The 55411-nt window shown below is 73.3% G+C and carries 53 protein-coding genes (1 of these 53 running past the window's edge); 29 read left to right on the top strand and 24 right to left on the bottom strand.

Going from position 1 to position 55411, the window contains the following annotated elements; genetic code table 11:
• A protein-coding gene (locus ACIBBD_RS36300) for a helix-turn-helix domain-containing protein (RefSeq protein ID WP_399423955.1) crosses the window boundary here: on the bottom strand, positions 1 to 408 show its 5' portion. It extends 183 nt beyond the left edge of the window; the window shows 408 of its 591 coding nt (coding positions 1-408); its start codon is at positions 406 to 408; its stop codon lies off the left edge, out of view.
• Between ACIBBD_RS36300 and ACIBBD_RS36295 the strand changes: the two genes are divergently transcribed.
• Positions 407 to 928 carry a GNAT family N-acetyltransferase gene (locus ACIBBD_RS36295; RefSeq protein ID WP_399423953.1) on the top strand — a complete coding sequence of 174 codons (522 nt, stop codon included), beginning with the start codon at positions 407 to 409 and terminating at the stop codon, positions 926 to 928. The genes ACIBBD_RS36300 and ACIBBD_RS36295 overlap by 2 nt on opposite strands.
• Before the next feature lie 64 nt (positions 929 to 992).
• Here the strand turns inward: ACIBBD_RS36295 and ACIBBD_RS36290 are convergent, their stop codons facing one another.
• The gene (locus ACIBBD_RS36290) at positions 993 to 1526 is read right to left on the bottom strand and encodes a DoxX family protein (RefSeq protein ID WP_399423952.1); all 534 of its coding nucleotides are present in this window, start codon (positions 1524 to 1526) and stop codon (positions 993 to 995) included.
• Between the two features lie 120 nt (positions 1527 to 1646).
• Complete coding sequence (locus ACIBBD_RS36285) at positions 1647 to 2141, bottom strand: MarR family winged helix-turn-helix transcriptional regulator (protein ID WP_399423950.1); 495 nt, start codon at positions 2139 to 2141, stop codon at positions 1647 to 1649.
• Between the two features lie 49 nt (positions 2142 to 2190).
• On the opposite strand from ACIBBD_RS36285, the gene ACIBBD_RS36280 reads away from it, so the two are divergent.
• From ACIBBD_RS36280 to ACIBBD_RS36260, 5 genes are all read left to right on the top strand, one after another.
• Entirely contained in the window at positions 2191 to 3483 is a 1293-nt protein-coding gene (locus ACIBBD_RS36280; protein ID WP_399423948.1) for a multidrug effflux MFS transporter, read from the top strand.
• Between the two features lie 903 nt (positions 3484 to 4386).
• On the top strand, positions 4387 to 5076 hold the full coding sequence (gene uppS / locus ACIBBD_RS36275) for a polyprenyl diphosphate synthase (protein ID WP_399423991.1): 690 nt from the start codon (positions 4387 to 4389) through the stop codon (positions 5074 to 5076).
• Complete coding sequence (locus ACIBBD_RS36270) at positions 5073 to 6590, top strand: oxygenase MpaB family protein (RefSeq protein WP_399423946.1); 1518 nt, start codon at positions 5073 to 5075, stop codon at positions 6588 to 6590. The genes uppS and ACIBBD_RS36270 overlap by 4 nt, the downstream gene beginning before the upstream one ends.
• Positions 6591 to 6789: 199 nt before the next feature.
• Positions 6790 to 8427, top strand: coding sequence for a sigma-70 family RNA polymerase sigma factor (locus tag ACIBBD_RS36265; protein WP_399423944.1), 1638 nt, complete (start codon positions 6790 to 6792; stop codon positions 8425 to 8427).
• A 129-nt stretch (positions 8428 to 8556) separates the two neighbouring features.
• The gene (locus tag ACIBBD_RS36260; protein ID WP_399423942.1) at positions 8557 to 9135 is read left to right on the top strand and encodes a DM13 domain-containing protein; all 579 of its coding nucleotides are present in this window, start codon (positions 8557 to 8559) and stop codon (positions 9133 to 9135) included.
• Positions 9136 to 9229: 94 nt separating this feature from the next.
• Here ACIBBD_RS36260 and ACIBBD_RS36255 read toward each other — a convergent pair whose 3' ends face one another.
• From ACIBBD_RS36255 to ACIBBD_RS36245, 3 genes are all read right to left on the bottom strand, one after another.
• Positions 9230 to 9769, bottom strand: a complete 540-nt coding sequence (locus ACIBBD_RS36255) for a hypothetical protein (protein WP_399423940.1) — start codon at positions 9767 to 9769, stop codon at positions 9230 to 9232.
• A gap of 28 nt (positions 9770 to 9797) precedes the next feature.
• Entirely contained in the window at positions 9798 to 12665 is a 2868-nt protein-coding gene (locus tag ACIBBD_RS36250; RefSeq protein ID WP_399423939.1) for a DNRLRE domain-containing protein, read from the bottom strand.
• A 394-nt stretch (positions 12666 to 13059) separates the two neighbouring features.
• Positions 13060 to 13866 carry an SDR family NAD(P)-dependent oxidoreductase gene (locus ACIBBD_RS36245; protein WP_399423937.1) on the bottom strand — a complete coding sequence of 269 codons (807 nt, stop codon included), beginning with the start codon at positions 13864 to 13866 and terminating at the stop codon, positions 13060 to 13062.
• A gap of 88 nt (positions 13867 to 13954) precedes the next feature.
• Here ACIBBD_RS36245 and ACIBBD_RS36240 point away from each other — a divergent pair, with 88 nt between their 5' ends.
• From ACIBBD_RS36240 to ACIBBD_RS36230, 3 genes are all read left to right on the top strand, one after another.
• A complete protein-coding gene (locus ACIBBD_RS36240; protein ID WP_399423935.1) occupies positions 13955 to 14806 on the top strand; it encodes a helix-turn-helix transcriptional regulator in 852 nt (283 codons plus the stop codon).
• Between the two features lie 285 nt (positions 14807 to 15091).
• Positions 15092 to 16570, top strand: coding sequence for a PHB depolymerase family esterase (locus tag ACIBBD_RS36235; RefSeq protein WP_399423933.1), 1479 nt, complete (start codon positions 15092 to 15094; stop codon positions 16568 to 16570).
• 123 nt (positions 16571 to 16693) lie between these two features.
• A complete protein-coding gene (locus ACIBBD_RS36230) occupies positions 16694 to 18124 on the top strand; it encodes a tannase/feruloyl esterase family alpha/beta hydrolase (RefSeq protein ID WP_399423931.1) in 1431 nt (476 codons plus the stop codon).
• Between the two features lie 22 nt (positions 18125 to 18146).
• On the opposite strand, the gene ACIBBD_RS36225 is transcribed toward ACIBBD_RS36230, so the two are convergent.
• Together ACIBBD_RS36225 and ACIBBD_RS36220 are read right to left on the bottom strand one after the other, a co-directional pair.
• Positions 18147 to 18626 (bottom strand): MSMEG_6728 family protein, encoded by a 480-nt coding sequence (locus tag ACIBBD_RS36225; RefSeq protein ID WP_399423929.1) that lies wholly within the window; start codon positions 18624 to 18626, stop codon positions 18147 to 18149.
• A gap of 125 nt (positions 18627 to 18751) precedes the next feature.
• Entirely contained in the window at positions 18752 to 21028 is a 2277-nt protein-coding gene (locus ACIBBD_RS36220; RefSeq protein ID WP_399423928.1) for a catalase, read from the bottom strand.
• 575 nt (positions 21029 to 21603) lie between these two features.
• Here ACIBBD_RS36220 and ACIBBD_RS36215 point away from each other — a divergent pair.
• Positions 21604 to 23076 carry an FAD-binding protein gene (locus tag ACIBBD_RS36215; protein ID WP_399423927.1) on the top strand — a complete coding sequence of 491 codons (1473 nt, stop codon included), beginning with the start codon at positions 21604 to 21606 and terminating at the stop codon, positions 23074 to 23076.
• A gap of 380 nt (positions 23077 to 23456) precedes the next feature.
• Here ACIBBD_RS36215 and ACIBBD_RS36210 read toward each other — a convergent pair whose 3' ends face one another.
• The 3 genes from ACIBBD_RS36210 to ACIBBD_RS36200 form a co-directional block, all read right to left on the bottom strand.
• Entirely contained in the window at positions 23457 to 23741 is a 285-nt protein-coding gene (locus ACIBBD_RS36210; protein WP_399423926.1) for a hypothetical protein, read from the bottom strand.
• On the bottom strand, positions 23707 to 24450 hold the full coding sequence (locus ACIBBD_RS36205; protein ID WP_399423924.1) for a class I SAM-dependent methyltransferase: 744 nt from the start codon (positions 24448 to 24450) through the stop codon (positions 23707 to 23709). Before ACIBBD_RS36205 ends, ACIBBD_RS36210 begins: the two co-directional genes overlap by 35 nt.
• A gap of 87 nt (positions 24451 to 24537) precedes the next feature.
• Positions 24538 to 24999: an SsgA family sporulation/cell division regulator gene (locus ACIBBD_RS36200; RefSeq protein ID WP_399423922.1), complete on the bottom strand. Its 462-nt coding sequence runs from the start codon at positions 24997 to 24999 to the stop codon at positions 24538 to 24540.
• Between the two features lie 329 nt (positions 25000 to 25328).
• On the opposite strand from ACIBBD_RS36200, the gene ACIBBD_RS36195 reads away from it, so the two are divergent.
• Entirely contained in the window at positions 25329 to 25613 is a 285-nt protein-coding gene (locus ACIBBD_RS36195) for a WhiB family transcriptional regulator (RefSeq protein WP_399423920.1), read from the top strand.
• Here the strand turns inward: ACIBBD_RS36195 and ACIBBD_RS36190 are convergent.
• Complete coding sequence (locus ACIBBD_RS36190) at positions 25568 to 25909, bottom strand: DUF3140 domain-containing protein (RefSeq protein WP_399423918.1); 342 nt, start codon at positions 25907 to 25909, stop codon at positions 25568 to 25570. The two genes, ACIBBD_RS36195 and ACIBBD_RS36190, sit on opposite strands and share 46 nt — an antisense overlap.
• Before the next feature lie 8 nt (positions 25910 to 25917).
• Positions 25918 to 26154, bottom strand: a complete 237-nt coding sequence (locus tag ACIBBD_RS36185; protein ID WP_399423917.1) for a DUF2945 domain-containing protein — start codon at positions 26152 to 26154, stop codon at positions 25918 to 25920.
• 541 nt (positions 26155 to 26695) lie between these two features.
• On the opposite strand from ACIBBD_RS36185, the gene ACIBBD_RS36180 reads away from it, so the two are divergent.
• On the top strand, positions 26696 to 28315 hold the full coding sequence (locus ACIBBD_RS36180) for a hypothetical protein (RefSeq protein WP_399423916.1): 1620 nt from the start codon (positions 26696 to 26698) through the stop codon (positions 28313 to 28315).
• On the opposite strand, the gene ACIBBD_RS36175 is transcribed toward ACIBBD_RS36180, so the two are convergent.
• Positions 28312 to 28734 (bottom strand): winged helix-turn-helix transcriptional regulator, encoded by a 423-nt coding sequence (locus ACIBBD_RS36175; RefSeq protein WP_399423915.1) that lies wholly within the window; start codon positions 28732 to 28734, stop codon positions 28312 to 28314. The two genes, ACIBBD_RS36180 and ACIBBD_RS36175, sit on opposite strands and share 4 nt — an antisense overlap.
• 88 nt (positions 28735 to 28822) lie before the next feature.
• On the opposite strand from ACIBBD_RS36175, the gene ACIBBD_RS36170 reads away from it, so the two are divergent.
• Positions 28823 to 29647, top strand: a complete 825-nt coding sequence (locus ACIBBD_RS36170; RefSeq protein WP_399423913.1) for an NAD(P)H-binding protein — start codon at positions 28823 to 28825, stop codon at positions 29645 to 29647.
• A gap of 157 nt (positions 29648 to 29804) precedes the next feature.
• Positions 29805 to 31421 (top strand): phospholipase D family protein, encoded by a 1617-nt coding sequence (locus tag ACIBBD_RS36165; protein ID WP_399423912.1) that lies wholly within the window; start codon positions 29805 to 29807, stop codon positions 31419 to 31421.
• Between the two features lie 334 nt (positions 31422 to 31755).
• On the opposite strand, the gene ACIBBD_RS36160 is transcribed toward ACIBBD_RS36165, so the two are convergent.
• The 3 genes from ACIBBD_RS36160 to ACIBBD_RS36150 all read right to left on the bottom strand — a co-directional run bounded on the left by ACIBBD_RS36160 (position 31756) and on the right by ACIBBD_RS36150 (position 34014).
• Positions 31756 to 32514 (bottom strand): MBL fold metallo-hydrolase, encoded by a 759-nt coding sequence (locus ACIBBD_RS36160; protein ID WP_399423910.1) that lies wholly within the window; start codon positions 32512 to 32514, stop codon positions 31756 to 31758.
• Between the two features lie 144 nt (positions 32515 to 32658).
• Positions 32659 to 33246 carry a hypothetical protein gene (locus ACIBBD_RS36155; protein ID WP_399423908.1) on the bottom strand — a complete coding sequence of 196 codons (588 nt, stop codon included), beginning with the start codon at positions 33244 to 33246 and terminating at the stop codon, positions 32659 to 32661.
• Positions 33247 to 33387: 141 nt separating this feature from the next.
• Positions 33388 to 34014: an alpha-ketoglutarate-dependent dioxygenase AlkB gene (locus ACIBBD_RS36150; protein WP_399423907.1), complete on the bottom strand. Its 627-nt coding sequence runs from the start codon at positions 34012 to 34014 to the stop codon at positions 33388 to 33390.
• A gap of 152 nt (positions 34015 to 34166) precedes the next feature.
• Between ACIBBD_RS36150 and ACIBBD_RS36145 the strand changes: the two genes are divergently transcribed.
• Positions 34167 to 34796 carry a TetR/AcrR family transcriptional regulator gene (locus tag ACIBBD_RS36145; RefSeq protein WP_399423906.1) on the top strand — a complete coding sequence of 210 codons (630 nt, stop codon included), beginning with the start codon at positions 34167 to 34169 and terminating at the stop codon, positions 34794 to 34796.
• Between the two features lie 29 nt (positions 34797 to 34825).
• Positions 34826 to 36499, top strand: coding sequence for an FAD-binding dehydrogenase (locus ACIBBD_RS36140; protein ID WP_399423904.1), 1674 nt, complete (start codon positions 34826 to 34828; stop codon positions 36497 to 36499).
• A gap of 138 nt (positions 36500 to 36637) precedes the next feature.
• Here the strand turns inward: ACIBBD_RS36140 and ACIBBD_RS36135 are convergent, their stop codons facing one another.
• A complete protein-coding gene (locus tag ACIBBD_RS36135; RefSeq protein ID WP_399423902.1) occupies positions 36638 to 36985 on the bottom strand; it encodes a DUF488 domain-containing protein in 348 nt (115 codons plus the stop codon).
• A gap of 166 nt (positions 36986 to 37151) precedes the next feature.
• Here ACIBBD_RS36135 and ACIBBD_RS36130 point away from each other — a divergent pair, with 166 nt between their 5' ends.
• The 5 genes from ACIBBD_RS36130 to ACIBBD_RS36110 all read left to right on the top strand — a co-directional run bounded on the left by ACIBBD_RS36130 (position 37152) and on the right by ACIBBD_RS36110 (position 42499).
• The gene (locus tag ACIBBD_RS36130) at positions 37152 to 38549 is read left to right on the top strand and encodes a M1 family metallopeptidase (RefSeq protein WP_399423901.1); all 1398 of its coding nucleotides are present in this window, start codon (positions 37152 to 37154) and stop codon (positions 38547 to 38549) included.
• A gap of 42 nt (positions 38550 to 38591) precedes the next feature.
• Complete coding sequence (locus ACIBBD_RS36125; protein WP_399423899.1) at positions 38592 to 39353, top strand: L,D-transpeptidase family protein; 762 nt, start codon at positions 38592 to 38594, stop codon at positions 39351 to 39353.
• 95 nt (positions 39354 to 39448) lie between these two features.
• Positions 39449 to 40147, top strand: a complete 699-nt coding sequence (locus ACIBBD_RS36120; protein ID WP_399423898.1) for a response regulator transcription factor — start codon at positions 39449 to 39451, stop codon at positions 40145 to 40147.
• On the top strand, positions 40144 to 41976 hold the full coding sequence (locus tag ACIBBD_RS36115; RefSeq protein ID WP_399423897.1) for a sensor histidine kinase: 1833 nt from the start codon (positions 40144 to 40146) through the stop codon (positions 41974 to 41976). The genes ACIBBD_RS36120 and ACIBBD_RS36115 overlap by 4 nt, the downstream gene beginning before the upstream one ends.
• Before the next feature lie 73 nt (positions 41977 to 42049).
• Positions 42050 to 42499: a DUF6098 family protein gene (locus ACIBBD_RS36110; protein WP_399423895.1), complete on the top strand. Its 450-nt coding sequence runs from the start codon at positions 42050 to 42052 to the stop codon at positions 42497 to 42499.
• Positions 42500 to 42806: 307 nt separating this feature from the next.
• On the opposite strand, the gene ACIBBD_RS36105 is transcribed toward ACIBBD_RS36110, so the two are convergent.
• Together ACIBBD_RS36105 and ACIBBD_RS36100 are read right to left on the bottom strand one after the other, a co-directional pair.
• Complete coding sequence (locus ACIBBD_RS36105; protein ID WP_399423893.1) at positions 42807 to 43055, bottom strand: WhiB family transcriptional regulator; 249 nt, start codon at positions 43053 to 43055, stop codon at positions 42807 to 42809.
• 114 nt (positions 43056 to 43169) lie between these two features.
• A complete protein-coding gene (locus ACIBBD_RS36100) occupies positions 43170 to 44396 on the bottom strand; it encodes a saccharopine dehydrogenase family protein (RefSeq protein ID WP_399423891.1) in 1227 nt (408 codons plus the stop codon).
• Between the two features lie 188 nt (positions 44397 to 44584).
• On the opposite strand from ACIBBD_RS36100, the gene ACIBBD_RS36095 reads away from it, so the two are divergent.
• The gene (locus ACIBBD_RS36095) at positions 44585 to 45295 is read left to right on the top strand and encodes a TetR/AcrR family transcriptional regulator (protein WP_399423890.1); all 711 of its coding nucleotides are present in this window, start codon (positions 44585 to 44587) and stop codon (positions 45293 to 45295) included.
• A 48-nt stretch (positions 45296 to 45343) separates the two neighbouring features.
• Here ACIBBD_RS36095 and ACIBBD_RS36090 read toward each other — a convergent pair whose 3' ends face one another.
• On the bottom strand, positions 45344 to 46243 hold the full coding sequence (locus tag ACIBBD_RS36090; protein ID WP_399423888.1) for a LysR family transcriptional regulator ArgP: 900 nt from the start codon (positions 46241 to 46243) through the stop codon (positions 45344 to 45346).
• A gap of 69 nt (positions 46244 to 46312) precedes the next feature.
• Here ACIBBD_RS36090 and ACIBBD_RS36085 point away from each other — a divergent pair, with 69 nt between their 5' ends.
• Both ACIBBD_RS36085 and ACIBBD_RS36080 read left to right on the top strand, forming a co-directional pair.
• Complete coding sequence (locus tag ACIBBD_RS36085) at positions 46313 to 46927, top strand: LysE/ArgO family amino acid transporter (RefSeq protein WP_399423886.1); 615 nt, start codon at positions 46313 to 46315, stop codon at positions 46925 to 46927.
• Positions 46928 to 47042: 115 nt separating this feature from the next.
• Positions 47043 to 48344, top strand: a complete 1302-nt coding sequence (locus ACIBBD_RS36080) for an MFS transporter (protein WP_399423884.1) — start codon at positions 47043 to 47045, stop codon at positions 48342 to 48344.
• 8 nt (positions 48345 to 48352) lie between these two features.
• Here ACIBBD_RS36080 and ACIBBD_RS36075 read toward each other — a convergent pair whose 3' ends face one another.
• The 3 genes from ACIBBD_RS36075 to ACIBBD_RS36065 all read right to left on the bottom strand — a co-directional run bounded on the left by ACIBBD_RS36075 (position 48353) and on the right by ACIBBD_RS36065 (position 50991).
• Positions 48353 to 48808, bottom strand: a complete 456-nt coding sequence (locus ACIBBD_RS36075; protein WP_399423882.1) for a cyclic nucleotide-binding domain-containing protein — start codon at positions 48806 to 48808, stop codon at positions 48353 to 48355.
• A 303-nt stretch (positions 48809 to 49111) separates the two neighbouring features.
• Entirely contained in the window at positions 49112 to 50590 is a 1479-nt protein-coding gene (locus ACIBBD_RS36070) for an aminotransferase class I/II-fold pyridoxal phosphate-dependent enzyme (RefSeq protein WP_399423880.1), read from the bottom strand.
• Positions 50591 to 50769: 179 nt separating this feature from the next.
• The gene (locus ACIBBD_RS36065) at positions 50770 to 50991 is read right to left on the bottom strand and encodes a hypothetical protein (RefSeq protein WP_399423878.1); all 222 of its coding nucleotides are present in this window, start codon (positions 50989 to 50991) and stop codon (positions 50770 to 50772) included.
• A gap of 295 nt (positions 50992 to 51286) precedes the next feature.
• Here ACIBBD_RS36065 and ACIBBD_RS36060 point away from each other — a divergent pair, with 295 nt between their 5' ends.
• The 5 genes from ACIBBD_RS36060 (at position 51287) to ACIBBD_RS36040 (ending at position 54877) form a co-directional block, all read left to right on the top strand.
• Positions 51287 to 51730 carry an ATP-binding protein gene (locus ACIBBD_RS36060; RefSeq protein ID WP_399423876.1) on the top strand — a complete coding sequence of 148 codons (444 nt, stop codon included), beginning with the start codon at positions 51287 to 51289 and terminating at the stop codon, positions 51728 to 51730.
• A gap of 502 nt (positions 51731 to 52232) precedes the next feature.
• Positions 52233 to 53063: a SigB/SigF/SigG family RNA polymerase sigma factor gene (locus tag ACIBBD_RS36055; RefSeq protein WP_399423874.1), complete on the top strand. Its 831-nt coding sequence runs from the start codon at positions 52233 to 52235 to the stop codon at positions 53061 to 53063.
• 56 nt (positions 53064 to 53119) lie between these two features.
• Complete coding sequence (locus ACIBBD_RS36050; protein WP_399423873.1) at positions 53120 to 53362, top strand: DUF5133 domain-containing protein; 243 nt, start codon at positions 53120 to 53122, stop codon at positions 53360 to 53362.
• Between the two features lie 214 nt (positions 53363 to 53576).
• On the top strand, positions 53577 to 54416 hold the full coding sequence (locus ACIBBD_RS36045; RefSeq protein ID WP_399423872.1) for a DUF1206 domain-containing protein: 840 nt from the start codon (positions 53577 to 53579) through the stop codon (positions 54414 to 54416).
• Between the two features lie 29 nt (positions 54417 to 54445).
• Positions 54446 to 54877, top strand: coding sequence for a hypothetical protein (locus ACIBBD_RS36040; RefSeq protein ID WP_399423871.1), 432 nt, complete (start codon positions 54446 to 54448; stop codon positions 54875 to 54877).
• Positions 54878 to 55411 lie beyond the last annotated feature (534 nt).

The following is a 55411-nucleotide window of genomic DNA, read 5'->3' as shown; positions in this document are numbered from 1 at the left end:
GGCGAAGGACGCCGCCGGGTAGGCCACGCTCGCGCCGGCGGGCAGCCGGATCTCCGCCGTCTCCACGGGGAAGTGCGGTCCGGTGATCTGGCGGCGCCGGTAGCCGGTGTCGGGATCGCGCCACTCGGCCGTGTCCTGCTGGCGGCGCACGCCCCCCGCGGGAGCCGCTGTGTGCGCCTCTCCCTCGGCGAGCGCCAGCAGGGAGGAGACGCTGAGCCGGAAGGCGGCCGACAGCTTGCCGAGCACGACCGCCGTGGGGCTGCTCTCGCCCCGCTCGATCCGGTTGATCATCGCGCGGGAGACGCCGGAGGCCTCGGCCAGCTGCGTCAGCGTCCAGCCCCGCCGCTCCCGTTCCGTCCGCACACGCGCGGCGATCCGCTCCACCAGGGGATCTACTATGTTGGACATGACGGCAATATATGAGAAAGGGGCGGTGGTGCGGGTCCGGCCGGCGTGCGAGGCCGACGGCGAGGCCATCCGTGCCATCCGCAACCACGCGGTGGCGACGTCGACGGCGCTGTGGACGCAGACCCAGCAGTCCCCGGCCGACGCCAGGGCCTGGCTCGCCGCGCACCTGGGGCGTGGCTCCGCGCTCGTGGCCGAGGCCGGCGGCCGGGTCGTCGGGTTCGCGGTCTACGCGCCCTGGCGGGAGCTCGACGGTTACCGCCACACCGTCGAGAACTCCGTCTACGTACGTGAGGGCAGCCAGGGCCTCGGCATCGGAGGCGCGCTGCTGTCCGCGCTGATCGACTCGGCGCGCCGCGCGGGCCACCACAGCATGATCGCCGGGATCGAGTCCGGCAACGCGTCCTCGATCCGGCTGCACGAGCGGTTCGGGTTCGCCGTCGTGGGGACGGTGCGCGAGGCGGGCCGGAAGTTCGGGCGGTGGTTCGACCTCACGCTCATGCAACTGCCCCTGGAGGCCTGAGACCGGGCGGCGCGGCGAAGGCGGTCGGCCGAGGGGTGCCGACCGGCCGGGGCTGGTCCGCGGATCAGCGGCCCAGCTTCGCGCGGACCGCGCCCGCGGTGGCCGCGGGGCGCGCGGTGGCCCGGACCGACCGCCGGACCAGCCGTGCCTCGCGCCGCACGCCCCGCGCGGCGTGCCGGCCCCGCCACCGCAGCGACGGATTGCCCTCCGTGTCCGCGGCCGCGATCATCAGACCGCCCAGCATGGACGCGTTCTTCAGGAACTGGATGCGCTGCCGGTCGCGCTCGTCCGGGTCCTCCGCCTCCCAGAACCGGTGGGCCGCCAGGGTCGTGGGCACGAGCGTGGCGGCGATGGCGAGCGCGGCCACCCGGGGGACCCGGCCGGTGGCGAGCAGCAGCCCGGCCGCGACCTGCACGGCCCCACTGAGCCGTACGACGTCCTCGGTGCGGTCGGGCAGTGACCCCACGCGGTCGGTCAGCGGCCGCACGACGGACTCGGCGGCCGGCGCGACCTGCTCGGGTGCTCGCACGGACTGAAGACCGCCCGAGACGAACATCGAGGCCAGCATGGGACGACCGACCATACGCAGCAGACTCATGGTCTCTCCAGACAGGTTGACCGGACACGAAAGGTGGCCACCGTGTTCCCCGCCGGAGGGCACGTCATTCGACGGGCCCCGGCTCCGCCCGGCTCCGCCCGTCGGCTCGGCGCCTGTGGCTCAGTCGCGGCTCGACCGCCCCTCCATCGCCTCGACCAGGCGCCCCAGCGCCCTGAGGACCCATTCCCGGTCGTCCCCGAGTCCGTCCAGCAACGCGACCTCGGCGGCGAGCTGGCGGGGGAAGAGGTCGTCGACCGCCCGCGCGCCGGACTCGGTGATGGTGACCAGGGCGGCGCGGCGGTCGGCGGGACTGGGGGTGCGCGCGATGAAGCCGCGCTTCTCCAGTCTGGCGAGGGTCTTGCTGACACCCGCGCGGGACAGGCCCAGCGCCGCGGCGAGGCGGCGGGCGATGAGCGGATCGGTGGCATGGCGGAGCAACACGAGCAGGTCGACCTCGGGCGCGGTGAGGGGAGCGCCCTCGTAGAGGGGCTCGACGGCCCGGTCGAGGAGGCCCGTGGCGCGCTTGAGGAGGGCCACCAGATCGATCGGGGACGTGTCCAGATCCGGGTTGCTGCGGGCCCATTGCGCGCGGACGTCGGCGGGGGAGAGGGGCATACGCTCGGCCAAACTGTTAACTGGTGAACTATCGGTTATCGTTACGGTCATGGTATCGCCGTCCCCCACCCGACGGGCGGGTGCGCACCGCACCGCCGACGCCGCACCGACCGCCCCTGTCCCTCCCTCCGGACGGGCCGCCGGGGCCCTCGTCGCCGTCCTCGCCGCCCTGACCGCGGTCGCCCCGCTCGCGACCGACATGTACGTCCCCGGCTTCCCCGCCATGGGGGACGCGCTCGGGGTGAGCACGTCGGCGGTGCAGCTGACCATGACCGCGTTCCTGGCCGGACTGGTCGTCGGCCAGCTCCTGATCGGGCCGCTGAGCGACGGGCTGGGCCGGCGCCGGCTGCTCATCTGCGGATCGGCCGGCTTCGTCCTCTTCTCCATCCTCTGCACCGTCGCGCCGAACGTCACCGTGCTCACCGGCGCCCGCTTCCTTCAGGGCGTGGCCGGAGCGGCGGGCATGGTCCTGGCCCGCGCCGTCCTCACCGACCGCTTCCAGGGCGCCGACCTGCCGCGCTACTTCGCGGTCCTGTCCCAGATCATGGGCGTGGCCCCGATCGCCGCGCCGGTCCTCGGCGGGGCGATCCTCGGCGTCTCCACCTGGCGTGCCGTCTTCGCCGTACTGGCCGTGCTGGGCGTCCTGCTGCTGTTGGCCGTGGTCCGCGCGGTGCCCGAATCCCTGCCGCCCGAGCACCGCCGCGGCGGCGGCTTCGCGAGCACGTTCCGCGCCATGGGCTCACTGCTCGGCCGCCGTGCCTTCATGGGATACGTCCTCGTCGTCGCGTTCGTGTCGGCGGCGCTGTTCGCCTACATCAGCGGCTCCAGCTTCGTCTTCGAGAGCCTCCACGGCGTCTCCGCGACGACGTACTCCCTCATCTTCGCCACCAACGCGGTCGGCATGCTGCTCGGCGGAGCGGTCTTCTCCCGCCTGGCCCGGAGGCGCAGGCTGAACACCCTCCTCACGGCCGGTGTCGGTGTCTGCCTGCTGGGCGCGCTGGCCCAGGTGCTCCTGGTCGTGACGGTGGGGGAGACCCTGGCCGGCACATGGATCACGCTGTTCGTGACCGCCGGCGGGATCGGCGTGGTCTTCCCGGGAGGCATGAGCATCGGCCAGGCGGTGGGCCGGGCGGCCCCGGGTGCCGCTTCGGCGCTGCTGGGTGGTCTGCAGTTCCTGCTCGGGGCGCTGGCCTCACCGCTGGTCGGTCTCTTCGGAGAGGACAGCTCCCTGCCGATGGCGCTGATCATGCTGATCGCCGTGGCGGCGGCGGCCCTGGCCCTGGCCGTACTGGCGCGGCCCTGGCAGGGGCACGGCGAACCGGACGGTTCCGGCAGTCCGTGACCAGCGGCGGAGCCGACGGGGACGGGCGCCGAGCTGGCGCCGGACACGCCAATTGGGCTCCGGCGGGGCATCCGGGCGCGGCGCCGCTCGCCACGGTCCCGGATCCGCCGCGGCCACGGTCCCGGATCCGCCGCGGCGCGGGCCGCGCCGGGTGAGACGGCCGGCCGAGGCCCTGACCCCGGCGGGCGGTCCCCGCCGTGCGGGCCTGCCGCCGCCCCGATCGCAGGGTGCGCACGGCCACGAGGCGCCCCGCCCTGCGGTGCCCCGCACGACGGCTGCGCCGTGCGTTCAGCGGCCCCGGATGGCGCTGGTGGCGAAGAACCCGGTGGCCGCGGCCGTGATGAGGGCGCAGACGGAGAACAGGACGGTGCGTCGCATGAGGGAACCTTTCCCGGTGATGACGGATGGGTCCTGCACAACGCCGCCCGGGCCCGAGTCGGTTCGCCGTCGGGCCGACGCCACCCGGACGGACGCGACCGTGCGGGGGCCGGGGTGTACGTCACCGTGGGGGCGAGGGCGACCGTGCCCGCCCGCAGGGGCACCGGCCGGCCCGTGCCCGGCAGCGGACGATCTCCTCGACGCCGGGCGGGCGGGAAGGGATGTTCGTCGAGCGACCGTACGCCGGTGATCGCGTACGAGTGAACATGCGCTGATCGCGTCCGGACGGTGAGGCACGCCCGGCACTCTGCTGCGTGTCGGCCCGGGCGCGAGGGGGAGGCCGGCGCGTGCCCGGTCCCGGCTCCGCCGTGCCGAACGGCACGCCCGAGTCGGAGGGATGGCGCTGTGCAGCCAGAAGGAACACCGGTGACGGACGCGGGGGGCACCGGCGGTCCGGTCACCTCGGCGGTCCCCGGGCCCGCACGACCCGGGCGGGTGACGGCGCCCCGGCACGTCGCGTGCGTGATGGACGGCAACGGCCGCTGGGCGACCCGGCGATCACTGCCCCGCACGTCGGGTCACCGCGCCGCCGAGGCCACGGTGATCGATGTCATCGAGGCGGCGCGGACGGCAGGAGTGGAGTGGCTGACGCTGTACGCCTTCTCCACCGAGAACTGGCGACGCCCGAGCCACGAGGTCGACTTCCTCATGCGGCTGGTGCGCCACGCGGTGCGCAAACACGCCCCGCTGCTGCACGCACGAGGCATCCGCTGCCGCTTCCTGGGCGTCACCGACCCCCGCATCCCGCCGTCCCTCACACGGGACTTCGACGACCTGACCACGCTCACCGGGGAGAACCGCGGGATGACGCTGACCGTCGCGTTCGATCACGGCGGACGCGGCGACATCGTCGAGGCGGCACGCTCACTCATCCGGCGCGGGGTACCGGCCGACGACGTGACCGAGGAGTCCTTCGCCGCCCATCTCCCCTTCGCCGACACACCGGACGTGGACCTGGTCATCCGGACCTCGGGTGAACAGCGGATCTCCAACTTCATGCTGTGGCACGTCGCCTACGCCGAATGGGTCTTCCCGGAGGTGCTCTGGCCCGACTTCCGCGCACCGGACTTCCTGGAGTGCCTGCACATCTACCAGCAGCGCCGGCGCCGCTACGGCGGCGTGACGCCGAACACGAACGGAGAACCCCGACCATGACCGACCGCACCACCGGCAGCCACCCCCACGGCGCCGGACCCGAGAGGGCCGGCCGCGACGAGAGTTCCGTGCGGGGGAGCACCGAGCCCCCGTCCTTACCGCTGTTCGGACCGGGCTCGCAGTTCCACGCGTTCTTCGACGACCCACGCTGGGCGCTGGCGGTGGTCCGGGCGACGGTGCTGGAGGCCGCCCACCCGCAGATCGGCGCGGCGCTGATCGCCAACTCGACGTTCGTGGCGCATCCATGGCGCCGCCTGCGCAACACCCTCCTGAGTCTGCGGCGCATGTTCGGCGCCGACGAGCAGGTCCGGCAGCGGGAAGCGGCCCGGCTCAATCGTCTGCACGCGCGACTGAGCGGCGTCGACGAGCGGAACCGGCCCTACGACGCGATGGACCCCGAGATCCGCGCCTGGGTGGTCGCCACGCTCTTCGAAAGCACCGTCACCATGTGCCGGTTGAGCGGTCAGCCGCTCGACCAGGCCACGATGGAACGGCTCTACACCGAGTTCCAGGCGTTCCTCGCGGTCCTCGGCGACCGGGCCGGCCACCTGCCGCCCACCCTGCGGGAGTTCTGGCCGTACTACGACCGCGTCGTCGAGGAGGAACTGGAGAACACGGAGGCCCTGCGCATCATCCTCTACCGCCTCTTCGACCACCTCCCGGCGCCGCCCCTGCTGGGCGACCTGCCCACGGTCTGGGCGGCCGGCCGCGCCCTCGCGGGCCCCGTCCTCGGCGCGATCACCGTGGCCTCCCTGCCGGAACCCTTCCGCCGCCGGGCGGGACTGCCCGAGATCCCCGGAGCCCGGACCCTGACCCAGGGCGCCTATCTGGCGATGGGCCTGGCACGGTTCCTGCCGGACGGCTGGATCCAGGGGCAGGCGATGGCCGACCTGCTCTCGCTGCCACCCGACAGCGACGATCCGCGGGCCAGGACCCTGGCAGCGCTGCGCGACCGGACGAAACGGGCCGGCGCCCTGCTCAGACTGCTCAGCCCCCTCGCCGCGGAGCCCGACCCCGCCGAGGAGGGGCGACCGGTGCAGCGCAGTGCCGGTGAGTTCTTCGACGAGGTGCTCGACCAGACCGGGGACGGCTACCTGGACTGGCCCGATCTGGCGGCCATGGCACGCGAGGTGTCCGGCCGGCTCGACCTGGACGAACCGGAGGAGACCAGGCTCTACGACGCGTACGCGCACTGGTGGCGAGAGCTGCAGGCCGCCCTCGACACCGACGGTGACGGCCGCATCAGCAGACACGAGTACGCCGCGGCCGTACCGTCGCTCGCCGGGCCCGCCCTGATCAGGGTCGCCGAAGTCCTCTTCGACGTGACGGACGCGGACGGCGACCGCACCATCGACGCCGAGGAGTACCGCGCCCTGTTCCGCACCGGGTTCCGGCGTGAGTTGGCCGACGTCGACGGCGCCTGCTCCCGCGGGGCGTTCGTCAGGGACTTCCTCTGCTTCATGTCCGGCCGACGGCGTTCCACCGCCTACGACCCGCTGCTGGCCGAGGCCTGAGGCAGCCGGCCGAGCCCGCTCACCACCTCCCACCGCCGCCCGGCCACCGCCGGGTGTGACCGCGCCCATTGCGGTGGTCGGCCCGGTGCGGCCACCCTCTCTTCGCACGGTTTTCCGAAGAACTGTTATCCGGGGCTTCCTCAGGGATCTCCCTTGTGACGGACAGCAACGTTCGGCGTCGAAGACAGGGAAGCTGCACATGAGTACAGGGCACACGGTGGATCCGGCGGCGTTGGTGACCGCCGCCCGAGCGGGCGACACGGAGGCCCAGGACGCCCTGGTGGGCATCCACCTCCCGCTGGTCTACAACATCGTGGGCCGGGCCCTGAACGGGTCGGTGGACGTGGACGACGTGGTGCAGGACACCATGCTCCGGGCCCTCGACTCGCTGGGCGCCCTCCGGGCTCCGGAGAGTTTCCGTTCCTGGCTGGTGGCCATCACCATGAACCAGATCCGGGCGCACTGGCAGGACCGGCAGTCGGCCCACACCCCCGTGGAGCAGGCCGCGGACGTCGCCGATCCGGGCGCCGACTTCGTGGATCTGACCATGGTGCAGCTCCAGTTGTCGGGCCAGCGCCAGGAGACGGCTCGGGCGACGCGCTGGCTGGAGCCCGACGACCGGGGCCTGCTGTCCCTGTGGTGGCTGGAGTGCGCGGGGGAGTTGAGCCGGGCCGAGGTCGCCGAGGCCATGGGACTGTCCCCGCAGCACACGGCGGTGCGCGTGCAGCGGATGAAGGCGCAGTTGGAGGCGGCCCGCGTGGTCGTCCGGGCACTCGACGCGCAGCCGCCGTGCGAGGAACTGCGCAGAACGCTCGCGGACTGGGACGGCCGCCCCTCCGCGCTGTGGCGCAAGCGCATCGCCCGGCACGCGCGCGGCTGCGCCCGCTGCTGCGGCCTGTGGAACGGGCTGCTGCCCGCGGAGGGGCTGCTGGCCGGCCTGGCGCTGGTGGCGGCGTCGCCCGCGCTGCTGGCGAAGATACGTTCCGGCTCCGACCCGCTCGCGGTGGCCGCGTCCGCGTCCCCGCTCGGTGCGGCCACCGGCGCGGGCGGGCCGGGCGGCCACCGTGCCACGGGCCGGCAGGCCGTCTCCCGCGGCGTGGCTCGCCGTCGGCGGCGCAACCGGCGCCGGGCGGTCGGCGGCGCGGTCGTGGCGGCGTGCGTGGCCGGCGGAGGGCTCTACTACTTCGCCGTTCAGCCGGGAACGGGAACCGAGGGCACGACCGCGGCGCGGACCGCCGACGAGGCCCCGGCACCGGGGCACGCGACACCCGACACGGTTCGGGAGAGCTCCCTGTCCGCCTCCCCGTCCGCCTCCCCGTCACCGTCCGCGTCGACGTCGCCGCGTGCGAGTGCCTCACCGACCCCTCGCCCCACCAGAACCACCTCGGCCCCGAAGGAGCCGGTCCGGCCGCAGCAGCCGGCGCCCGGCACCCCGCAGGCTCCGCAGGCCCCGTCGGGCACCGCGGCCCAGGTCATCGCGCTGGTCAACAAGGAGCGGGCGGCGGCCGGTTGCCAACCGCTCGGCGAGGACGCCCAGCTGCGCGCCGCCGCCCAGGGCCACTCCGACGACATGGCCGCCCGCGACTTCTTCGACCACACCGACCCGGACGGGGACGGCCCCGGCGAGCGCGTCACGGCCGCCGGCTACCGCTGGTCCACGTACGGGGAGAACATAGCCAAGGGCCAGCGGACCCCGGAAGCGGTGATGACCTCCTGGATGAACAGCCCGGGCCACCGCGCCAACATCCTCAACTGCGCCTTCGAGGAGATCGGCGTCGGCATCCACGAGGGTGACGGCGGCCCGTACTGGACCCAGAACTTCGGCACCGAGCTGTGAGGCGCGGGCCGCGAGCGCGGGACGCGGCCCGGTGACGTCAGCATTCCGTCATCTCTTCCGGGACACGGGCCGGCCGCGCGTTGTGTTGAATGGGATGACGACGCGTTACTCACAGAAGGCAGGGGCGAGATGGGGCGGGCCAGGAACATGTGGGGCAGACCGGCGGTCATCGGGGTGCTGGTGACGGTCGTTGCCGTCGCCGGCTTCGGCCTGTACTGGTTCAAGCCGTGGACGCTGTGGCAGGACGAGACCGTGGACGAGGCCCTGCCCGGCGCCACCGCTCCGGCCGCGCCTGCCTCGCCGAAGCCGTCCGTGTCCTCCTCGGCGGCGCCGTCCGTGTCCGAGTCGCCCGGCCCGCGGACACTGGCCGACGGGGACCTGGTCAGCCATGAGCACGCGACCTCGGGCACGGTGAAGCTCGTTCGGCTGGCCGACGGCTCGCACGTCGTGCGGCTGGAGAACCTCGACACCAGCAACGGGCCGGACCTGCGCGTGTGGCTCACGGACGCGCCGGTGAAGGAGGGCCGGGGCGGCTGGCACGTCTTCGACGACGGGGAGTACGTCAGCCTCGGCAAGCTCAAGGGCAACAAGGGCAGCCAGAACTATGCCGTGCCGGACGGCGTCGACCCGTCCCGCTACACCAGCGTCAGCATCTGGTGCGACCGCTTCGACGTCTCCTTCGGCGCCGCCGAACTCGCCCGCGCGTGAGGGGGAGGGGACGGCCGCGTGCGGTCCCCACGACCGGTGCCCCGGCGCGCGAGGAGCGCTCCGGGGCACCGGGCTTTTCGGTGGTGGGCTTCGCTCAGCGCAGCTCGACCGTGAACGAGCACCAGGCCGTCCACGCGGATTCCGTCGCACCGTCCTTGACCCTCACGCGCCAGCGGTAGGCGCCGTCGGTCAGCGTGCCCTCGGGCAGCTGGTACGCGGCGTCGTGGCTGGTGTCGCTGGTCAGCTGCTTGTGCGTGACGGGCGCCCCGGCGGCCGTGTCGACCTCGAAGAGCACCTTGCGACGTGGGCCGGGCTCGGCGGACTCGACCGTTCCGGGCGGGGCCACGGCCTCCAGGGTGGCGGCCAGGGTCGGGGTACCGGAGGTCACGACCGGGTCACCCGCCGGGCTGCCGCACAACTGGAAGCCCGCGTACGGCCCGTTGGAGATCCGGGGGGCCTCCGGGGTGGGCAGGAGCAGGTCGTTCGGCCCGTCGTCCGCGGCGGCGGTGACGGTGGGCTGCGACGAGGCGCCGGCGATGGCGAACGGGGCCGCGACGGCGCCGATCGCGCAGGCCGCCACCAGGGCGAACACAGCGCGCCCCGGCCTCTTGGGAGACGTTTTCCGCACACGCATGACTGTCTCTTCTCTCCTCATCGGGCGGCTACTTGACGTAGAGCGTGTGGCCGGGTTCGGGGGCCTGGATCTGGGTGCACTGGTAGGACGTCCAGCGGTGTTCGGCGACCAGCCGCTTGCCGACCTCCTGGCAGCCCGCGAGGTTGAGCAGGTCCTCGTACTTCGTCCAGGCGGACGCCGTGTTGGGCTTCAGCCGGTTGGCCGAGGTGTAGGCGGCCGCGTTGGCGCCGGCGCTGACTCCGTCGGTGCCGTCCCACCGGTAGTGCACACCCAGCCAGACACGCCCGACGGCGTTCTCCGCCGCGGCGGCCGAGATGGTGGAGTACGTCCTCGTCACTCCGAGGGCGTTGGGGTCCTCCGTGGTCGCCGTCCAGGTGATCTGGTCGGTTCCGAACCAGTCCTGGGTGGCCCTGGCCCAGGCGCCCGCGAAGGTCGCGTGGCCCGAGACGTACGCGGGGAAGGCGGGGCTGAAGTGGTTGCCGTTGCGGTCCTGGGACAGCGGCTGCCAGTTGGGGTCGGCGGTGGTGCCGGCGTTGCCGTCGCCGTCGAGGCGGACGGCGCTCTCCGGACGCCACAGGTCGATGGCGGTCTGGTACTTCATGTCCCAGGCGACGATGCCGGCGTCCGCCATCGCGAACGCGGTGAGGGCGAACAGCTTGGCGTTGCCCGAGACCGTCATCCCCTGCTGGCGGGAGAGGATCTGGGTGTGATCGAAGAGCTGACCCGGCGGCTTGTAGGTGCCGTCGAGGTCGTTCGCCCAGAACAGGGCCGCCTGCGTCTGGTCGGCGGTGCGGCTGGTGGACTCCGCGCCGCCGAGGTTCTTCACGTCGTTGACCTGGGTGGCGTACGCCTGACTCGGCAGCAGCGTGCTCATCTGCGTGTGCCCGCCGGGCCCGGCCGTGCGGAACTGGGTGCTGGACGCCATGCCGAACGGCTTGACCTTGCCCCACTCGGGGGTGGCGCCGTCACCGGTGCCGGTCGGCCTCCAGAAACCGGGCTGGGTGCTTCCGGTGTACGGGGCGGCGGGCGCCGAGCCGTCGTTCTGCCGGGCGCTGATCATCGCCGCGGCGGCCTTCTGACCGACCTCGGTGCCGGCCGCGCGCTGCGCGGAGGTGACGGCGGCCGGGATGGTCGAGCGGGCGGCGGCTATCTCGTCGTCGAAGTTGTAGCCCGGGAAGACCGACCGGAGGACGTCGAAGGCGGCGTGGTCGATGGCGCTGTTCACGTCCGGCACGGCGCCGTTGGTGGCCGTGGCCTTCACCAGGTAGGCGGCGCCCAGACACTTGGTCGCGCCCTCCGCGCAGCGCGCGGAGTTGGCGGCGTCGTAGATCGCGCCGTGCATCATCGCGCCCGCGCGGGCGAGGGGGCCGGGCGCCCCGCCGACCTGCCGGTAGGTCGTCTGGAGCACGTCGTTCCAGTAGACGACGTGGTCCTTCACCGGGTCCGGGGGAGTCTCGTACGTGACGAGGATCGACGGCGCCTGCGGCGTGTCGGCGGAGGCGAAGATCTTGAACGCCTTGTAGTCCGTCTCGTCGGTCGCCCGCAGGCCGACGGTGTCCACCGCGCGGTCGGTCTGCGACCACTGCTTGACGAGGGACGTGATGTCCTCCCTGATCCACCGGGGGCCGCAGTCGGTGAACCCGTGCGTCTGGGTGGACGTGGTCACCTTGGAGCGCCAGGCGGGCTGGCTGTTCCAGCGGGTGGCCGTCGACGCGTTGCCGGTGTCCCAGATCTCCCAGGACCGGGCCTCACAGGAGTCGGACCAGGTCGCGTACAGGTTCAGCTCGGCGTTGAGGATGTCCTGGCCGGTGACCGAGGCGCTGCGCGGGAAGTTGATGAACGAGCGGGCCTCGGTCTTCTGCCACTCCCGGCCGACGTTGAGGCCGGCGTTCGCGGAGAAGTCGGCGGTGTCGCCGTTGCGGACGAAGGTGTCGAAGTTGGTCCCGAAGTACACGGCGGGGTCGATGGTGACCGGGTACTTCGTGGTCTTGTCGGCCAGGAAGCCCCGGTCGGCGCGGACCGTGAGGTCGAAGCCCCCGTCCTGCGGGACCACGTCGAGGTCCACGCGGGCCTTGCGCGCGCCGACCGCGCCGTCGCCTCCCGCGGAGGCGTCCCACATGAAGGGCGTCGGCGCGTGGCCGACTTCCTCGCCGGTGCGGGCGTCGGTCAGCACCAGCGACTCGTCGGCCTTCTGTGCGGCCTCGAGCCCCTCGGCCCGCACGGGGAGGGTGAAGGAGGCGGCCTGCTGTGCCGCCTGACGGTCCGCCACCACGAGGTACTGCTCGAAACCGGTGCGGGTCGCCTCGACGACCAGATCCGTCCCCGGCGCGACGTCCTCGTACGTGGCCTTCGGGCCGTTCAGCTTCGGCTCGGGCAGAGCGCCCTGCCAGCCGAGGGCGATCTCCCGCTCGCCGTGCCCGAGGGTGACGAGGTCACCGCCCGAGGCGCCGGTGCGCCCGGCGAGACGCAGACCGCGCGGGTGCGCCTTGGCCCGTACCGAGCCGTCCGGGTTCTTCACGAGGTCGACGTCGACGCTGACCCAGCGGCCGTTCTCCCGGTAGCGCACCGGCCCGGCGAAGGACTCCTGGGACATGGTGCCGTCGGGGTTCGCCCACAGGGTCGTGTTCTCGGTGCGGGCGCCGATCACTTCGATGCGCCGACCCTGCGCCTGGGCGGTGAGCCGCGCGTTCACCTCCTCGCGTGCGGTGGCGGACGCGGTGGGGGCGGCGGCCCCGGCCCGGGTGGTGGCGGCCACCGGCTCCGCGGCGGTGGCGACGGGGGCGAGGCTCAGCGCGACGCCGGCTTCGGCGAGGAGAACCAGTGCCAGAGGAAGGGCGAGGCCGGGGGTCCGGCCCCGTCGAGCCGGTCCGCGGGACCGGCTGGTGGATCTGTGCACGCCGTACTCCTTCTGAAAAAGGGAACAGACGTGCGACATGCTTCCAATGATCCAGTTGTAATGTCCACGCTCCGTCTCACTGCTGACGCGTGATCATGCCAACGCCGGAACGTGGAACTCCGTACCGTGCCTTCGCCGTCCGCTCGGTGCGTATCCCGGGAAAAGAGGCGGTACCGGATCAACGCGTACGAGTCAGGCATTCCTCGACCCGCTCCCGGAAGGGGCGGCTGCTTACCGCGCCGACGACCCGCGTCGGCCACCGCGGCGGCGGCATCGGCAGTTCCGCGTCCAGTTCGGCCATCGCCGCCGCCCGCCCCCGGCGTGCTGGTCCACGGGGGGACGGCACCCGGCCCGTCGGGAGCCGTCCCTCCCCTCCGGCGGTCCCCCCGCGCACTCAGGCGCGCATACCCCCGTCGACGCGCAGGACCGTCCCCGTGACGTAGGAGGCGCGGTCGCTGAGCAGCCAGGCCGCGGCCTGGGCGATCTCCTCCGGGTCGGCGGCCCGGCCCAGCGGGGTGCGGGCGTTGAGCTCCTCGACGATCCCGGGAGAACTCGCCTCCCACCTGTCGATCATCTCGGTCAGCGTGGTGCCGGGGGCGATGGCGTTGACGCGGATGCCCTCCGGGCCGTACGTGACGGCAGCCGACGCGGTGAGGCTGTTGACCGCGCGCTTCACCGCGCCGTAGGCGGGCAGCCAGGGGTTGCCCATCAGACTGCCCACGCTGGACGTGTTGACGATGGCCCCCGTTCCCGCGGTGGCACGTATGGCGGCGATCTCGGCGGACATCGCCAGCCAGGGCCCCTTGAGGTTGACCGAGTACACGTGGTCGAAGTCGCTCTCCGCCAACTGGTCCATCGGGCCCGGCGGCTGGATGGTCGCCGCGTTGTTGAAGGCGACGTCGAGGCGGCCGTAGAGATCCACGGTCCGGTGCACGGCGGCGCGGAGGGAGGCCGGGTCGGCCAGGTCGCAGCGCACGTGGTGCGCGGTGCCGCCGGCCGCGCGGATCTCCCGCGTCACGGCCTCGAGCTGGGACTCGGTGCGGGCCGCGAGGAGCACACGGGCGCCCTCCCGGGCGAAGAGCCGGGCCGCGGCGGCGCCGATGCCCCGGCCGGCGCCCGTGACGAAGGCGACCTTGTCGGTGAGCAGACCCGTGGGGGCGCCGGACGCGAGGGGCGGGACTGCGGTGGGTGTGTTTGCCATGACCATGAGCCTGCGGCCCGTCGTCGTGCCCATCCAGGCACCGGCGGTACCTGGATGGGCCGGCCCGGGCCCGCGCACACTGGCAGGCATGGACCGACGAGAACTGGCCGGCTTCCTGCGCGGCAGGCGCGAGCGGATCACCCCCGCCGACGTGGGGCTGCCCGCCGGACCGCGCCGCCGCACACCGGGGTTGCGCCGCGAGGAGGTGGCGCAGCTCGCGTTCATCTCGACCGAGTACTACACACGGCTCGAACAGGCGCGCGGACCGCAGCCCTCCCGCGAGGTGCTCGCCCACCTCGCCCGCGCCCTGCGCCTGACGGACGCCGAGCGCGACCACCTCCACCATCTCGCCGGAACGCCGCCCGCGCTCCCGCCCGGACCGTCGCGGGAGGTGCGGCAGAGCATCGTCGACCTGCTGCACCGGCTTCCGGAGGCCGCGGCGATCGTCCTGTCGGCGACCTACGAGGTGATCGCCTGGAACGCTCTGGCCGCCGCTCTGATGGAGGACTTCTCCGCCCTCCCGCGCCGCGACCGCAACCTAGTCCGGCGGGCCTTCCTCGGCCCGAGGAAGGACGGCCGCCGGCTGTACGGGGTGTCCGACGCGGAAGAGTTCGCCCGCACCTCCGCCCAGCACCTGCGCGCCGCGGCCGCCCGCTATCCGAACGACCCCGAGACCGCCGGGCTCGTCGCAGAACTCGTCGCCGGGAGCGAGGAGTTCGCCCGGCTCTGGGCCGCCCACGAGGTCACCGCCGGGCCCACCCTCTGCAAGACCTTCGACCATCCCCTCGTCGGCACCGTGGCGGTCAACTGCGACGTCCTGGACATCGCCGACCTCGACCAGCGGGTCGTCATCTACACCGCGACCCCCGGCTCGCCGTCGGAGGAGGCCCTCCGTCTGCTGTCGGTGATCGGGACCCAGCGCATGGGCGTGCCCGGCTGAGGCGTGGTGCGGAAGGCCCTGGACCTCGGTGCGCACCGGGGGGACCGGCGGGCACGGTGGTAGCAGACGCCGCCCGATGACACAATCCGTCCGCGTTCCCCTCGGACCCGGCGGGCTGTGGGGCCGCCCGCCATACCGTTGCCCGTCAAACGACCCCTACGGTGCCGGGCACCGGGCCGCTCTCGCCGCCACACGTCCACCACGTGAGCGAGCGGCCCGGTGTCCCCGCAGGTCACCGAGGGAGCCGCCATGCCGTCGTCACCGTCCCGGGGAGCCGTCCCCCCGATGTCCCGTACGTCCTCCGCGCCCCGGGTGGTGCGCAACCGGAGAGGGACGCCGTCCCGGTTCCTCGCCGTCGTCGCCCTCGTGCTCTCGGCCGTCCTGGCCGGCCCCGACCCGACCGCCCACGCCGCGGTCGGCCTGACCAGGGTCGACGGATTCGGCGCCGATCCGGGGCAGCTGACCATGTACGTCCACCGGCCGGCCTCCCTCCCCGCGAAACCGGCGGTGGTGATCGCACTGCACGGCTGCACCCAGGACGCCCAGGGGTACGCCGACCACTCCGGACTGCCCCGGCTCGCCGACCGGTACGGGTTCCTGCTGGTCCTCGCCGAGACCACGACCTCCAACAACCCGAACAAGTGCTTCAACTGGTTCGGGACCACCGACAACCGCAGGGGCCAGGGCGAAGCGGCGTCGATCCGCCAGATGGCCGCCCACACCGTCTCCGCCTTCGGCGCGGATCCCGGCCGGATCCACGTCACCGGTCTGTCGGCCGGGGGCGCCATGACGGCCGTCATGCTCGCCACGTATCCGGACGTCTTCCGGGCCGGTGCGGTCGTCGCCGGACTGCCGTACGACTGCACCAAGGACACCGGCCCCTACCTGTGCATGAACCCCGGAACCGACAGGACCCCGGCCCAGTGGGCCCAGCGCGTCCGCGACGCCCACCCCTCCTGGTCCGGCCCGTGGCCGCGGGTGGCCGTCTGGCACGGCGAGAAGGACACCACCGTCGTCCCGCGCAACGCCGACGAACTGCGCGACCAGTGGACCGCGGTGCACGGCCTGTCCCAGACACCGAGCCGCACCTCGGTGATCGGACCGAACTCCACCCGCCGGGAGGAGTACCTGGCCGCCGACGGCTCCGTGGCGGTCGAGGTGAACCGGGTGCCGGGCATCGGACACGGCACGCCGGTCGACCCCGGAAGCGGCACCGAGCAGTGCGGCAGCACCGGTGCCGCCTACTTCCTCGACTCGATCTGCTCCAGCTACTGGATATCCCGGTTCTTCGGACTGGCGGGATCCGACTCCCCGCCCGGTTCGCTGCCCGCCCCGACCGGCCTGACCACGACCGGAGCCACCGACACCGCCATCGGCCTGCGCTGGAACCCGGTCGACGGAGCCACCGGCTACGTCGTCCACCGCGACGGCGCCCCCGTCGCCACGCCCGGCACGACGTCGTACACGGACACCGGCCTGTCCCCGGGCTCGTCCCACGCCTACACGGTCGCCGCCCGCGACGCCGACGGCGGGACGGGGACCCCGTCGGGGCCGGTCACCGCGCGGACCACCGGCGCCACGGCCGTCTGCCGGACCGCCACCAACCACGCCCACGTCCAGGCGGGACGTGCCACGACCAGCGGCGGCTACACCTACGCCACGGGTTCCCAGCAGAACATGGGCCTCTACAACGTGTTCGTCACCCACACCCTGAAGGAGTCACCCACCGGCTACTTCACCGTCGCGGACGGAGCGTGCCCCTGACTGTCATGGCGGCGACCCACCCAAGGGGACCGGCCGTCATGGCGGGCCCACACATGGTCGTGCCCCTGACGGACCGCCTAGCCTCCAGCCCTCCCGTCCCTTCCCGCACCCAGGAGGCCACCCATGGTCCCGCTCCCCGGAGCCGTCTCGCCCCCACTCGGACGCACCCTCCTCGGCGCCCTGGTGCTGGCCGCCGCGGCAGCCCTGCTCCCGTCGCAGGCCGGTGCCCGGCCCGTCACCGGGCCGGCCGCTGGCCACTGCGCGCACCTCTCCCACGTGAGAGTGCCGGGCGCCGCCCATCAGCGGGCCGACTGCCTGGACGAGCTGACCACGGCGGGAACCGTGGGCTCGGGCCACACCGACCCGGCCGACTGGGCGGGACTGACCCCCGCGAACCTGGCCGTCCCGGAGGGGGTGCCCGGCATCCAGATCGACGGCTACTTCCCGGACACCTCGGCCACCAACACCAACCACGGCTGGAACCACGACGCACAGTTCGTCGTCCGGCTGCCCGACCGCTGGAACGGCGGCCTGGTCGTGGCTGGCACCCCCGGCAACCGCGAGCAGTACGCCAACGACCGGGCCATCGCCGACTGGGTGCTCGATCGCGGATACGCCTACGCCGCCACCGACAAGGGCAACACCGGCCTCACCTTCCACCGCGACGGCTCCCGTCCCGGAGACGCCGTCGCCGAATGGAACACCCGCCTCACCCAGCTCACCCGCGCCGCTCGCACGGTGATCGCCCAGCGCTACCACCGGCCACCCGCACGCACCCTGGTCACCGGGATGTCCAACGGCGGCTACCTCGTGCGCTGGCAGTTGGAGAACCACCCCGAGCTGTACGACGGCGGAGTCGACTGGGAGGGCACCCTCTGGCGCTCCGACGGCCCCAACCTGTTCACCTTCCTGCCGTCCGCCCTGCGCCACCACCCCGTCCACGCGGCGGGCGGACCCGCCGCCGACCAGGCACGCCAGGACATGCACCGCGCGGGATACCCGGCCGGCTCGGAGTTCCTGTGGCCCTTCCACCACCGGGTCTACTGGGACCTGACCCAGCGCGTCTACCGGGAGGAGTTCGACCCCGCCTTCGACGGCGCGACGGAGGCCGGCACGCCGTACTGCGCCCCGGGGTCCGCCCCGGGCTGTGACGCCGACTACGACTACCCGACCCGCCCCACCGCAGTCCACGAGGCGGTGGAGCGCGTCTCACTGACCGGCCGCATCGGCAGGCCGCTGATCACGATCCACGGCACCCTCGACGTCCTGCTCCCGATCAGCCGGGACTCCGACGTCTACGCCCGCATGGTCCGGGAGGCGGGCCGCGGCGACCTGCACCGCTACTACCGCATCGAGGACGGCACCCACACCGACGCCCTGGCCGACAGCTTCCCCGACCGGCTCCGCCCCCTCCTGCCCTGCCACCGCTCGGCCTTCACCGCGCTCGAGGGCTGGCTCGCCACCGGCCACCGCCCACCCGCGAACCGCACCGTCCCCCGGCCGGCCCACGCCGACCCCTCGGCCCTGCTCACCGGCTGCCGCCTCGACGGATGAGGTCCGGGAACCGGCATGACGGTCACACCTCGCGCCCGGTGATTCGGTCCGAGGCCGGCCAGACGTACGGCAGATCGTCGGGGACGTCCGGGAAGAGAGGCGCGTAGAACGCCGGATCCTTGCGGACGAGCGCCGACCGGTGACTGCGGTGGAACGCGGGATCCCCCAGCCACGGCGGCAGCTCACCGTCCTCGGCGAGCTGCTCCTGCGTACGGACGCCGGCCCCGCCACCTCGCGCGCCGAAGCCGGCCACCAGCGAGGCGGCGCAGGTGTCGGCGCGTCCGGCTGCCGTCCACACAGCGCAGACGTCCAGGCCGTAGCGGACCAGCGCCTCCTCGTACCCGGCCCACATGCGCACCGCCGGATGGTGCCGCCAGCCGTAGCCGACGACCGTCAGGCCACGCAGCACCTGCAGCGCCTCCACGCGCTGCTTGCCCAGTCGGCGCGGGTCGAGCGCGGCGGCCGACGCCGTGAAGCCGGGATACGGCAGGAAGGTCTGCATGCTCCATCCACCGCACGAGGAGAGGGCTCCCGCAACCGCGGGAGCGGCGCGTGCGGGCCGGTGGGCGCGCGGACCCGTGGGACCCGCGCGCCCGTGGACGGCCGCCCGACCCCGTCCGGGCGGGATCAGGCGGCGATGAACCGGTCCCAGACCCGGTGTTCGCCCATCAGGCGGACCACCTGCTCCAGGGCGGCCGTGCCGGTGTCGCCGACCGCCACGCCCGCCGCGCCGGTGGGTACGCCGGCCGCTTCGAGGGCGGCCTCACCGCCGGCCCAGGCGCCGATGGCCTTGCCGTGCCGGAACGCCTCGGACACCAGCAGGGTGACGCGCGGGTCGCCCGCCAGGCCCTGCGCGGCCGCCGGGTACGCCTTGGCGTCACGGGCGCCGTACGCGTCGCTGCCCACCCCGGGCGTCCCGGCCAGCAGCACCGCGTCGAACTCGACGGACCGCGCGGTGGCGTAGGTCCGCTGGACCGTCACCGCTCCGTCGCCCGAACCGAGGACGCCTCCGGCCGGTGCGACGACCAGGGGAACCATGCCGGCCTCGAGCACCGCCTCGCGCACGGCGCGTACGCCGTCCAGGTCACCGTCCGGACCGACGACGACGCCGATGATCCGGCCGTCCGTGGGCCAGCTCCGGCCGACCTGCGACAGCGCCGGGCTGGGCTCGACGTCGGCCAGCGGCACGGTGGGCTCCGGGGCCGGCAGACCGAGGCCCGCGGCCACCTCGGCGCACAGCACCGGGTCGATGTTGGCCAGGACCTGCAACGCCCGTTCCTTGACGGCCTGTTCGTAGCACTTGCCGAGTTCGAAGGTGTAGGCGCCGATGATGTGCTCGCGCTCCACAGGGGACATGCTGAGCCAGAAGCGCCGGGGCTGGCTGAAGTGGTCCGCGAACGACTCCGGCGCCTCCCGCACCTTGCTCGCCTCCGGCACGCGCACGGGCGTCTCGATGTAGGCCCCGGTGTCCGCTCCGGCGGTGAACGGGCAGCCCCCGTCGAGGGAGTTGGGCCGGTAGGGGGCGACGCCCCGGTGCACGGCGGTCTGGTGCATGCCGTCGCGGTGCATGTCGTTGACGGGGACGTGCGGGCGGTTGATCGGCAGCTGCGGGAAGTTGGGACCGCCCAGGCGGGTGATCTGGGTGTCCAGGTAGGAGAAGAGGCGCCCGGCGAGCAGTGGGTCGTCGGTGATGTCGATGCCGGGGACGAGGTGGCCGACGTGGAAGGCGACCTGCTCCGTCTCGGCGAAGAAGTTCGATGGATTGCGGTTCAGGGTGAGCAGACCGACCGGCTGCACCGGGGCGAGTTCCTCGGGCACGATGTTCGTCGGGTCCAGCAGGTCGATGCCCTCGAAGGTCTGGTCCGGGGTGTCGGGGAACGTCTGGATCCCCAGTTCCCACTGGGGGTACGCGCCCGCCTCGATGGCGTCGGCGAGGTCCCGGCGGTGGAAGTCCGGGTCGACGCCGTTGATGATCTGCGCCTCCTCCCACACCAGCGAGTGCACTCCCAGCTTGGGCTTCCAGTGGAACTTCACCAGCGTCGTACCGCCGTCCGCGGCGACCAGGCGGAAGGTGTGGACGCCGAAGCCCTCCATCGTCCGGTAGGAGCGCGGGATGCCCCGGTCGGACATGTTCCACAGCGTGTGGTGGGTGGCCTCGGTGTGCAGGGTGACGAAGTCCCAGAAGGTGTCGTGGGCGCTCTGCGCCTGAGGGATCTCCCGGTCCGGATGCGGCTTGCCGGCGTGGATGATGTCGGGGAACTTGATGGCGTCCTGGATGAAGAAGACGGGGATGTTGTTGCCGACGAGGTCGAAGACGCCCTCGCTGGTGTAGAACTTCGTCGCGAATCCCCGGGTGTCCCGGACGGTGTCCGAGGAGCCCCGCGATCCCAGCACCGTGGAGAAGCGTACGAACACCGGCGTCTCCTCGTCCTCGGCGAGGAACGCGGCCTTGGTGACCGAGGCCGCCGTGCCGTAGCTCTGGAACACGCCGTGCGCCGCCGCGCCCCGGGCGTGGACCACGCGCTCCGGGATGCGCTCGTGGTCGAAGTGCATGATCTTCTCGCGCAGGTGGTGGTCCTGCAGCAGCACCGGCCCACGGGGCCCGGCCTTGAGCGAGTGGTCGGTGTCGTACAGTCGCGCGCCCTGGGCGGTCGTCAGATAACTGCCCGACTGGGCCATCCGCGCCTGTTCCGCTCCCGTCGGCTGTCCCGTCGGGGACACGGTGTCGGGGCCGGTCTGGTCCGGCTTGGGCGGAAGCGGCTCCCGGGGCTCCGTCGGCTCCGCGACCGACGGGGACTCGGGACCGGGCTTCCCGGGAATCCCCTCCTCCGGCGCCGCGCCGTCGGCGCCCAGGCTTTCGGTGATCTTCTGGGCCGCCCGCTTGAGGGGATTGGTCTCACTCATCAGGTGACATTCCTCCGCTTCGTACCTGACCACGGTCGGCGTGGCCGCCTGTGCACGTGCCCACGACCGGCCAGCCGACGGGCAAAGCTCTCAAAAGGGTCATTCGGTGTGCCAAGCTCTCACGCTCCGCAGAGCCGCGCACCAAGCGCGCACCGATGGGGTGAACGCCGTATGCGCGTACCCACGCAGCGCAGGTGCGCACCTGTGAATCGGAGGGCGACAGCGGTCGGGGCCGAACGTGCCGGACCCGGACTCGATCCTTCCCGCGTCGTCGCAGCGCGACCCGCTCGCACCCGGGTGGGCCTGGGCCCTGGCCACCGGGTGCGAGCGGCCGGCTGAGGGCGGGCCAGGCGAAGACATGATCGAGCTCGCCGTGTGGTGGTCGCGGTCGCGGCCCCCGTCGGGCACGCCCGGAGCCGGCTGCCGGGGCCGTGTGCCGTCAGGTCCGCCCGTGGACCTGTGGGCCGGTGGAATCCGGCGCCGTGAACCGGTGGAATGCGGCACCAGGGGGATCAACTCCCCTTAGGCTGTCGGAGATTTTGCCATTTCCCGTCGTTTGAGAGGTGGTTGTGCGCATGTCCCGCACACCGTCAAGACGCACCGTTCTGCGTGGGCTCACGGCCACGGGTGCGGCCGTGATCGGCTTCGACCCCGCCTCCCGGAGCTGGGCCGCGACCACGTCGGAGTCCGGCACGGAGCTCGCCGGGATTCCCCGGCTGGTCGGGACCCTCCTCACGGACGAGCCGTCGCTCACCGCCGCGGCCGACGACTACGGCCACATCGTGCACCACCGCCCCGTCGCCGTCCTGCGCCCCGGTGCGGTCCGCGACGTCGTCGCCATGGTCCGGTTCTGCAACGAGCACTGCCTGCCGGTCGCGCCGCGCGGCCAGGGACACGCCCCGTTCGGCCAGGCGCAGGTGCGGGGCGGCCTGGTCATCGAGACCACGCCCCTGGCGGACATCGGTCCCGTGGGGCCGGACAGCACCACCGTCACCGTCGGCGCGGGCGCCCGATGGAGCGACGTGGCCAAGGCGACCCTCGCCCACGGCCTCACCCCGCCCGTCTTCACCGACTACCTCGAACTCTCCGTCGGCGGCACCCTGTCCGTGGGCGGCATGGGCGGTCAGGTCCACCGGCACGGCGCCCAGGTCGACAACGTCACCGAACTCCGGGTCGTCACCGGGACGGGTGAACTGGTCCGCTGCTCCCCGTCCCGGCGCGCCGACCTCTTCCACGCCGTCCTGGCCGGCCTCGGCCAGTGCGGCGTCATCGTGGAAGCCACCCTGCGCCTGGTGCGCGCGCCCGAGACCGTACGCCACTACCAGCTGTCCTACGACGACCTGGAGACCTTCCTCGACGACCAGCGCGCCCTCGTCGAGGAGGGCCGCTTCGACTACGTCGAGGGCCAGGTCTTCGCGGACGCCGACGGGACCTTCCGGGTCTACACCCTGGAGGCGGTGGCCTACGGCCCGCCGGCCGGCCCCGCACCGGACGACACGGCGCTTCTGCGCGGCCTGCGCCACGACCCCTCCCGCGTCCACAGCGCCGACCTGCCCTACTACGACTTCCTCGACCGGCTGGCCCCCGTCATCGCGGCCATGAAGGAAGCCGGCGTCTGGACGTACGCCCACCCCTGGCTCAACCTCATGCTCCCCGGCGACTCCGCCGCCACCGTCAGCGCACGGATCCTGGACGCCCTCACCCCGGCCGACCTGGGCCCCGGCGTCATCCTCTTCTACCCCCTGCTGCGCGACCGCCTCACCACCCCGCTGCTGCGCACCTCCGACGAGGACGTGTCGTACCTCTTCGACATCCTGGGCGCCACGCCGCCGAACGACACCGCCGCCGTCGAGCGCCGTCTGGCGGCCAACCGCGCCGCCTACGAGGCCGCCGCCGCGGTCGGCGGCACCCAGTACCCCGTCGGCAGCATCCCCTTCACGCCCGCCGACTGGCGAACCCACTTCGGTCCGGCCTGGCCGGGGCTGGAGGCGGCGAAACGGACCTATGACCCTCGGGGCATCCTGGTCCCGGGCCAGAACGTCTTCTGATCCCGTCCCTGTGGGCACGAGCTCCTGGCAGACGGGTCGTCGAGCACGAGCGGCCCGTCCGCCGGGAGCCGGCCTCCCCTGTTCGCGGGCGCAGCCCCGGACGCCTCGCGCCCCCGGCCGGCCGACGAGATCCGTCACGCGAACCTCTGGGCTTGCTCAAGACGGGCTTGAAGCGCTCGGGACGCGGGGCATCCTCGGGGCAGCCGGTGCGAACGCCCGGCAGGTCGGGGGGAAACCATGCTGATGACGCTTGTTCTGGTGGGTGCGGCCGTCGTGGGGCTGCTCGCCTTGTGCACCTGGATGATCCGTCGGGCGTGGCGGCGGGCGTGGGACGACTTCGGCCGGTCGGCGTCCGTCGGCGGTGGCGGTACCGGGCGTGGTCAGGGGGCCGGGCGTGGCCACGGGGTCTGGGTGGCGGGCAGCTCGGGAAGTGCCGGATCGACTACCAGGTTCGGCGACAGCTCGCTCGGCGACTCGTCCTGGTACGTCACGAGCACGTCGTGCGACGGCTCGTCGAACGGTTCCTCGTGCGGCAGCGGCTCGTCCTCCTGCGGGAGTTCGTCGTCGTGCGGCAGCAGTTCGTCGTCGTGCGGCAGCTCCTGCTGAGGTGAGCCGTTGCCGCCTGCCGCGCTATGGCGTCGGCGGGATGCGGTAGACGGACACATGGGAGCGCGACTCGGCGGTGAATTCGGTGCCGTTCCAGTCCGCGTCCCTGGACTCGAGTTCGAATCCCGCGAGTTGGGCCATGAGGTCGAGCTCGGCCGGCCAGATGTAGCGGTGGGGGCTGCGGTACAGCCGGGCCTGGTCGGTCTCGTCGAACCAGAAGTGGTGCGACACGACCCGCTGGTGCAGGACGTCGTAGGTGTCGAGGCCGATGTAGCCGCGTGCCGACTCCCACACGGTCGCCGCCTGGCCCGGTGGGAGCCTGCGCAGCTCGGGCACCCAGAGCTCGATCACGAACCGGCCACCGGGCGTGAGATGGCGGGCGGCGTTGCGGAAGCACTCGACCTGCTCGGCCTGGGTGAGCAGGTTGGAGATGGTGTTGTAGACGAGGTAGACCAGGCTGAACCTCCCCGGGGCGACGGTGGTCGCCATGTCACCGATGATCACAGGGACCGTCTCCTCGTCCGCCTTGGTCCGCAGCCGCTCCACCATCGAGGGGGACAACTCGATGCCGGTGACGGGGACTCCTCGCCCGGCGAGCGGCACGGCCACCCGGCCGGTCCCGACGGCGAACTCCAGTGCCGCTCCGTCGCCGGCGAGCTCGGCGAGGCGGTTCACGGTCGGCTCCAGGACCTCGGGGGCGAACATGCCGGTGCCGGGTGTGTCGTAGCGCCGGGCGGTATCGGCGTCCCAGATGTTCTCCTGCTGCATTCGGTCAACGCTCGCCGGTGTCCCTGCGCGATGTCCACCGGTTTTCGGCTCGCGGGACCGCGGGCGGGCGGTGCGGCGGTCCTCGGGTCATCCGCGCCGCAGCAGCCGCTCCAGGATGTCGTCCCACCGCAGGTGGGCACCTTCCTCACCGGCGGGCACCACCGCGAAGGTCGCTTCCAGCCAGTCGTGGAACTCGGCGGCCGGCACGTACAGCACGGCGGCGCCGTTCCTGCCGCGCAGCAGGATGCGGGCCGTCTTCGTGCCGTGGCAGCGGCAGGGCGGCCAGACCCGCACGTCACCGTCTCCGGACGGTGCGCGCAGACCGGTGTACAGCAGATCACGCGAGAAGACCCAGGGCGGGACGCCGTCCGGCGGGCCGGGGAAGTCCATGCGCACGGCGAGCGGGTCGGTGGGGTCGTAGCGGAAACAGGTCTCGACGGGTATGGCTTCGGTCGGGCTGACGACCACCAGGACGGTCAGGTCGAGGCGAAGAGGCTCGGGCGGCCGACCGGACCGTGTCCCGTTCGGCGGGTTGGTCGGGTGGTGCATGGTGTCTCCCGGAGCGAGTGGGAAGCGGTCCCCGGGGACTGGCGGCAGCGCAGTCCGGGATGGGCCACGCACTTACTTCCCGCCGGCCGGGGGAGTCGGATGCGTTCCGGCCCCGCCGGATTCCGGTGTGCGCGTCCGTGGGGTGTGCGGGGCAGCCGGTGCGCTCGCAGGGAACCGTGCTAGGCACACCACTATCTGGACAAACACGCCAAATGACTCTAATTTGATGTGAAACCTCTGCCGGGTGAACGACATACGAGACGCCGGACGGCGCAGGCGGCCTCGCGGCCCGACGCTGCTCCGTTCGCCCCAGCTGGGTGGAGGACACCGTGAACTGGCGTGAGCTGGCCGCCTGCCGCTCTGAGGACCCCGAGCTCTTCTTTCCCGTCACCGAGGACGGAGCGTCACTGCCCCAGATCGAACGGGCCAGGCAGGTCTGCCGCCGCTGCCCCGTCCTGCACGAGTGCAGGGCGTGGGCCCTTCGGTGCGGCGAGACCGACGGGGTGTGGGGAGGGCTCACCGCGCGACAGCGCAGGGCCTTGTCGGGCCGGGCGGACAGCCACCGGCCTCAGCTGCCGGCGAGAGGGTCGTGGCCCCAGTTCATCAGCGAGTGACGCCAGCGCGTGTCGCTCACATCGCCGGACGGGCGCTGCGCGAGGTGACGGTGGATGTAGCCGTTCACCTTGCGCATGTGCGCGTAGTCCGCGTCCGACAGGTCGCTCTGCTTCTTGCGCAGGATGCCGACGATGGCGCGGCCGGACGCGTGGCCGGTCGACTCGCCTCCGTCCTTGTGCTGTCCGGCCGCCTGGGAGTCGTCGGTGGCCAGCCACTTCTCCAGCGCGGACGGTGTCATGTTGACCAGCTCGCGGAACGTCTCCCACGTCTCGCGCTGCTCGTCCTCGGCCGGCACGCCGACCCCTACTTCTTCTTCTTGAGGGCCGACGGCTTGTGCACGGCCGTACGGCCGGACTTGTCGCTGCGCACCTCGTACTGGGGGTCGTCCGGTGAGGCGTCCACGGTGCGTCCGGCCGCCTTCGTCCGCTTGGTGATCTTCTTCTCCACGGTGCCCGTGGTCTCACTGCCGTGGCTCCGCCAGGCGACCTTGTCGCCCTTGGCCGGCTCCTTCTTCGACGAGCTGCCTTTCGCCTTCGCCATGGGTCGTCCTCCTCCTGGGAAGGTCCGGTGCGTTTCTGTGCCCCCTACCACCCTGCAGTCACCCGCCACCGTCCGCACCTGGGCGTGGTGCCGCGGTACGGGGTCGAGCGATCGGCCGGGATCAGTGCCGCGGGAGAACGGCCGGGGCGCGGCGATCACGGGTCGTCACCCCTGCCGGACTGGCCGATCACGCGGTCAGGCCTCCGGCGGACACCCCTGCCCGCGCCGCCGCCGACCCGGCGGCCGGCCGAGTCCCCATGGCGCGCCGGCGTCTGCGCGGACGGGTCTCCTCCTTCCCGGCGACCTGACACGGTGTCCTGCGCCCAGGACGACGAACCGGAACCCACGGAGAGGCTGTTCACCGGCTCTCTGGTGGGGCCGGACGCCTGGTGGTGGTCCTCGCGGTGGTGGCGGTCCGGGTGGACGGGCTCATCGCCCTGTCCGACCGACTCGGTTCGGGGGACGGCCCTCCGGCGGCCGGGCGGGACGACCGTTCCAAAAGCACGCGACCGTCGCCCACCCGTCCCGGCATGATGCTTCCGTGAACCCTGTGCTGAGCGGCCTCGCCGCCAACCCGGCCCTGCCGAGCGAACTGGTCGACCGGCTGATCGTCGTCGCCGACGCGGAAACCGCCGGGGTCCTCGCCGACCGCGCGGACCTCAGCCGGGCACAGGCCGTCGCGCTGGCCGCGCGCGTCCCGGAGACGGCGGTGCAGCTCGCCTACGAGGGCAAGCTGACCGCTGCCGACATCGATCCCGTGGCCCAGCCGGACGCCGCGCTCGCCCTCCTCGACGAGGGGGCCGGCGACCCCGAGTGGGCACGCCACTTCGCACGGGCTCCGGTCGCCGCGCACCGGGAGAAGCTGGCCGCCTGCCCCGGTCTCCCGCAGGATGTGCGGGAGACGCTCGCCGCCGACGCCGACGTTCGGATCGTCACGGAACTGGCCCTGTGGACCACACCCGACACGGCCGCAGGGCTCGCGCGGCACCCGCACGCCGGGGTGCGCAGCGCGGTGGCCGCCAACGAGGCGACGCCACCGGACGTGCTGGCGATGCTCATCACGGGTGACGGGCTGACGCCGGCCCGGCGGTGCCCGGTCTGCGACACGGAGGAGACGCCGTTCACGCACGACCCGTACTGTTCGCGCCCCGACTGTGACCTTCCCCGGGGTGCCGCGTGCGACGGCACCCACGAATCCACCCTGCACGAGATGTACGGCCGGGCGATCGACAACCCCGCCACCCCCACCGCGGCCGTCATCGGCTTCGCCGACCACCCCTCGCCACTGCTGCGCCTCCGACTCGCCGCCCGCACCGACCTGCCCCCCACGGTGTACGACCGGCTCGCCCGCGATCCCGTTCCCGGCGTCCGCGCGGAACTCGCGGAGAACCCCGCGACCCCCGAGCCCCTGATCCGTACGCTGGCCGCCGACCGCGGCCATGACGTACAGCGCCGACTCGCGCACCATCCGCGCGTACCGCTCGACGTGCTCGCCGACCTGACCCGCGTCACCAGGATCGGCCCGACCCTGCTGCCGAGGATCGCCCTCGCCTCGTCCTCCGAGGTCGGAGAACTGGCCGGGTCACCCCATCCGACCCTGCGGATGCTCCTGGCCGCACGACGCGACCTGCCGGCCGGCATCCGCGACGCGCTGGCCGCGGACCCCGACGCGAAGGTCCTCGCGTCCGTCGCACCGCACCCGGGCCTCTCCGAGGCCCAGCTGCGTTCCCTGACCGAACGGCACGGGGTCCGGGTCATCGCCAAGGTGGCGGCCAACCCCGACGCCTCCCCGGCGCTCCTGGACGACCTGGCCCGACACCGGCCGCCCGTGCCCAGGGCCCTGCGCGAGATCGGCCGGCACCCCAACGCGACGGCCTCGGCACTGCTCGCGTGCCTGGCGGACCCGCGGGCGCGCCCGCGGGCCGCCGCGCATCCGGCGCTGCCACCGCCGGCCATCGTGGAACTCCTCAGCGACGACGACGGGCAGGTGGCCGAGGCCGCCGCCGCCAACCCGTCCCTGCCTCCGGAGGTGATGTCACAGCTGCTGCGGCGCCTGTCGAGCAACGCGGGGTACGCGTCCGCGCCGTCGGGCGTCGGTTCACCCGGCTCGACCGAGAGGCGTCCTCATGGGAAGCCGGCCCGACCCACGACACACCTCTAGCGGATGGCGTGGTCGGGGTGGGTCCGGTCGTACGCCTCCCGCGCCTCGGCGATGACCGCGCGGTGGGCGAGAGACCAGTCGGCGAGCGCCTTGACCAGGTGGGTCAGGCCGACCCCGGTCTCGGTCAGCCGGTAGTCCACCTGGGCGGGGACGGTCGGGTACACGGTGCGCAGCACGAGACCGTCGCGTTCCAGCCTGCGCACGGTGAGGGTGAGCATGCGCTGGGAGATGCCGTCGACGGCGCGCTGGAGTTCCCGGAACCGGCGCGGCCCGCCGGCGAGTTCCACGATCACCAGCACCGACCACTTGTCCCCGATGCGGTCCAGGACGTCGCGGATGCCGCAGTCGGGGTGGTCCTCGCGCCCGCAGGGGTCGAGGTCGGCGGGGGCGGTGGTTACCGCGGTGTGCGTGAGTGACATCGAACTGCCTTCTTGTGGCCGGTACACGGGCGGTCGAGGATCAAGCCTAGTTACCGAAGAGAACCACGACGGAAAGACGGCGACTGACATGATCCTGGTGACCGGAGCGCACGGCAGCCTCGGCTCGGCTACTCTCTCGGCGCTGCGCGCCCGCGGCGCCCTCGCGACGGGCGGAAGCCGCACTCCCGGCGAGGGGATACGGCGTCTCGACTTCGACGACCCGGTGAGCCTCGACCTCGCCGGGGTGTCGACCCTCGTGCTGGTCTCCGCCGGGTACGCCGAGGACGACCAGGTCGTCGAACGGCATGCGGCGGTCCTGGCCGCCGCCGTCCGGGACGGCGTCCACCACGTCGTCTACACGAGCCTGACCGGGGCCGGCGACCATCTCGGTTTCGCGCTCGCCCACCGCGCGAGCGAACGACTCGTGCGCGCGAGCGGACTGGCCTGGACGATCCTGCGCAACGGCCTCTACGCCGAACTCTTCGGCGGCCTCCTCATGTGGGCCGACGACGGTGTCGAATCCGCGTTCGCCGACGGTGCCCTGGCCGCGGTCGCCCGGCAGGATCTCGCCGAAGCCGCGGCGACCGTCGCGGCGGACCCGGCACGGCACGCCGGGCACGTCCACGAACTCGTCGGTACGCCGATCACGGCGGGACAGGTGGCCGACCGGCTCGGAGTGCGGCACCGGACCATCGGCCTGGGCGAGTACCGGCGCAGGCTCCTCGACGAAACGCCGGGGCTGCTGCCGTTCCAGCCGCCCATGCTCGCCTCGATCGCCACCGGCATCCGGCACGGATTCCTGGACGGCACCACCACCGAACTGGCGAACCTCCTGGGCCGCCCGGTCCGCGACCCCCTCGCCACGGCCGTCGCGGCCGCGTCCGCCACGAGGGCGGGGGCCCGCGCCCGGTGAGAGGCCCTTGCCACCACTTCGTTCCCGGGCACCGGGGACCGCTTCGTTCCCGGGCACGGGGGACCGCTTCGTTCTCGGGCACGGGGGCCGCCGCCCGACGCCCGGGGATGAGGCGGCGCGAGCCGGGTACACGTGGATCAGCTGGAGGACCTGGGTTGTGGAACTCACCGACTGGCTGCTGACCTCGAGCGAACGGGGCAACAGCGCGACACGTCTGGACCGCCGCCGACCGGATCGGGCGGCCTGGTCGCACGGCAACCTGGTGCGGCCCCTGGTCCACGGCGCGACGTACTTCCCGGAGCTCCTCGACGCGGTCCGCGCGCAGCGCGCCGGAGACCTGCTGCTGTTCACCGACTGGCGGGGCGACCCCGACGAGCGCCTCGCCGGTCCCGGCAGCGAGATCGGCACCGTCCTGAGCGAGGCGGCCGGGCGCGGTGTGATCGTCAAAGGGCTGGTCTGGCGTTCCCACCTGGACCGGCTCCAGTTCAGCGAGACGGAGAACCGCCACCTCGGCGAGGAGATCGAGGCGGCGGGCGGCGAGTGCCTGCTCGACATGCGGGTGCGCCCCGGCGGTTCGCACCACCAGAAGTTCGTCGTGCTCCGGCATCCCGGCCGCCCCGAGCGCGACGTCGCGTTCGCCGGCGGCGTCGACCTGTGCCACAACCGTCACGACGACGCGGCGCACGGCGGCGACCCGCAGTCCCAGCCCATCGCCGCCGCGTACGGACAGCACCCACCGTGGCACGACATCCAGCTCGCGATACGCGGCCCGGCCGTCGGCGACATCGAGGCCGGCTTCCGCGAACGCTGGGACGATCCGGCTCCGCTCACGCGCAGCCCGCTCGTCCGGCTCCGGGAACTCGCACACCACGAGGACACACGGGCGGACCCGCTGCCACCCCAGGGGCCCGACCCCCAGCCCTGCGGCACGTGCGCCGTCCAGGTCCTGCGCACCTACCCCAACCGGCTGCTCCGCGGCTACGACTTCGCCCCCGACGGCGAACGCAGCATCGCGCGCGGCTACCGCAAGGCGCTGCGGCGGGCCCGGGCGCTGATCTACCTGGAGGACCAGTACCTGTGGTCCCCGCACGTGGTGGAGTGCTTCGCCGAGGCGCTGACCGCCCACCCGGGTCTCCGCCTGGTCGCGGTCATCCCGTCCGTCCCCGAACAGGACGGCCGGCTCACCCTGCCGATGAACCTGGTCGGCCGGATCACGGCCCTGGACAGGCTGCGCCAGGCCGGCGGCGGACGGGTCGCGGTGTACGGGCTGGAGAACCACGCCGGGACACCGGTGTACGTGCACGCCAAGGCGTGCGTGATCGACGACGTGTGGGCCTCGGTCGGATCCGACAACGTCAACCTGCGCTCCTGGACCCACGACTCCGAACTCAGCTGTGCCGTCGTGGACGAGAGCAGGGATCCCCGTGAGCCGCGCGACCCCGGCGGTCTCGGCGACGGCGCCCGCAGCTACGCCAGGAACCTGCGTCTGGAGCTCTCGCGCGAGCATCTGGACAGGGAGGCACCCCGGGATCCGCACGCGCCGGACCCGCTCTGCGACCCCGTGGCCGCCTTCGACGCCTTCGCCGCGAGCGCCGCCGCACTGGACGCCTGGCACGACAACGGTCGCCGCGGCCCCAGACCGCCCGGACGACTGCGCACCTATCGTCCGCCGGACCTTTCCCGTACGGCCAGGACGCTCTGCACGCCTCTGCACCGTCTTCTCGTCGACCCGGACGGCCGTCCCTTCAGGCTGAGGCGCCGCAACGCGTACTGACGACCGATGGCCTTCGGCATCGTGCCGTCGGCGGTACGGGTGACCGGCCGGGCCGCCGGCCGGTCACCCGTCGGAACGGAACCTTCCGCGTGTGCGGCGGCGTGGGTCGGCGGCTCCAACGGGGTGCGGTGCCTTGCTGGGCGCACTGTGGGCGACCAGGATCTCGCAGCGGGTCGGACAGGGGCCGGTCATCTGGCTCGCGCCGCTCGTCACCTGTCCGCTCACCGTCCTGATGCCCTTGGCGCATCCGGGGTGGAGCGTGGGCATGGCCGTGCTCGCGTGGATGCCCCGCCTCGGAGGAGTCGGGCAGGGCGCCGACCCGCGCTGCGAGGGGTCAGCGGTCGGCACCCGCCCGCTCCCGCGCCCGCCGTGCGGCCTCACCGACCGGTCCTCGGTGCGCGGGGCCGTGGCCGGGCAGAAGCAGGTCCGCGTCCAGGGTGGCGATCACGTCCAAGGACGCCACGGCGCGCGCCCGTTCGTGATGGAACATGTCGGGCAGCAGTTGCGGGCCCTGGATCCGGGAGGTGGGGTGGGCGCTGACCAGGGCGTCGCCGGAGACGACTATGCCGGCGTCGGGGAGGTGGAAGACCGTGTGGCCGTCGGTGTGGCCGGGGGTGTGCACGGGGACGGGCCGGCCGGGCAGGTCCAGTGGGCCGGTGGCGGACGGGAAGGGCTCCGGTGCGGTGACCGGGTGCTGCTCGGTGCCGCCGGAGCGCAGCACGTGCACCATCCACGGCAGCACACCGGGCCGCCAGGCGTTCCTGAGCACCTCGCCGACGGTGACCTGCTGGAGGAACTCCCGCCGGGCGTGCGGGACTTCGGACGGGTGGAGGTAGACCGGGGTGCCGTACGCCGTGCGCAGGTGCTCGGCGGAGCCCAGGTGGTCGTTGTGGGCGTGGGTGATGAGGACGGCCGTGACCGCCTCCGGCGAACTGCCCACCGCCGCCAGGGAGTCGAGGACCTGTGGACGGTCGCCCGGGTAACCGGTGTCGATGAGGGTGACGGCGTCGCCCTCGGTGAGGATCACCCAGTTGGTGTTGCTGCCGTGCACCAGGTGGATGCCGTCCGACACTTGCCGTACGTCTGCCCGCATGTCCGTCCCGTGGGTGAGGTCCGTGCTCGACGGGGACAGCAAAGCAGACCAGGAGGGGGGCGCCGACGGCGGGGCTCGCCGCACGCCGCGGGAACCTGGTCACCGGGGCGCGCCGCACCAGCGGGTCGGACACCGACGGGGTGCTCACCCGCTGACCGTCACGGCCACGACGGCCGCGGCGAGGAGGACGTCCAGCACCGCGCAGAACTCGGCGAACGGGCGCACGACCACCTTCTCGGTCCGGTAGTGGTGCGCGTCCCAGAGCGCGTGGCCGAACAGCCCGGCCGCCACCAGGTACGCGCCCACGTCGCCACCCGCTCCCAGCGCGAGGGCGGCCGAGCCGCCGAAGGCGATCAGGGCGGCCAGCTGGAGCGGCGGCAGGCCGCCGCCTCGGGCCCGCCGGGCGGCCGGTCGCAGACCGTGGGCCAGCAGGGGCAGGGCCAGGGCGAGCACCACCCAGGTCGGGTCGACGTCACCGCCGCCCAGGAGCTCGGTGGCGAAGATGACGACGACGGACCCGAAGAACAGGGCCCACGCCGTGGACGGCCTGGCCAGCACCGCGGCGCCGAAGTAGACCAGTGCGGAGGCCGCCAGGGCGGGCGCCAGGTCGGCGCCCTCGGACATGTCGAAGGCGATCAGCGCGGTCGCTGCGATCGCCGCCCAGGCGGCCCAGTGGCGCAGGACGGCGGGGCGCCGGACGGTGGACGTGACGTGCTGCGGCGGGTTCGTCATGGCATCAACGTACATACCCCCAAGGGGTATGTAAACGCGGAATGCCGCCCCCCGGTCGGCGGCGTCCGTCGTGGTCCTGGTTCTCCGGCTGCCGCCGGGTGGGCTCCGGGCGGCGGTGGCGCCGGAGTCGCCCACGCGTCCCTACTGCACGCCCCGCGGGCGGAACTGGATGCTGATACGCGGGCCCGCGGCCCGCGTCGACTTGGGGATGCAGTGCTCCCAGGTGCGCTGGCACGAGCCGCCCATCACGATCAGGTCGCCGTGTCCCAGCGGGCGCCGCACCGTGTCCCCGCCGTGCACCGGGCGCAGGAGCAGGTCGCGGGGTGCCCCCACGGAGAGGATGGCGACCATCGTGTCCTCGCGGGCGCCCCGGCCGATCCGGTCGCCGTGCCAGGCGACGCTGTCGCGGCCGTCGCGGTAGTAGCACAGCCCGGCGGTGACGAAGGGCTCGCCCAACTCGTCGGCGTAGTGCGCGCTGAGCGTGTCGCGGGCCTCCTCCAGTACCGGGTGGGGCAGCTTCTCGCCCGCTCCGTAGAACGCGAGCAGCCGGGGGACGTCGACCACGTGGTCGTACATGTGCCGGCGTTCCGCCCGCCACGGCGCGTGGCTCGCCAGCTGTTCGAACAGCAGGGCCGAACCGGTGAGCCAGCCCGGCAGTACGTCGATCCAGGCGCCCGAGCCCAGTACGGTCCGGCGGATCCCGTCGAGGGAGCCGAGCCGCAACTCGTCGGCCTGGTCGAAGAGGGAGCCCTGGAGATGCCTGGTCATGAGGTCAGCCTACTCCGGAATCGAATGTATGTTCCCAGTGATCATCTCTCAGGAGTGTCCGCCGCGGAGGTCCGTACCGCCCGGGTTCGAGCGTGAAGCCTTTCGATACACCGGTGTATCGGATACATTCGCGCATCGAACGGAGGTGCGGCATGGCGGTGGAGCAGACGGCCGGGCGGGTCACCCGGCGTCGCGTGCGCACGCGGGCCAACCTGCTCGACGCCGCCTTCGAGGTGTTCGCCGCCAAGGGCTTCGGGCGGGTCTCCATCGAGGAGGTCTGCGAGGCCGCCGGCTACAGCCGGGGCGCCTTCTACTCCAACTTCGACAGCCTGGACGAGCTGTTCTTCGCGCTCTACCGGCAACGCGCGGACCTGATCGCCCGGCAGGTCGCCGACGCGCTCGCCGGGGACGGGCCGGACCTCGACGTGCCCGCCTCCGTGGACCGCGTCACCGAGGTGCTGCTCCTCGACCTGGACTGGCTGCTGGTGAAGACCGACTTCCTGGTCCACGCCGCCCGCGACCCGGCCGTCGCGCGGACCCTGCTGGAACACCGGGCGAAGCTGCGCGGCGCCATCGCCGACCGGCTCGCCCGCGCCCGCGGCGGTCACACCGCGCTGCCCGCCGTGCTCGGCGGCGTCGAAGCCGCCGCCCACGCGGTGGTCGCCGCGTACGACGGGGTCACCACCCAACTGCTGCTCGACAAGGACGTGGACAGTGCCCGCGCCTGGCTCAAGCAGCTGCTCACCGCGCTGCTCACCGACGGCAGCGGCACCCGGGAATGAAGCCTTCGGAAGAAAGGGCACCACTCGCCATGGACGCGGACGTCATCGTCGTCGGAGCGGGCCTCGCCGGCCTGGTCGCGGCGCACGAACTCACCAGCAGGGGCCGGCGGGTCGCCCTGGTCGACCAGGAGAACGCCGCCAACCTCGGCGGACAGGCGTTCTGGTCCTTCGGCGGACTGTTCCTCGTCGACTCGCCCGAGCAGCGCCGCCTCGGCATCAAGGACTCCCTCGACCTCGCCTGGAGCGACTGGCAGGGCAGCGCGCAGTTCGACCGTACCGACGACGAGGACTCCTGGGCGGTGCGCTGGGCGCGCGCCTACGTCGAGTTCGCGGCGGGCGAGAAGCGGTCCTGGCTCGCCGGGCACGGGATCTCCTTCGTACCGACCGTCGGCTGGGCCGAGCGCGGCGACCTGCGCGCCGACGGGCACGGCAACTCCGTACCCCGCTTCCACGTCGCCTGGGGGACCGGCACCGGAGTCGTCGACCCCTTCGTCCGTTACGCCCAGCAGGCCGCCCGGGACGGACTGCTCACCTTCCACCACCGCCGCCGGGTCGACGAGCTGATCGTCGAGGACGGCGCCGCCCGCGGGGTGCGCGGCACGGTCCTCGCGCCCGACGACTCCCCGCGGGGTGTCTCCTCCAACCGGGACCGCGTCGGCGACTTCGAACTGACCGCTCAGGCCGTCGTCGTCACCAGCGGCGGCATCGGCGCCAACCACGAGATGGTCCGCCGGTTCTGGCCCGAACGCCTCGGCACCCCGCCCGCCGAGATGGTCACCGGCGTCCCCGCCTACGTCGACGGCCGGATGCTCGACATCAGCGCCGCGGCCGGCGTCCGGCTGGTCAACCGCGACCGCATGTGGCACTACACCGAGGGCGTCCGGAACTGGGACCCCATCTGGCCCGGCCACGGCATACGCATCCTGCCCGGCCCGTCCTCGATGTGGTTCGACGCCCTCGGCCGCCGCCTGCCCGACCCCTGCCTGCCGGGCTACGACACCCTCAGCACGCTCAGACACCTGCGCACCACCGAGGACATCGCCGGCCACGGCCACTCGTGGTTCGTCCTCACCCGGAAGATCGTCGAGAAGGAGTTCGCGCTCTCCGGCTCCGAGCAGAACCCCGACATCACCGCCAAGGACCGCAAGGCCGTCCTGCGTGACCGCCTCCTCGGCAAGGGCGCCCCCGCCCCCGTGCGGGCGTTCCTCGACCAGGGCGCGGACTTCGTCGTCGCCGACACCCTCGACCGGCTCGTCGAGAAGATGAACGCCCTCACCGACAAGCCGCTCCTCGACGCGGACGGGCTGCGCCGCCAGATACGGGCCCGCGACCTCCAGATCGCCAACCCGTACGCCAAGGACGCCCAGGTGCAGGGCATCCGCAACGCCCGCCGCTACATCGGCGACCGCCTCGGCCGGGTCGCCACCCCGCACCGCGTCCTCGACCCCGAGGCCGGACCGCTCATCGCCGTCAAGCTGCACGTCCTCACCCGCAAGACCCTCGGCGGTATCCAGACCGACCTCGACTCGCGCGCCCTGGGCGCCGACGGACAGCCCGTCGAGGGCCTCTACGCGGCGGGCGAGGTCGCCGGCTTCGGCGGCGGAGGCGTCCACGGCTACAACGCCCTCGAGGGCACCTTCCTCGGCGGCTGCCTCTTCTCAGGGCGCGCGGCGGGACGGGCGGCGGCCCGGCAGACGGGCTGAACCCCCGGCCCCCCGGGGACGGGCGGGTCGCACCCGTACGGGAGGGCGGGTCGCCCCCTACGCGAGAGACGGGCCGACCCCCCGTACGGGAGACGGGCCGCCCCCGGCCTCACCCCAGGAGACGAACTGCCCCGGTCCTCAGCCCAGGAGACGGACCAGCACCGCCGCGTGGCTGTGCTCCGGCTCCTTCGCGGAGGTCAGCAGTGTCACCGGACCCTTGCGCGCCAAGTCGCGTACGTGGTCGAGGAGTTCGGCCGCCTCGGGGGCGGCCAGCTCCGCCTCGTAGCGGCGCGCGAACTCCTCGTACGAGCCCTCGCCCGCGTGGTACCAACGGCGCAGCTCGGTCGACGGGGTGAGGCCCTTGGGCCACTCGTCGACCCGTGCCGCGTCCTTGGCGAGGCCGCGCGGCCACAGCCGGTCGACCAGGACGCGGACACCGTCGTCGGGCGCGGGGGCTTCGTAGACGCGGCGCACGCGGACGCTCACGGGCGGGCCTTCCTGCAGACGGCGGGTGGTGCCCGGAGCGTACTGCCGACGGCGGCTCCGTACGGTGGGCGACGCGGCGCGACGTGACCGGATCGAGGGGGGAATCGGACCCGGCGGTGCCTAGTCTGAGCGGGTTTGATCACACGCCATCCCCCAAGGAGCGCACGTGACCCCTCTCCGCAGACGACCCGCCCGCCTCGTGACCGTGCCCCTCGCCGTGGCGGCGCTGCTCACCGCGGCCGACCCCGCTCTCGCGGCGGGCCCGGTGGGCACCCCCGGCGTCGGCGACCCCTACTTCCCGCTCGCCGGCAACGGCGGCTACCACGTCGACCACTACGACCTGACCCTCCGTTACGACCCGGACAGCCGCCGCCTCGACGGCAAGGCCGTCCTCACCGCCCGCGCCACCCAGCGCCTCACCCGCTTCGACCTCGACCTGCACGGGCTGAAGGTCACCGGCCTGACCGTCGACCGGGCCCGGGCCGCACACCGGCGCGACGGCCAGGAACTCGTCGTCACCCCGCCCCGCGCCCTGGACAAGGGCCGGCGCTTCCGCGTCACCGTCACCTACGCGGGCACCCCCGGCCCGGTCACCGACCCCGACGGCTCGCTCGACGGCTGGATCCCCACCGACGACGGGGCGTTCGTCGCCGCCGAGCCGCAGGGCGCCATGACCTGGTTCCCCGCCAACAACCATCCGACGGACAAGTCCGCCTACGACTTCGCCCTCACCGTCCCCGAAGGACGCACGGCGGTCGCCAACGGCGTTCTCCTCGGCCGGCGCACCGCACACGGGCGCACCACCTTCCGCTGGCGCCAGACGGAGCCCATGGCCGCCTACCTCGCCACCGCCACCATCGGCAGATTCGAGGTCGAGCAGTACACGACCCGCGACGGCACCGAGGTCTACAACGCCGTCGACCCGCGCGAGGCGACCGCCGCGGCGCCCGTCCTGAAGCGGCTCCCGTCCGTCCTGGAGTGGGGGAGCGCCCTGTTCGGCCGCTACCCGTACCGCGCCGCCGGGGCGATCGTCGACCGTGCCCCGCAGGCCGGGTACGCGCTGGAGACCCAGACCCGGCCCGTGTACGACCGCGCCCCCGACCTGAGCACCCTCGTCCACGAGAGCGCCCACCAGTGGTTCGGCGACTCGGTCTCCCTCACCTCCTGGAAGGAGATCTGGCTCAACGAGGGACTGGCCACCTACACCGAGTGGCTCTACGCCGAGCAGCACGGCGGCGACAGCGCACAACGCGCCTTCGACGCGCTGTACGACACCCCCGCCGACGACGACCTGTGGGCCTTCCCGCCCGGCGACCCCGGCAGCGGCGCACACCTCTTCGGCACCCCCGTCTACGCCCGCGGCGCCATGGCCCTGCACGCCCTGCGCACCGCCGTCGGCGACCGCGCCTTCGTCCGCGTCCTGCGCGACTGGGCCCGCACCCACCGCCACGGCAACGGCACCACCGCCCAGTTCGAGCGCCTGGCGGAGCGGGTGACCGGCCGGGAGCTCAGCGCGCTGCTCCGGACCTGGCTGTACGCTCGGGGAAAACCCAACCACCCCTGAGAACCTGACCAGTTCCTCACACCCGTCGGCCAGGGTCGACCCATGATCAGACACCGCGCCCCTGTCGCGCTGCTCGCCGCCTCCCTCCTGCTCACCGGATGCGGCGGCGGCGCGGCCGCCTCCTCCGACCACAAGGCCACCTCGACAGAGCCCGCCTCCACCGGCACCCCGCCGGCGCCGGGCACACCCGCGCCCGGCGTCTCCGCGCGGTCGGCCCCGCAGCGGCTCCCCGGCCTCGGCCCGAAGACGGGGGCCGCCGTCCCGTCCGCGGCACGCCAGGTGGTCATGGTGACCGGACGCGGCCGCGACTCCCCGCTCTCCCAGGTCGTCCTGTACGAACGCACCTCCGCCGGCTGGCGGGCCGGACCCGTCTGGCCCGCCCACAACGCCCTGCGCGGCTGGACGGACCACCACATGGGCGGCGACCTGCGCTCACCCGTCGGCGTGTACGGCCTCACCGACGCCGGCGGACGACTGCGCGACCCCGGTACCCGGTTGCCGTACCACCGCTCCGGCGCTTTCACCGCCCCCGGCACCGGCTTCGAGGGGGAGCCGCTGGCCGGGTCCTTCGACTATGTGATCGCCATCGACTACAACCGCGAGCCCGGTACGTCGCCGCTGGACTGGACCCGTCCGCTGGGGGCGGAGCGCGGCGGAGGCATCTGGCTCCATGTCGACCACGGCGGCCCCACCCACGGCTGCGTCAGCATCGCCGAGGAGCACATGAAGGAGCTGCTGCGGGCCCTCGACCCCGCTCTCCACCCGGTCGTCGTCATGGGCGACCATGCCTCTCTGGCCCGCTGACCCGGCCCACTGACCCGGCCCACCGGCCGGATCGACGGCCGGACCAGCCGACCCGATCCCCGACCGAACCCGCCGCCCGAAGGGGGAACCGCCGCGTGTGCGCACATGTACTGGTCGCCGAGGACGACGCGATGCAGGCCGAACTCATCCGCCGCTCCCTGCTCGCCGAGGGCCACACCGCCACCGTCGTCCACGACGGCTCCGCCGCGCTCGACGCGGTGCGGCGGGACCGGCCGGACCTCGTCGTGCTGGACCTCATGCTGCCGGTCATCGACGGCTTCGGGGTCTGCCGGGTGCTGCGCCAGGGCGACGACATCCCCGTGCTGATGCTGACGGCCCGCGCGGCCGAGGACGACCTGCTGCTCGGCCTGGAGCTCGGCGCCGACGACTACATGACCAAGCCGTACAGCCCGCGGGAGCTGATGGCGCGCATCCGCACCGTCCTGCGGCGCAGCGGACGGACCGCCGACGGCCGGCGGGAGGATCCCGTCGTGCGGGCCGCGGGGATCGCGGTGGATCCGGCGCGGCACGAGGTGCGGTGCGACGGGGAGCCCGTGGAGTGCACGCCCGCCGAGTTCCAGATCCTGCTCGCCCTCGCCGGCGAGCCCGAACGGGTCTTCACCCGGCGGCAGTTGCTCCAGTGCACCCGTGGCTTCGACCGCGCCTCCACCGAACGGGCCGTCGACGTGCACATCATGAACCTGCGTCGCAAGATCGAGGCCGACCCGCGCAGCCCCGTCCGGCTGGTGACCGTGTTCGGCGTCGGCTACAAGCTGAGCGGCGGCCGGGGGTGAACCGCGCCCGCATCCCCCTGCGCAAGCGCCTGCTCGTCCGGCTGCTGATCGCCTCCGTCCTGATCGCCGTGTGCTCGGTGGCCGCGACGGCCTGGCTGGCGGTGACGACCACCACCCGGGCGCTGCGCGAGGAACAGGGCCAGGCCCTCGCCGACGACATGGACATCCTCGCCGAGCTGAGCGGCTACGCGGCCACCCACCCCGACTGGAAGGGCGTCCGGGCCACCGTGCGCGTCCTGTCCGCGCGGACCGGGCGGCGTATCGCCCTGACCACCGCCGACCGCACACTGCTCGCCGACTCCGCCCCGCGCGGCACCTCCCTGCCGCCGCGCGCCGCCGCCACCGTCGACCCCCTGCGCACCGACACGCACAGCGAGCGCGGCGCCCAGCTCAGCGGCACCGACCCGCGCGTGGTGGGCCCCTACCGGCTCACCGCGGCGGAACGCACGAAGCTCGACGCCCTGGCCCGCGCACGGCAGGGCTGCTTCTCCCGCCACGGCATCGACACCACCGTCGACGCCATGCCCAGCGGCCGCCCGGTCCTCCGGATCACCGACGGAGCCGTCGGGCCCGACTACGTTCCCGAGCCCTGCGCCGACGGGCTGCTCAACGCCCCGACACCCACCGAGGAGAAGGCGCTGGCCGGGCTCCGGCAGCACGCCCGCGGCTGCCTGACCCGGCAGGGGCTGGATGCCGGCACCCCGCTGGCCCTGGGCGGCGTCACCGGCCTGGACCTGCGCGACCCGACGGTCTCGCCCGGGTTCCCTGTGAAGGGGGACGGCGCCTCGGTGCGCGCGGCCCGCACCTGCCTCGAGGACGCCCTCCGCACCCAGCTCGACCCGTACGTCGCCCCCGTCGCCGAGCTGTTCCTGGGCGGCGGGGACAGCGCGGCGGCGCCCCGCTGGGACCTGTCCGCGGCCAACAAGGCGAAGGTCGTCGGCGCGGCCGGGCTGGTGCTCGCCGTCACCGTCGCCGTGACCGCCGTCGTCGCCAGCCGGCTGGTCAGACCCCTGCGCGCCCTCACCGAGGCCGCCCAGCAGCCCCCCGACCGGCACGCGCGGGTGCCCGTCACCACCCGGGACGAGACCGGCATCCTGGCGGAGGCCTTCAACGACCTCGCCGAGCGCCGGGAGCGCCTGGAGGCCCAGCGCAAGGCACTGGTCAGCGATGTCGCCCACGAGCTGCGCAGCCCGCTCACCAACATCCGCGGCTGGCTGGAGGTCACCCGCGACGGCCTCGTCGAACCCGACGCCGAGCTGCTCACCGCCCTGCACGAGGAGGCCCTGGTCCTCCAACGGGTCATCGACGACCTGCGCGACCTCGCGGCCGCCGACGCCGGCACCCTGCGCCTGCACCGCGAGCCCGTGGCCGCCGACGAACTGCTCGCCCAGGTCGCCGCCGCCCACCGCGTCGCCGCCGACACCGCCGGCGTCACCCTGCGCACGGAGACCGACGGGGTCCCGTGGCTGGACGCCGACCCGGTGCGGCTGCGGCAGGCACTCGGCAACCTCGTCACCAACGCCGTACGCCACACCCCGCCCGACGGCACGGTCACGCTGACCGCCCGGCGCGCGGGCGAGCAGGTCGTCCTGGAGGTCGCCGACACCGGCACCGGCATCGCGGCCGAGGACCTGCCGCACGTCTTCGAGCGGTTCTGGCGCGCCGAGAAGTCACGCAGCCGCCGTACCGGTGGCAGCGGCCTCGGCCTGCCGATCGTGCGCCAGCTGACGACCGCCCACGGCGGCACCGCGCAGGCCGCGAGCACGCCCGGGGCCGGCAGCGTCTTCACCCTGCGGCTGCCCGCCGCCGCGGCACCGCGGGACGGCTGAGCAGGAAGGGGCTGATTCCGTTCCGGCGGCGCGGGTACCCCGTTGGCCTGACGGCGAAGAGGGAGGTCATGCCATGAGCTCGTCGGACGACCTGCCGGTCGCACAGGCCCTTGCCGAACTGGCCGACCTGATCGAGCGGAAACAGGGACTGTACGTCCGCTGGTCGCGCGGTCCGCAGACCGACCTCGGTGCGTCGTCCAGTACGGACGACCTCACCGGCGTCGCCATGCCCGGCCTGTCCGCCAACCCCCTCGACCTCGAGGACTGGTGGGAGGACCGCTCCCGCACCCTGTGGGTCGCCCGCCGGCTCTACGACTACGCCCACCTGCCGCACGAGAAGGGCCCCGGCGTCCGTCCCTGGGTCCTGACGGGCCGGGAGACGGGCCGGGGCCCCGACAACGAGCCGCTCGTGACCGACGTACGGCCCCTGTGCTGGATCGATCAGGGAGTGATCGAGGAGGCGAGGGCCGAGGTGGCCCGCCAGGAGGCCCGGTGGGGGCCACTGCGACGCTCGGGCCGCTGAGAAACGGCTTCACCCCGGCTCCGACACGGCTCGACGCCGCGTCCACGGCTCTCAGCCGTGTCGGAGCCGGGGTGAAACCGGTCGTGGCAGTCCGGAGAACCGGCGCCGTACCGGCAGTGCGCCACGGGGCTGCCGATGCTCCGATGCTCCGGGTGCGGTGCGGTGCGGTGCGGTGCGGTGCGGTTAGTGCGGGGCGGGCGGATGCGGTCCGGCCGGCAGTCGGACGCGTGCGGCGGAACCCGGGACCGGGAGCGGCGTCGGCCGCTCCCGGTCCCGGTTCCGCCCACGGTCAGGGACCCCGCCGCGGTCACGAACTGCGTCGTGCCTTGATGCGCCGCTTGAGGGCGCGGCGTTCCGTCTCGCTGGTCCCGCCCCAGACCCCGAGGGTCTGATCGGTCTCCATCGCCCACTCCAGGCACGGCTCCCGCGCCGGGCAGCGGCGGCAGACCGCCTTCGCCTGTTCCGTCTGAAGCAGTGCCGGGCCCGAGGTGCCGATCGGGAAGAAGAGTTCCGGGTCCTCGTGGCGGCACGCGGCATGCTGTCGCCAGTCGTCCATCTCGAAGTCACCTGCGATCGAGTCGTATGTGCTTTTCCGGATGTGTTGCTGTGAGTTGCTCCCCGGTCGGGTCACCGGTGCGACGGGAGTGAAACCGCCTCGGCGGGGCCGTGTTCACCGCGTTCCCTGCTCCCGTACGCCCCACGGCGAGCCGTACGCCGTCAGCAGGTCGAGGAAGGGGCGGGCCGGGAACGCCTCCGGGCCGAGCACGCCCGCGCCGGACCACGCGCCCGTGGCGAGCAGTTCGAGGGCGACCACCGGGTTGACGGCCGTCTGCCAGACCACGGCCTGGCTGCCGTACTCCGCCATCGACCACTGGTTGTCGACGACGTGGTACAGGTACACCTCGCGCGGCGCACCGTCCTTCACGCCCCGCACCCATGTGCCGGCGCACGTCTTGCCGTGCATCCGCTCGCCCAGCGTCGCCGGGTCGGGCAGACAGGCGACCACGACGTCCCGGGGCGAGACCGCCACCGGGCCGGCCGCGCTCGGCACGGTCACGGGGTCGGTGCGGTCCAGCTCCAGCCGGTGCAGCGTCTTCAGCGTCTCGATGAACTCCCGGCCCAGCCCGTACTTGAAGGTGACCCGGCGGGCGTCCACCCAGCGCGGCACCAGCAGCACCTCCTCGTGCTCCACGTTCACGCACTCGACCGGCCCGATGCCCTCCGGGAAGTCGAACACCTCGGGCTCGCTGAACGGCTCGGTGGTGTACCAGCCGCGGTCGGCCTCGTAGACCACCGGCGGGTTCAGGCACTCCTCGATGGTGGTCCAGATGTTGAACGAGGGAGCGAAGTCGAGGCCGTCGACCATGAGGTTCGCGCCGTCACGGATACCGATCTCCTCGATCTCGTCGAAGAGCTCGTCGGCGGCGTACCGCGCGAAGACGTCCGACAGACCGGGCTCCACCCCCATGCCGACCAGGGCCAGCGCGCCCGCCCGCTCCCAGTCGGCGGCCTGCGCGAACTGAGCGTCGCCGAGCTTGACGCCGCACTCCTGGTACGGGCGGTCGGGGTGGGGGCGGGAGAGGGACATCGCCATGTCGACGTAGGTGGCGCCCGCCGTGCGTGCCGCGCTGAACAGCGGCATCACGAAGCGCGGATCGGTGGCGTTCAGCAGGACGTCGCAGCGGTGGCGGGCGAGCAGCCGGGCCACCGCCGTCCCGTCGCCCGCGTCGACCCGCTCGGCGACGAACCGGTCGTCGCCGTCGAGGGCCGCGACCGCGGCGGCGGCGCGGACCGGGTCGTGGTCGGCGACCACCATCGCCTCGAAGAACGGACGCCGGGCCGCGATCCGGGTGATCGCGGTGCCCACGCCGCCGGCCCCCACGAGCAGTACACGCATGACAAGCACTCCCTGTCGGAAAGTCGATGAACCGATGAACCGATGAGCTGATGGAGCCGATGTGTCGGCCTGTCGGCCTGTCGGCCTGTCGGTCTGCCGGTCGGAAGGTCAGGTGGCGCGCCTGCCGTGGATACAACGCCGTCCCTCCGCGTAAGGTCAATGGCGTTGGCATAAGGGCGGGAGAGAACGTGGCGAAACAGGTCGTACCCGAGGAGAAGCGGCGTCGGCGCCGGCCCACCAGGAGCGGCACCGTCCTGTCCGAGCGGCTCATCGTCGAGACCGCGCTGCGGCTGCTGCGCGAGCACGGCAGCGCCGGTCTCACCGCCCGCCGCCTCGGCCTGGCCCTCGACTGCGACCCCAGCACCCTCTACCGGTACTTCCGGGGCATGGACGACCTGACCCTCGCCATCGGCGACGCGCTGATCGGGCAGGCCCTGCGCGGCTGGGAGCCGACGGGGGAGTGGCGGGCCGACCTGCACGCCATCGGGCTGCGCATCCACGCCGCGTACGTCGCCCATCCGCAGGCCGCCCAGCTGACCACGAGCCGCGTCACCGGCCGCCCGAACGAACTCGCCGCCGACGAGACCGTGCTGGACGTCCTGCGCACGGCCGGTTTCCCGCTGGCGGACACCGTCCGCATCTACCACGCGTTCATCGACCAGACCCTGGCCTTCGCCGCCCTGGACGCGGCGTCGCTGGCCCTGCCCCGCGCCTCCCAGCACGCCGACGAGGCGATGTGGCGCTCGACCTACGCCCGCCTGCCCGCCGCCACCCACCCCCGGATCGCCGAGGCGGCCCCCTTGCTGTCGACCCGCATGGTCACCAGCGCCTATCCCACGGCGCTGGAGATGCTCCTGGACAGCGCGGCGGTGAGGCTGGCGGAGGTGCCGGCCGGGTAGCGGGGCGGGCGGCGGACGGACGCCCGTCGCCGCTGTCCGCCGCCGGTGTCACCGCCGCAGGGCCGCCGCGGCGGTCGCCGTCACCGCGTCCGCGACCGCCGCGAGGGCCGGTGAGTCCAGCTTCCACTGCTGCCAGTGCAGCGGGACGTCCAGCGGTCGCCCGGGCACGAGGGAGGTCAGGTGTCCGTCCGCCAGCAACTGCCGGGCCTGCACCTCCGGCACCATGCCCCAGCCGAGCCCCGCGACCACGGCGTCGAGGAACCCTTCGGAGGTCGGCACGGCATGGCGTACGGGACCGGCGCCCCCCGCGTCTCGGCGCAGCCCGCGCACGAACGCGTCCTGGAGGTCGTCGCGCCGGTCGAAGGTCATCACGGGCGCCTCGGCGAGGGCCTCGGGCAGGGGCCTGCCGTGGAGGTGCAGGGCGGCGAAGCCGGGGCTCGCCGCGGCCAGGTACCGCATCCTTCCCAGGGCGCGCACGGAGCACCCGGTCACGGGATCGGGCGAGGAGGTCACCGCGGCCATGACCAGCCCCTCCCGCAGCAGCTCCGCGGTGCGCGTCTCGTCCTCCCGGTGCAGTTCGAAGCAGAGCCGCGGCTCCCGGGGTACGCGGGTCAGGGCCGGCAGGAACCAGGTGGCGAGCGAGTCCGCGTTGACCGCGACCGTCACGCGTGTCGGCTCCTCGGCGCCGCTCATGCCCAGCTCGGACCGCGTGTCGCGCTCCAGCCGGGCGAGCTGGCGGGCGAACCGCACGACGATCTCCCCGGACTCCGTCGGCCGTACCGGCTTCGTCCGCAGCAGCAGCACCCGGCCCGTGCGCTGCTCCAGCGCCTTCACCCGCTGGCTGACGGCCGACGGCGTCACGTGCAGGGCGGCCGCCGCCGCGTCGAAGGTGCCCTCGTCGACCACCGCGAGCAGGGTGCGCACCTGGTCGAGGGGGAGGTCTGTCATCACGGAGGCTGATGATACGTAAGAATCTTTAGCTGTACACGCAGTGATCGCGTCCCTAGCGTGGACGTCATGACGTCCACCCTCGCCGCCGCGGCCGCCGGATTCGGCACCGGCCTGTCGCTCATCGTCGCCATCGGCGCCCAGAACGCCTTCGTCCTGCGCCAGGGCGTCCGCCGGGAAGCCGTTCTCGCCGTCGTCGGGATCTGCGCCCTGTCCGACGCCGTACTGATCGCCCTGGGGGTGGCCGGGGTGGGCGCGCTCGTGGTCGCCTGGCCGGGCGCGCTGACCGCCGTCGCCTGGATCGGCGGCGCCTTCCTGCTCGGGTACGGGGCCCTCGCCGCCCGCCGGGTGATCAAGCCGGGCGGCGCCCTGCGGACGGAGGGGGAGGCCACGGGCTCCCGGCGGCGGGCGGTGCTCACGTGTCTGGCGATGACCTGGCTCAACCCGCACGTCTACCTCGACACCGTCTTCCTGCTCGGCACCGTCGCCGCCGACCGCGGGCCCCTGCGCTGGACCTTCGGGCTCGGTGCCGCGGTCGCCAGCCTCTGCTGGTTCGCCGCGCTCGGCTTCGGCGCCCGGCTGCTCGGCCGCTTCCTGACCCGGCCTGCCGCCTGGCGCGTCCTGGACGGGCTGGTCGCCACCATGATGATCGCCCTCGGCATCACCCTCGTCGCGGGAGCCTGAGCCGCCCGACGGTCCGAAGGGTGAGACCGCATGTCCATGAAGGCGGCGACAGCACAGGAGATGCTGCGATAGTGACCCCCGGACAGGAAAGATGTATCGAGCAACCAGGAAGTCCGTGGACACGAGCGAGAGCAGCACCCCACCCGAGGCCGAGGCGGATCCGGACACCCGCGAGGGCCCTCGGCGCGGCTGGCGCCGCTGGGCGATGGACACCCGCCCCCTGCGCCGGCCCGCCTACCGCCGCCTGTGGTCCTCGACGATCGTCACCGCCGTCGGCAGCCAGCTCACTGCCGTCGCCGTCCCCAAGCAGATCTACGACATCACCGGCTCCTCGGCCTGGGTCGGCTACGCCAGTCTCGCCGGTCTGCTGCCGATGGTGCTGTTCGCGCTGTGGGGCGGGGCGGTGGCCGACACCATGGACCGGCGCAGGCTGCTGCTGATCACCAACACGGGCATCGCCGTCACCTCGGTGCTGTTCTGGCTCCAGGCCGTCTCCGGGCTGGACTCGGTGCCGTTGCTCATGGTGCTCCTCGCCGCCCAGCAGGCGTTCTTCGGCCTCAACGCGCCCGCCCGCAACGCCTCCGTCGCCCGCCTGGTGCCCGCCGGGGAACTGGCCGCGGCCAACGCGCTCGGCTCGACCGTCATGCAGACCGGACTGGTCGCGGGACCGCTGCTGGCGGGCGCCCTCATCCCCGTCATCGGCCTGCCCGAGCTGTACCTCCTGGACGCCCTCGCCCTGTGCGTGACCCTGTGGGCCGTCGTCCGCCTGCCCGCGCTGCCGCCGCTCGCCGGGTCAGCCGTGCGCCGCGCCGGGATCCGGGAGATCGCGGAGGGCTTCCGCTACATCTCCCGCCACAAGGTGCTGCTGCTGTCCTTCCTCGCCGACGTCATCGCCATGGTCTTCGGCATGCCCCGCGCCCTGTTCCCGCAACTCGCCGCCGAGACCTACGCGCCCTACGGCGAGGGCCTCGCCCTGGGCCTGCTGTTCGCGGCGATCCCCATCGGCGCGGTGCTGGGCGGGCTCTTCTCCGGCACGTTCTCCCGGGCGCGCCGACACGGCTGGATGGTCATCGGCGCGGTCGTCGCCTGGGGCGCCGCGATCAGCGGTTTCGGGCTGAGCGGCAGTCTGTGGCTCGCCGTCGTCCTCCTGGCGGCCGCCGGCATCGCCGACATGGTCTCCATGGTCTTCCGCGGAGCGTTCCTCCTGTCCGCCGCCACCGACGAGATGCGCGGCCGCATGCAGGGCGTCTTCACCGTCGTCGTCGCGGGCGGCCCCCGTCTGGCCGACGTCCTGCACGGCACCGCCGGCGCCGCCTTCGGTCCCCGCGCGGCCGTCGCGGGCGGCGGCCTGCTCGTGGTCGCCGCGATGCTGGTGCTGGCGGCGGCGGTACCGGCCCTGCGCCGCTACCGCGTCTGAGGTCCCGTCTACAGGGTCCGGCGCCGCTGGGTGCCGTACTGTTCCATCAGCCTGCCGCGGGTCAACTCCAGCCGGTGCGCGAGGATCTCGGCCACGATCCGTACCAGCGACAGCCCGAGCGCCGGATCCTCCTCGCACAGCTTGAGCACCGGCTGCGCCTCGAACTCATAGGCCCGCACGGGGCTGAAGGCCTCCGCGCCGAAGTCCCACGCGTACGGCGGGAACAGCCAGGACCAGCCGAGCAGGTCCCCGGCGCCGAGACTGGCGACGGTCACCCGCTGCACGGAGGTGACCTGCTGGGTCAGCGACACGGCCCCGGAGCGGATGACCCAGAAGCGGTCGGCCGTGCCACCGGCCTCGAAGATCCTGGTGTCCTCCGCGAAGGACACCTCCCGGGCGAGGGACATCAGACGCTGGCGCTGGGGCGGGGGGAGGGCGGTCAGCAGTTTCGTCGCTTTGGTCATGGCGCGGGGCTCCTCGCCGGGGAGAGGGTCGGGTCGGTCCGGGATGCGTTCCGGGTCTCCCTCTCACCCATTTCAGCCGCTGGGGACGCCTCGGGCACCTCGGCGGACGGGGTCGTTCGACGACGGCAGGAAAAAGCCCTGGCTGGACGGGGGAAGCCAGCCAGGGCCGTCAGGGGTGATGGACGGAGGAGTACCCTCGACCCCGCCACCACGTATGGATGAACCGTAAACCATCCTCGGAGTCTTTGCGTAGCCGAAACCGGGTCACGTGACCCGTTTCACTTCGACGGGTGTCGCGCGCCCTCACTCCGCGTCCCGGGTGACGACCCGGATCGTCTCCAGCTCCGGGTCGGCCGGGTCGGGCAGGTTCATGCCGACGTCCTTGCCCGTGCGCAGGTACCTCAGCACGGGCTCGGTGAGCCGTTCCCCGGGCAGGACGGCGGGGATCCCGGGCGGGTACGGCGTGATCATCTCGGCGGCGACCCGGCCGGCCGCCCGGGACAACGGCACGTGCTCGGCCGGGCCGAAGAAGGCGTCCCGGGGCAGCAGCCCCTGGGCCATGCGCAGTTCGGCCGGGTCGGGCACCTCCATCCGCGGGGCGGGCCGCAGGTCCGGCGCCGCGTGCGCGAGGTCCTTGAGGGCGGCGAGCAGCTCGCCGGTCGTCTCCCGGTCGTCGGCGTGGGTGATCTGGGCGCCGATGCGGCGGTGGTCGGTCAGGTGCATGTCCAGGGACCGGTGCTCGTGGAGCCAGTCGGCGGCCTGGAAGCCGGAGATGCCGAGCCCCTCGAGGTCGATGACGACCGGCAGCGGGTCGAAGTCGTCGGCCAGTCCCGGACCGCAGAAGTCGTCCCGGTCGTTGACGTGCATCCCGTCGATCTGCTCGATGGCGGCCCGGACCTCGGCCGCGAGGTCGAGCGCCCCGCCCATGAGGGCCTCACCGTGCAGGCACATCTGACGCCGCCAGCCGTCTAGCCCCGCGTACAGCAGCACCGAGGGACTGGTGGTGCCCAGCAGGTCCGCGCGCATCTTCAGCAGTTCCGCCGGGACGAGGTCGCCCTGCAGATGGAAGACGGAGCCCTGCTCCAGACCGCTGCCCATCTTGTGGATGCTGGTCACGCAGATGTCGGCGCCCGCGTCCATCGCCCAGGACGGCAGGGTGGGGTGGAACGGCAGGTGCGCGCCCCACGCCTCGTCCACGATCAGCGGCACCGAACGGCGGTGGCAGACCTCGGCGATCGCCCGCAGGTCCGCGGCGGCGCCGTACGGCGTCGGGCTCGTGACCAGGGCGCCCTTGGCGTCGGGGTGGACCTCGAAGGCCTTCGCGAACTTCTCCGCGGACGGCGGATGCGCCAGGTGCCGCTCGGCGTCCCACCGGGGCTCGACCCAGACGGGCTCGATGCCGGACAGGATCAGGCCCGACACCACCGACTTGTGCGCGTCCCGCCCGATCAGCAGCTTCTCGTGCGGACCGGCCACCGACAGCATGGCCGCCTTGACCGACAGGGAACTCCCGCACGTCGAGAAGAAGGTGTGGTCGGCGTGGACCGCGTCCGCCATCAGCTCCTCGGCCCGCTCCAGGACCCGGCCGCGCGTCAGCCGGTCGTCGAGCCCGCCCGACGCCAGCACGTCACCGAGGAACACGGCGTCACCCAGGATCGCCCGGACCTCCGGGTCGGCGCCGCGCGCCTGCTTGTGCCCCGGCGGCGAGAAGGCCAGCCGCCCCTGGCGGTGGTAGTCGACGAGAGCTTCCAGTACCGGTGCGCGGGTGTGGTCGACTGTCATGTGCACCCGTGTGCCCGCCGACCCGGCCACCAATCTCGCGGCGGGCAGAAGAGCTGGTCAGGGCCCCTGAAAGGACGGCGTGGCGCGCCGAGCGGCCCCGAGTCAGGACGCCATGGATGAGATCCTGACCCCGAGCCGCCCCGAGCCGCCCCCGCGCCCGGCCGGTCGCGCGCTCGTCGTCAGGGCTCCGTCGAATGGTGGCCCGGCGTCACGATCTCGTCCATGACGTCGAGCACCGCCTCGTAGGACAGGGCCCGCACCTGCGCCTCACGCGCGGCGTCCGGGTCGGTCCGTCCGAGTTCCTCGCTCCGGGCCCGCCAGGTCCGCAGTTCCTCCCGCGCGCAGGCCCTGGCCCGCTGGATGCGGCGCAGCAGTTCGTCCGAGTCCACGACATCTGTCATGCGCTTCGCGTACCCCCACCTGGCGGGTCGATGACCCCTCGGCGATGTCCGGAAGATACCCGCACGGCAGGTTTGGCAGGGCCTGGGAGGGCCAGCCGAACAGAGAGGGCCGCGGCGTCCGGCAGGGAGAGGGCCGGGTGCGCCGGCGGAGCCGGGCGAGCCGGCCGAGCCGCCGGGAGTCATCGGCGGAGCGCCTCTTCACCGCAACAGTGCCAGGGACCGACCGTCATCACGGCGAACCGCCGACCGACTCGTCGGCCCACGACCACTCGGGACAGTACAGGGGAGCGAAAGGATGCTTGCCAACCACTCGACCGACCGCATGGACGAACCGGACGGGCCGCTCCGGTACCAGGGGCAGCAGTCCTGCCGACCGTGCGACGTCCGCACCGCCATACGGCGCGCGGTCGCCGGGCGGCGCGGGGCCACGGGCTGCCCGTACGACGAGGAGGCCCTCTCCGACGCCCTGCTCGTCGCCTCGGAACTCACCACCAACGCCATCCTTCACGGCGGCGGGGTCACCGGCTTCGACGTCGACGTCGACGGGCAGGCCGTGCGGGTCTCCGTCAGCGACCGCAGTGACCGGATGCCGGTGGCGTCGGATCCCCTCGACGAACAGGGACGGCGCCGTACCGGCGGACGCGGGTGGCCGATCGTCTGCCGGCTGGCCCGGGACGTCCGGGTGTCCGACCTGCCGGCCGGCGGCAAGCGCATCACCGCTGTCGTGCCCGTCTTCTGAGCCGCCCGTATCCCGTCCTCGAGACGCCTGTGCTCCGTTCTTGAGACGCCTGTGCTCCGGGCCGCGTGGTGCGTGTGCTCGGCCGCCGCGGCGGATGCCGTCGTCGACGCCCGGCGCGGCAGCCGTCCTACTTCCGTGACGGCGGGCTGTCCGCGCTTTCGTGTCGCGGGCGCGACGCCCACGCGACCGCGGTGACACGTGCCCCGGCCCCGATCGACATGCCTGCGGACGACCGCCCCGATCGACATGCCTGCGGACAACCGCCGACACCGCGGTCGTCGCCCCCCTCCCACCGGCCGCGACGGCCTTCCACGGCCCTCCAGAACGCTTCTGGGCGGGCGGAGTTTGTTCCTCGGGGGTGAGGGCAGACGGAGGTTCGTGCTTCGGACCGGAGGCGCGTCAACGGGAGCGGCATCGCTGCTCCGGGGCGCTCCGTATGCCCCGGACGACAGCGCCCCTCCCGTGGTCAGTCCCTGAAACGACCGTTCAGGAGCGATTCCGCATGCTCATCGACACGTCGACTAGCCGTCCTGCCACGCCTGCTACCACCACGTCACGCCGGACCCACGACGACGCTCCCGACACCGCCCAGCTGTTCGCCCGCCTCACCTCGCTGGAGGAGGGCCCCGAGAGGGACGCCGTGCGCGACGAGATCGTCACGGCCTGGCTGCCCATGGCCCACCGGATCGCCGGACGGTTCCGCGACCGGGGCGAGGCGATCGAGGACCTTCGGCAGGTGGCGGCGCTCGGCCTGGTGAAGGCCGTCGACCGCTTCGACCCGGACCGCGGGGCTTTCGAAAGCTACGCCGTCCCCACCATCACCGGCGAGATCAAGCGGCACTTCCGCGACCGGATGTGGGCGCTGCGCGTGCCCCGCCGTGTGCAGGAGCTGCGCAACAAGGTGCGCCTCGCCCGCCGCGAGCTCGCCCAGAACCCGGGCGCGCCCGAGCCGTCGGTCGCCGACATCGCCGCCCACACCGGACTCACCGAGGAGGAGGTCGGCGCGGGCCTGGAGGCCCTGGAGAGCTTCAGCACCCTGTCGCTGGACGCCGAGCTCCCGGCCGGCGACGACGGCTACAGCCTCGCGGACACCCTCGGCGGCCCCGACGCCTCCTACGACATCGTGGTCGACCGCGAGTCCGCCAAGGAGAGCCTGCGGCGCCTGCCGGAACGCGAGCGGGCCATCCTCTACATGCGCTTCTTCGAGGACATGACCCAGAGCCGCATCGCCGACCGCCTCGGTATCTCCCAGATGCACGTCTCCCGCCTGATCAGCCGCAGCTGCGCCCAGGTGAGGGAGGAAGCCCTCGGCCGCAAGGGCGGCCGGAGCTGAACCCACAGCAGCGCCCCGCGCACGTATCCCTTCGTCACGGACAAGGAGCACTTCGCATGCTGATGCCCCACCCCGCCGTCCTGCGCCGCCTCGTCGACGAGTACGAAGCCGTGACGGCGTCCGGAACCGCAGAGACGAGCGCGCGGGCACAGGACCTCGCCTACACGCTGTGCGTCTCCACCGGCACCCGGGACGTCACCCTCGCCCTGGAAGCCGCGCACCGCTGGCTCGCGGCGGCGGCCGACGCCGACATGGCCACGCAGCGCCGCACGGACGAGGGACCGCGCGTGTACGCGTGAGCGCACCGGCCCGGCGGCCCCGCCGCGACAGGACGTCGCGGCGGGGCGCCGGCGTGCGTGGACCCCGGGAAGACGCCTCACGGCGCCTCCTCGGGGGTCCACCCGTGCCTGGTGGGACGCATGCGGCGTAGCCCCGAGGAGCCGCCCCGTCGCCGCGTGTGTCCGGCTCGAGCCGGGGCATCCGGATCCCCGGAAGTCTTCCGGGGAGGTATGGATGAACGCGAGTGTCCTGGCAAGCAACGGCAAGGCGCAGGCCGAGCGCGCGGCACGGGGGTCGGGCACCAGATACGCGGCCAAGGCAGGGCTGAGCGCACGGGGCGTCATCTACCTCCTGGTAGGGGCGCTGGCCCTGCAGATCGCCTTCGGTGACAACAAGCAGCAGCAGGCCGACCGCCAGGGCGCCCTCGCCGAACTGTCGGAGAAGCCGTTCGGCTCCGTGCTCCTGTGGACCCTCGGCATCGGCCTGGTCGGGATGGCGCTGTGGCGGCTGTCCGAGGTGGTCTTCGGCTCGGTCGGCCCCGACGGCCGGAAGGCGAAGAAGCGGCTGCTGGCGCTCGTCCGGTGCGGCTTCTACTCCTTCGTCGCCTACTCCGTCCTCGCGTTCGCCGCGGGCTCGGGAAGCGGGGGCGGTTCCAGCGACGAGCAGTCCCGGGACGTCACGGCCCGGCTGCTGGAGGTGCCCGGCGGCCAGTGGATCGTCGGCGCGGCCGGCGCCGGGATCGTCGTCGCGGGCCTGTGGATCGGCGGCCGGGCCCTGATGCGCGCCTACCGGGACAAGATGCGGCTGGGGGAGATGTCGCGGAACGTCCGCCGCCTGGTGGACATCACCGGCGTGGTCGGTGGCGCGGCCCGCGGCCTGGTGTTCGCCGCCGCGGGATCCTTCGCCGTACGCGCCGCGGTCGACTACGAGCCCGACCGGGCCAAGGGCCTCGACGACACCCTGCGCTCCTTCGCCCGGACCCCCGCCGGGCCGGGCCTGCTGGCCTGCGTCGCGGCGGGGCTCGTGCTCTTCGGAGTGTTCTCGTTCGCCATGGCCCGCTGGCGCAAGGTCTGAACGTGCGGCGGTGGGGGAACCCGGGGGGAATGAACGAATCCGAGTTCCCGCCGGACGGACGACCCGTGGACATGTACCTCGACCTCCTCCGCGTCCGTATGGACAGCGAGGACTACGAGATGCTGCTCAAGGTCGTCGCGCCCGCGTTGCGTGCCCTCGACGAACAGTCCCCCGAGACCCTCGACTTCGCGCTGGATCCGCAGGAAACCGAGGACCTGCCCCAGGAGGTCCGCGACGAGGCCGCCCTGGTCATCGCCACGGCCGTCACCGGCCGGCTGGACAACCAGCTGGTGGAGATCCACGTCGACGGAACCGGACCGGTCCGGGTCGTCACCGACGCGGTCACCGCCTCCGACCCGGCCCGTCTCGCCGAGATCGCCGGATGCATCCAGCAGCGCCAGAGCGACACCGAGGAACTGCGCGGTATCGCCGCGGCCAGTGGCCTGCCCACGGACTTCTGACCCCGTGGGCCGGCCCGTGGTCCGCCGGCCCCTGTGAGGGCCGGCGGACCTCGGGCCCTTGAGGGTGCCCAGGGACATCCGACGGCCTGGTTGATTCGCGGAGCTTGGGACCCCGGGCCTGCCCGCGGACCTTCTCAGCAGGTCTGCACACCTGGGGCCCCGGGCTTGCCCGCGGATATCGGGCCTTCTTGGCTTGCCCGCACACCTCGGGCCTCGGGCTGGCCCAGGGGCCTCGGGCCTCTGGGCCGGTCCGCACACCTCGGGTCCTCGGGCCGGCCCGCGGATATCGGGCCCTCTGTCCCTGTCCGCAGAAACTCAGCCCGTCTCGGCGTGCCGGGACACCCGCCCTTCCTGGGCCGGCCCGCAGACACCCCACCCCCTGGCCACCCCCGGGCCGGACCACCGACGTGCGGGGGCCCCGGCCCCCCCCCCCCGGGCGGGGGGCCGGGGGGGCGGGGGCGGGGGGCGGGGGGCCGCCCCCCGTCACCGGCCCGGGGGGGGCCCCCGGACCACCCGCGGCCGGGCGGGCCCGAC

Source organism: Streptomyces sp. NPDC051315 (assembly GCF_044455165.1).
In the GTDB taxonomy this organism is placed as follows: domain Bacteria; phylum Actinomycetota; class Actinomycetes; order Streptomycetales; family Streptomycetaceae; genus Streptomyces.
This window is presented reverse-complemented; position numbering and strand designations above follow the sequence as displayed.

Excerpts from the sequence above, each read along its gene's own strand:
- ACIBBD_RS36295 (WP_399423953.1), top strand. The coding sequence starts at position 407 with ATGACGGCAATATATGAGAAAGGGGCGGTGGTGCGGGTCCGGCCGGCG.
- ACIBBD_RS36290 (WP_399423952.1), bottom strand. The coding sequence starts at position 1,526 with ATGAGTCTGCTGCGTATGGTCGGTCGTCCCATGCTGGCCTCGATGTTC.
- ACIBBD_RS36285 (WP_399423950.1), bottom strand. The coding sequence starts at position 2,141 with ATGCCCCTCTCCCCCGCCGACGTCCGCGCGCAATGGGCCCGCAGCAAC.
- ACIBBD_RS36280 (WP_399423948.1), top strand. The coding sequence starts at position 2,191 with ATGGTATCGCCGTCCCCCACCCGACGGGCGGGTGCGCACCGCACCGCC.
- uppS (WP_399423991.1), top strand. The coding sequence starts at position 4,387 with ATGGACGGCAACGGCCGCTGGGCGACCCGGCGATCACTGCCCCGCACG.
- ACIBBD_RS36270 (WP_399423946.1), top strand. The coding sequence starts at position 5,073 with ATGACCGACCGCACCACCGGCAGCCACCCCCACGGCGCCGGACCCGAG.
- ACIBBD_RS36265 (WP_399423944.1), top strand. The coding sequence starts at position 6,790 with ATGAGTACAGGGCACACGGTGGATCCGGCGGCGTTGGTGACCGCCGCC.
- ACIBBD_RS36260 (WP_399423942.1), top strand. The coding sequence starts at position 8,557 with ATGGGGCGGGCCAGGAACATGTGGGGCAGACCGGCGGTCATCGGGGTG.
- ACIBBD_RS36255 (WP_399423940.1), bottom strand. The coding sequence starts at position 9,769 with ATGCGTGTGCGGAAAACGTCTCCCAAGAGGCCGGGGCGCGCTGTGTTC.
- ACIBBD_RS36245 (WP_399423937.1), bottom strand. The coding sequence starts at position 13,866 with ATGGCAAACACACCCACCGCAGTCCCGCCCCTCGCGTCCGGCGCCCCC.
- ACIBBD_RS36240 (WP_399423935.1), top strand. The coding sequence starts at position 13,955 with ATGGACCGACGAGAACTGGCCGGCTTCCTGCGCGGCAGGCGCGAGCGG.
- ACIBBD_RS36235 (WP_399423933.1), top strand. The coding sequence starts at position 15,092 with ATGTCCCGTACGTCCTCCGCGCCCCGGGTGGTGCGCAACCGGAGAGGG.
- ACIBBD_RS36230 (WP_399423931.1), top strand. The coding sequence starts at position 16,694 with ATGGTCCCGCTCCCCGGAGCCGTCTCGCCCCCACTCGGACGCACCCTC.
- ACIBBD_RS36225 (WP_399423929.1), bottom strand. The coding sequence starts at position 18,626 with ATGCAGACCTTCCTGCCGTATCCCGGCTTCACGGCGTCGGCCGCCGCG.
- ACIBBD_RS36220 (WP_399423928.1), bottom strand. The coding sequence starts at position 21,028 with ATGAGTGAGACCAATCCCCTCAAGCGGGCGGCCCAGAAGATCACCGAA.
- ACIBBD_RS36215 (WP_399423927.1), top strand. The coding sequence starts at position 21,604 with ATGTCCCGCACACCGTCAAGACGCACCGTTCTGCGTGGGCTCACGGCC.
- ACIBBD_RS36210 (WP_399423926.1), bottom strand. The coding sequence starts at position 23,741 with ATGTGTCCGTCTACCGCATCCCGCCGACGCCATAGCGCGGCAGGCGGC.
- ACIBBD_RS36205 (WP_399423924.1), bottom strand. The coding sequence starts at position 24,450 with ATGCAGCAGGAGAACATCTGGGACGCCGATACCGCCCGGCGCTACGAC.
- ACIBBD_RS36200 (WP_399423922.1), bottom strand. The coding sequence starts at position 24,999 with ATGCACCACCCGACCAACCCGCCGAACGGGACACGGTCCGGTCGGCCG.
- ACIBBD_RS36185 (WP_399423917.1), bottom strand. The coding sequence starts at position 26,154 with ATGGCGAAGGCGAAAGGCAGCTCGTCGAAGAAGGAGCCGGCCAAGGGC.
- ACIBBD_RS36175 (WP_399423915.1), bottom strand. The coding sequence starts at position 28,734 with ATGTCACTCACGCACACCGCGGTAACCACCGCCCCCGCCGACCTCGAC.
- ACIBBD_RS36170 (WP_399423913.1), top strand. The coding sequence starts at position 28,823 with ATGATCCTGGTGACCGGAGCGCACGGCAGCCTCGGCTCGGCTACTCTC.
- ACIBBD_RS36160 (WP_399423910.1), bottom strand. The coding sequence starts at position 32,514 with ATGCGGGCAGACGTACGGCAAGTGTCGGACGGCATCCACCTGGTGCAC.
- ACIBBD_RS36155 (WP_399423908.1), bottom strand. The coding sequence starts at position 33,246 with ATGACGAACCCGCCGCAGCACGTCACGTCCACCGTCCGGCGCCCCGCC.
- ACIBBD_RS36150 (WP_399423907.1), bottom strand. The coding sequence starts at position 34,014 with ATGACCAGGCATCTCCAGGGCTCCCTCTTCGACCAGGCCGACGAGTTG.
- ACIBBD_RS36145 (WP_399423906.1), top strand. The coding sequence starts at position 34,167 with ATGGCGGTGGAGCAGACGGCCGGGCGGGTCACCCGGCGTCGCGTGCGC.
- ACIBBD_RS36140 (WP_399423904.1), top strand. The coding sequence starts at position 34,826 with ATGGACGCGGACGTCATCGTCGTCGGAGCGGGCCTCGCCGGCCTGGTC.
- ACIBBD_RS36125 (WP_399423899.1), top strand. The coding sequence starts at position 38,592 with ATGATCAGACACCGCGCCCCTGTCGCGCTGCTCGCCGCCTCCCTCCTG.
- ACIBBD_RS36110 (WP_399423895.1), top strand. The coding sequence starts at position 42,050 with ATGAGCTCGTCGGACGACCTGCCGGTCGCACAGGCCCTTGCCGAACTG.
- ACIBBD_RS36105 (WP_399423893.1), bottom strand. The coding sequence starts at position 43,055 with ATGGACGACTGGCGACAGCATGCCGCGTGCCGCCACGAGGACCCGGAA.
- ACIBBD_RS36100 (WP_399423891.1), bottom strand. The coding sequence starts at position 44,396 with ATGCGTGTACTGCTCGTGGGGGCCGGCGGCGTGGGCACCGCGATCACC.
- ACIBBD_RS36090 (WP_399423888.1), bottom strand. The coding sequence starts at position 46,243 with ATGACAGACCTCCCCCTCGACCAGGTGCGCACCCTGCTCGCGGTGGTC.
- ACIBBD_RS36085 (WP_399423886.1), top strand. The coding sequence starts at position 46,313 with ATGACGTCCACCCTCGCCGCCGCGGCCGCCGGATTCGGCACCGGCCTG.
- ACIBBD_RS36075 (WP_399423882.1), bottom strand. The coding sequence starts at position 48,808 with ATGACCAAAGCGACGAAACTGCTGACCGCCCTCCCCCCGCCCCAGCGC.
- ACIBBD_RS36070 (WP_399423880.1), bottom strand. The coding sequence starts at position 50,590 with ATGACAGTCGACCACACCCGCGCACCGGTACTGGAAGCTCTCGTCGAC.
- ACIBBD_RS36065 (WP_399423878.1), bottom strand. The coding sequence starts at position 50,991 with ATGACAGATGTCGTGGACTCGGACGAACTGCTGCGCCGCATCCAGCGG.
- ACIBBD_RS36060 (WP_399423876.1), top strand. The coding sequence starts at position 51,287 with ATGCTTGCCAACCACTCGACCGACCGCATGGACGAACCGGACGGGCCG.
- ACIBBD_RS36055 (WP_399423874.1), top strand. The coding sequence starts at position 52,233 with ATGCTCATCGACACGTCGACTAGCCGTCCTGCCACGCCTGCTACCACC.
- ACIBBD_RS36050 (WP_399423873.1), top strand. The coding sequence starts at position 53,120 with ATGCTGATGCCCCACCCCGCCGTCCTGCGCCGCCTCGTCGACGAGTAC.
- ACIBBD_RS36045 (WP_399423872.1), top strand. The coding sequence starts at position 53,577 with ATGAACGCGAGTGTCCTGGCAAGCAACGGCAAGGCGCAGGCCGAGCGC.
- ACIBBD_RS36040 (WP_399423871.1), top strand. The coding sequence starts at position 54,446 with ATGAACGAATCCGAGTTCCCGCCGGACGGACGACCCGTGGACATGTAC.